The 55,447-nt window shown below is 31.6% G+C and carries 54 protein-coding genes (1 of these 54 running past the window's edge); 27 read left to right on the top strand and 27 right to left on the bottom strand.

The annotated features are described in order from the left end of the window. Positions 1-286: 286 nt before the first annotated feature. Complete coding sequence (locus Q0998_RS11830) at positions 287-439, top strand: YqaE/Pmp3 family membrane protein (RefSeq protein ID WP_299670176.1); 153 nt, start codon at positions 287-289, stop codon at positions 437-439. 465 nt (positions 440-904) lie between these two features. Continuing rightward, on the top strand, positions 905-1,402 hold the full coding sequence (locus Q0998_RS11825) for a hypothetical protein (RefSeq protein WP_299670175.1): 498 nt from the start codon (positions 905-907) through the stop codon (positions 1,400-1,402). 31 nt (positions 1,403-1,433) lie between these two features. Here the strand turns inward: Q0998_RS11825 and hisIE are convergent, their stop codons facing one another. The 12 genes from hisIE to Q0998_RS11765 all read right to left on the bottom strand — a co-directional run bounded on the left by hisIE (position 1,434) and on the right by Q0998_RS11765 (position 14,714). Beyond that, a complete protein-coding gene (gene hisIE / locus Q0998_RS11820; RefSeq protein ID WP_299670174.1) occupies positions 1,434-2,057 on the bottom strand; it encodes a bifunctional phosphoribosyl-AMP cyclohydrolase/phosphoribosyl-ATP diphosphatase HisIE in 624 nt (207 codons plus the stop codon). A 102-nt stretch (positions 2,058-2,159) separates the two neighbouring features. Beyond that, positions 2,160-2,915 (bottom strand): imidazole glycerol phosphate synthase subunit HisF, encoded by a 756-nt coding sequence (hisF, locus tag Q0998_RS11815; RefSeq protein ID WP_299670173.1) that lies wholly within the window; start codon positions 2,913-2,915, stop codon positions 2,160-2,162. Between the two features lie 92 nt (positions 2,916-3,007). Beyond that, entirely contained in the window at positions 3,008-3,799 is a 792-nt protein-coding gene (locus Q0998_RS11810) for a 1-(5-phosphoribosyl)-5-[(5-phosphoribosylamino)methylideneamino] imidazole-4-carboxamide isomerase (protein ID WP_299670172.1), read from the bottom strand. 103 nt (positions 3,800-3,902) lie between these two features. Continuing rightward, positions 3,903-4,262 carry a four helix bundle protein gene (locus tag Q0998_RS11805; RefSeq protein ID WP_299670171.1) on the bottom strand — a complete coding sequence of 120 codons (360 nt, stop codon included), beginning with the start codon at positions 4,260-4,262 and terminating at the stop codon, positions 3,903-3,905. Between the two features lie 22 nt (positions 4,263-4,284). Continuing rightward, the gene (gene hisH, locus Q0998_RS11800) at positions 4,285-4,920 is read right to left on the bottom strand and encodes an imidazole glycerol phosphate synthase subunit HisH (protein WP_299670170.1); all 636 of its coding nucleotides are present in this window, start codon (positions 4,918-4,920) and stop codon (positions 4,285-4,287) included. Positions 4,921-5,040: 120 nt separating this feature from the next. Further along, complete coding sequence (hisB, locus tag Q0998_RS11795) at positions 5,041-6,177, bottom strand: bifunctional histidinol-phosphatase/imidazoleglycerol-phosphate dehydratase HisB (RefSeq protein WP_299670169.1); 1,137 nt, start codon at positions 6,175-6,177, stop codon at positions 5,041-5,043. Between the two features lie 163 nt (positions 6,178-6,340). Further along, the gene (gene hisC / locus Q0998_RS11790) at positions 6,341-7,396 is read right to left on the bottom strand and encodes a histidinol-phosphate transaminase (protein ID WP_299670168.1); all 1,056 of its coding nucleotides are present in this window, start codon (positions 7,394-7,396) and stop codon (positions 6,341-6,343) included. A 34-nt stretch (positions 7,397-7,430) separates the two neighbouring features. Further along, positions 7,431-8,717 (bottom strand): histidinol dehydrogenase, encoded by a 1,287-nt coding sequence (gene hisD, locus Q0998_RS11785; protein WP_299670167.1) that lies wholly within the window; start codon positions 8,715-8,717, stop codon positions 7,431-7,433. A 240-nt stretch (positions 8,718-8,957) separates the two neighbouring features. Then, the gene (hisG, locus tag Q0998_RS11780) at positions 8,958-9,815 is read right to left on the bottom strand and encodes an ATP phosphoribosyltransferase (protein ID WP_299670166.1); all 858 of its coding nucleotides are present in this window, start codon (positions 9,813-9,815) and stop codon (positions 8,958-8,960) included. Between the two features lie 283 nt (positions 9,816-10,098). Continuing rightward, positions 10,099-11,346, bottom strand: coding sequence for an aminotransferase class I/II-fold pyridoxal phosphate-dependent enzyme (locus Q0998_RS11775; RefSeq protein ID WP_299670179.1), 1,248 nt, complete (start codon positions 11,344-11,346; stop codon positions 10,099-10,101). A gap of 86 nt (positions 11,347-11,432) precedes the next feature. Further along, the gene (locus tag Q0998_RS11770; protein ID WP_299670165.1) at positions 11,433-12,431 is read right to left on the bottom strand and encodes a PLP-dependent cysteine synthase family protein; all 999 of its coding nucleotides are present in this window, start codon (positions 12,429-12,431) and stop codon (positions 11,433-11,435) included. Positions 12,432-12,599: 168 nt separating this feature from the next. Further along, positions 12,600-14,714: a S9 family peptidase gene (locus Q0998_RS11765; RefSeq protein ID WP_299670164.1), complete on the bottom strand. Its 2,115-nt coding sequence runs from the start codon at positions 14,712-14,714 to the stop codon at positions 12,600-12,602. A 139-nt stretch (positions 14,715-14,853) separates the two neighbouring features. Here Q0998_RS11765 and Q0998_RS11760 point away from each other — a divergent pair, with 139 nt between their 5' ends. Continuing rightward, positions 14,854-15,177 carry a YbaB/EbfC family nucleoid-associated protein gene (locus Q0998_RS11760; protein ID WP_299670163.1) on the top strand — a complete coding sequence of 108 codons (324 nt, stop codon included), beginning with the start codon at positions 14,854-14,856 and terminating at the stop codon, positions 15,175-15,177. A gap of 110 nt (positions 15,178-15,287) precedes the next feature. Then, positions 15,288-17,885, top strand: coding sequence for an AsmA-like C-terminal region-containing protein (locus Q0998_RS11755; RefSeq protein WP_299670162.1), 2,598 nt, complete (start codon positions 15,288-15,290; stop codon positions 17,883-17,885). 60 nt (positions 17,886-17,945) lie between these two features. Here Q0998_RS11755 and Q0998_RS11750 read toward each other — a convergent pair whose 3' ends face one another. Further along, entirely contained in the window at positions 17,946-18,386 is a 441-nt protein-coding gene (locus Q0998_RS11750) for a DUF5362 family protein (RefSeq protein WP_299670161.1), read from the bottom strand. Between the two features lie 140 nt (positions 18,387-18,526). Further along, on the bottom strand, positions 18,527-19,807 hold the full coding sequence (rocD, locus tag Q0998_RS11745) for an ornithine--oxo-acid transaminase (protein WP_299670160.1): 1,281 nt from the start codon (positions 19,805-19,807) through the stop codon (positions 18,527-18,529). 292 nt (positions 19,808-20,099) lie between these two features. Between rocD and rlmD the strand changes: the two genes are divergently transcribed. Beyond that, positions 20,100-21,551 carry a 23S rRNA (uracil(1939)-C(5))-methyltransferase RlmD gene (rlmD, locus tag Q0998_RS11740; protein WP_299670159.1) on the top strand — a complete coding sequence of 484 codons (1,452 nt, stop codon included), beginning with the start codon at positions 20,100-20,102 and terminating at the stop codon, positions 21,549-21,551. Here the strand turns inward: rlmD and Q0998_RS11735 are convergent, their stop codons facing one another. Both Q0998_RS11735 and Q0998_RS11730 read right to left on the bottom strand, forming a co-directional pair. Then, a complete protein-coding gene (locus Q0998_RS11735; protein WP_299670158.1) occupies positions 21,552-21,977 on the bottom strand; it encodes a PIN domain-containing protein in 426 nt (141 codons plus the stop codon). Next, complete coding sequence (locus tag Q0998_RS11730) at positions 21,967-22,221, bottom strand: DUF6364 family protein (RefSeq protein ID WP_299670157.1); 255 nt, start codon at positions 22,219-22,221, stop codon at positions 21,967-21,969. Before Q0998_RS11730 ends, Q0998_RS11735 begins: the two co-directional genes overlap by 11 nt. A 90-nt stretch (positions 22,222-22,311) precedes the next feature. On the opposite strand from Q0998_RS11730, the gene Q0998_RS11725 reads away from it, so the two are divergent. The 3 genes from Q0998_RS11725 (at position 22,312) to Q0998_RS11715 (ending at position 23,134) form a co-directional block, all read left to right on the top strand. Then, a complete protein-coding gene (locus Q0998_RS11725) occupies positions 22,312-22,494 on the top strand; it encodes a hypothetical protein (RefSeq protein ID WP_299670156.1) in 183 nt (60 codons plus the stop codon). Between the two features lie 96 nt (positions 22,495-22,590). Beyond that, entirely contained in the window at positions 22,591-22,842 is a 252-nt protein-coding gene (locus Q0998_RS11720; RefSeq protein WP_299670155.1) for a type II toxin-antitoxin system ParD family antitoxin, read from the top strand. Beyond that, the gene (locus Q0998_RS11715; RefSeq protein ID WP_299670154.1) at positions 22,835-23,134 is read left to right on the top strand and encodes a type II toxin-antitoxin system RelE/ParE family toxin; all 300 of its coding nucleotides are present in this window, start codon (positions 22,835-22,837) and stop codon (positions 23,132-23,134) included. Before Q0998_RS11720 ends, Q0998_RS11715 begins: the two co-directional genes overlap by 8 nt. Positions 23,135-23,246: 112 nt before the next feature. On the opposite strand, the gene Q0998_RS11710 is transcribed toward Q0998_RS11715, so the two are convergent. Together Q0998_RS11710 and Q0998_RS11705 are read right to left on the bottom strand one after the other, a co-directional pair. Next, positions 23,247-23,708, bottom strand: coding sequence for a DUF6702 family protein (locus Q0998_RS11710; protein WP_299670153.1), 462 nt, complete (start codon positions 23,706-23,708; stop codon positions 23,247-23,249). Then, positions 23,705-26,287 (bottom strand): sulfatase-like hydrolase/transferase, encoded by a 2,583-nt coding sequence (locus tag Q0998_RS11705; protein ID WP_299670152.1) that lies wholly within the window; start codon positions 26,285-26,287, stop codon positions 23,705-23,707. Before Q0998_RS11705 ends, Q0998_RS11710 begins: the two co-directional genes overlap by 4 nt. Positions 26,288-26,551: 264 nt before the next feature. On the opposite strand from Q0998_RS11705, the gene Q0998_RS11700 reads away from it, so the two are divergent. Continuing rightward, entirely contained in the window at positions 26,552-26,698 is a 147-nt protein-coding gene (locus Q0998_RS11700; RefSeq protein ID WP_299670151.1) for a hypothetical protein, read from the top strand. A 41-nt stretch (positions 26,699-26,739) separates the two neighbouring features. Here the strand turns inward: Q0998_RS11700 and Q0998_RS11695 are convergent, their stop codons facing one another. Beyond that, on the bottom strand, positions 26,740-30,243 hold the full coding sequence (locus Q0998_RS11695) for a VWA domain-containing protein (protein WP_299670150.1): 3,504 nt from the start codon (positions 30,241-30,243) through the stop codon (positions 26,740-26,742). A gap of 135 nt (positions 30,244-30,378) precedes the next feature. Between Q0998_RS11695 and Q0998_RS11690 the strand changes: the two genes are divergently transcribed. From Q0998_RS11690 to Q0998_RS11650, 9 genes are all read left to right on the top strand, one after another. Beyond that, complete coding sequence (locus Q0998_RS11690) at positions 30,379-30,669, top strand: 4a-hydroxytetrahydrobiopterin dehydratase (RefSeq protein ID WP_299670149.1); 291 nt, start codon at positions 30,379-30,381, stop codon at positions 30,667-30,669. Positions 30,670-30,700: 31 nt separating this feature from the next. Beyond that, complete coding sequence (locus Q0998_RS11685) at positions 30,701-31,186, top strand: DUF6452 family protein (protein WP_299670148.1); 486 nt, start codon at positions 30,701-30,703, stop codon at positions 31,184-31,186. Further along, positions 31,167-31,895, top strand: coding sequence for a DUF6048 family protein (locus tag Q0998_RS11680; RefSeq protein ID WP_299670147.1), 729 nt, complete (start codon positions 31,167-31,169; stop codon positions 31,893-31,895). The genes Q0998_RS11685 and Q0998_RS11680 overlap by 20 nt, the downstream gene beginning before the upstream one ends. 55 nt (positions 31,896-31,950) lie before the next feature. After that, positions 31,951-32,898, top strand: coding sequence for a 2-oxoglutarate and iron-dependent oxygenase domain-containing protein (locus Q0998_RS11675; RefSeq protein WP_299670146.1), 948 nt, complete (start codon positions 31,951-31,953; stop codon positions 32,896-32,898). A gap of 443 nt (positions 32,899-33,341) precedes the next feature. After that, positions 33,342-33,665 (top strand): translation initiation factor, encoded by a 324-nt coding sequence (locus tag Q0998_RS11670; protein ID WP_299670145.1) that lies wholly within the window; start codon positions 33,342-33,344, stop codon positions 33,663-33,665. Positions 33,666-33,803: 138 nt separating this feature from the next. Continuing rightward, a complete protein-coding gene (locus Q0998_RS11665; RefSeq protein WP_299670144.1) occupies positions 33,804-34,748 on the top strand; it encodes a DUF1835 domain-containing protein in 945 nt (314 codons plus the stop codon). After that, entirely contained in the window at positions 34,749-35,618 is an 870-nt protein-coding gene (locus Q0998_RS11660) for a nucleoside phosphorylase (protein ID WP_299670143.1), read from the top strand. It begins immediately after the preceding gene. After that, positions 35,619-36,479: a substrate-binding domain-containing protein gene (locus tag Q0998_RS11655; protein WP_299670142.1), complete on the top strand. Its 861-nt coding sequence runs from the start codon at positions 35,619-35,621 to the stop codon at positions 36,477-36,479. A 19-nt stretch (positions 36,480-36,498) separates the two neighbouring features. Further along, positions 36,499-36,639, top strand: a complete 141-nt coding sequence (locus Q0998_RS11650; RefSeq protein WP_299670141.1) for a hypothetical protein — start codon at positions 36,499-36,501, stop codon at positions 36,637-36,639. Positions 36,640-36,729: 90 nt separating this feature from the next. Here Q0998_RS11650 and Q0998_RS11645 read toward each other — a convergent pair whose 3' ends face one another. Continuing rightward, positions 36,730-37,395, bottom strand: coding sequence for a uracil-DNA glycosylase (locus Q0998_RS11645; RefSeq protein ID WP_299670140.1), 666 nt, complete (start codon positions 37,393-37,395; stop codon positions 36,730-36,732). Positions 37,396-37,638: 243 nt separating this feature from the next. On the opposite strand from Q0998_RS11645, the gene Q0998_RS11640 reads away from it, so the two are divergent. From Q0998_RS11640 to Q0998_RS11630, 3 genes are all read left to right on the top strand, one after another. Next, positions 37,639-39,846 carry a DNA mismatch repair protein MutS gene (locus tag Q0998_RS11640; protein WP_299670139.1) on the top strand — a complete coding sequence of 736 codons (2,208 nt, stop codon included), beginning with the start codon at positions 37,639-37,641 and terminating at the stop codon, positions 39,844-39,846. Positions 39,847-39,953: 107 nt separating this feature from the next. Continuing rightward, a complete protein-coding gene (locus Q0998_RS11635) occupies positions 39,954-41,336 on the top strand; it encodes an AAA family ATPase (protein ID WP_299670138.1) in 1,383 nt (460 codons plus the stop codon). Next, positions 41,337-42,227: a DUF4435 domain-containing protein gene (locus Q0998_RS11630; protein WP_299670137.1), complete on the top strand. Its 891-nt coding sequence runs from the start codon at positions 41,337-41,339 to the stop codon at positions 42,225-42,227. A gap of 151 nt (positions 42,228-42,378) precedes the next feature. On the opposite strand, the gene Q0998_RS11625 is transcribed toward Q0998_RS11630, so the two are convergent. Beyond that, on the bottom strand, positions 42,379-43,446 hold the full coding sequence (locus Q0998_RS11625) for a methyltransferase (protein ID WP_299670136.1): 1,068 nt from the start codon (positions 43,444-43,446) through the stop codon (positions 42,379-42,381). Between the two features lie 406 nt (positions 43,447-43,852). Between Q0998_RS11625 and Q0998_RS11620 the strand changes: the two genes are divergently transcribed. The 5 genes from Q0998_RS11620 to Q0998_RS11600 all read left to right on the top strand — a co-directional run bounded on the left by Q0998_RS11620 (position 43,853) and on the right by Q0998_RS11600 (position 50,430). Then, positions 43,853-46,789: an FAD-binding and (Fe-S)-binding domain-containing protein gene (locus Q0998_RS11620; protein WP_299670178.1), complete on the top strand. Its 2,937-nt coding sequence runs from the start codon at positions 43,853-43,855 to the stop codon at positions 46,787-46,789. A 70-nt stretch (positions 46,790-46,859) separates the two neighbouring features. After that, positions 46,860-47,147: a hypothetical protein gene (locus Q0998_RS11615; RefSeq protein WP_299670135.1), complete on the top strand. Its 288-nt coding sequence runs from the start codon at positions 46,860-46,862 to the stop codon at positions 47,145-47,147. Positions 47,148-47,570: 423 nt separating this feature from the next. Beyond that, positions 47,571-48,797, top strand: coding sequence for a nitrate/nitrite transporter (locus Q0998_RS11610; RefSeq protein ID WP_299670134.1), 1,227 nt, complete (start codon positions 47,571-47,573; stop codon positions 48,795-48,797). Then, complete coding sequence (gene mgrA, locus Q0998_RS11605; RefSeq protein WP_299670133.1) at positions 48,794-49,798, top strand: L-glyceraldehyde 3-phosphate reductase; 1,005 nt, start codon at positions 48,794-48,796, stop codon at positions 49,796-49,798. The genes Q0998_RS11610 and mgrA overlap by 4 nt, the downstream gene beginning before the upstream one ends. Positions 49,799-49,938: 140 nt before the next feature. Continuing rightward, complete coding sequence (locus Q0998_RS11600) at positions 49,939-50,430, top strand: hypothetical protein (protein WP_299670132.1); 492 nt, start codon at positions 49,939-49,941, stop codon at positions 50,428-50,430. Here Q0998_RS11600 and Q0998_RS11595 read toward each other — a convergent pair. Next, positions 50,427-51,245 (bottom strand): 1-acyl-sn-glycerol-3-phosphate acyltransferase, encoded by an 819-nt coding sequence (locus tag Q0998_RS11595; RefSeq protein WP_299670131.1) that lies wholly within the window; start codon positions 51,243-51,245, stop codon positions 50,427-50,429. The genes Q0998_RS11600 and Q0998_RS11595 overlap by 4 nt on opposite strands. 52 nt (positions 51,246-51,297) lie before the next feature. Beyond that, a complete protein-coding gene (locus Q0998_RS11590; RefSeq protein WP_299670130.1) occupies positions 51,298-51,927 on the bottom strand; it encodes a CoA pyrophosphatase in 630 nt (209 codons plus the stop codon). An 82-nt stretch (positions 51,928-52,009) separates the two neighbouring features. On the opposite strand from Q0998_RS11590, the gene Q0998_RS11585 reads away from it, so the two are divergent. After that, complete coding sequence (locus tag Q0998_RS11585) at positions 52,010-52,276, top strand: hypothetical protein (RefSeq protein ID WP_299670129.1); 267 nt, start codon at positions 52,010-52,012, stop codon at positions 52,274-52,276. Here the strand turns inward: Q0998_RS11585 and Q0998_RS11580 are convergent. From Q0998_RS11580 to cysS, 4 genes are all read right to left on the bottom strand, one after another. Continuing rightward, positions 52,273-52,584, bottom strand: a complete 312-nt coding sequence (locus Q0998_RS11580; RefSeq protein WP_299670128.1) for a DUF6787 family protein — start codon at positions 52,582-52,584, stop codon at positions 52,273-52,275. The two genes, Q0998_RS11585 and Q0998_RS11580, sit on opposite strands and share 4 nt — an antisense overlap. Positions 52,585-52,589: 5 nt before the next feature. After that, a complete protein-coding gene (gene lgt, locus Q0998_RS11575; RefSeq protein ID WP_299670127.1) occupies positions 52,590-53,423 on the bottom strand; it encodes a prolipoprotein diacylglyceryl transferase in 834 nt (277 codons plus the stop codon). Positions 53,424-53,699: 276 nt separating this feature from the next. Beyond that, positions 53,700-53,993, bottom strand: coding sequence for a membrane protein insertion efficiency factor YidD (yidD, locus tag Q0998_RS11570; protein ID WP_299670126.1), 294 nt, complete (start codon positions 53,991-53,993; stop codon positions 53,700-53,702). A gap of 53 nt (positions 53,994-54,046) precedes the next feature. Continuing rightward, positions 54,047-55,447 carry the 3' portion of a cysteine--tRNA ligase gene (cysS, locus tag Q0998_RS11565; protein ID WP_299670125.1) on the bottom strand. It continues 78 nt past the right edge of the window, so the window shows 1,401 of its 1,479 coding nt (coding positions 79-1,479); its start codon lies beyond the right edge, outside the window — the gene reads right to left on this strand; its stop codon occupies positions 54,047-54,049.

The following is a 55,447-nucleotide window of genomic DNA, read 5'->3' as shown; positions in this document are numbered from 1 at the left end:
ACATTATGACTCTTATGGATATATTTACTATTTTGTGACATCGAGGCACAAAATAGTAATAATTAACGAGGCAAGCCTCGAGGTATTAAACCTAAAAGAGAATAAAAATTGAGTTTCACTAATTTAAAGATTTAGACCTTTCAATTGACTAAACCTTATTGTTTTATAAAAAACCTTATAAAAAATAGTTGTATGTAACGGATATGAATTAAACATTCAAGCATATACGTTATTTAGAAGTACGTATTTTTTTATCTTTGCTACCTAACAATATAAAAAAAATATCATGTCAATCTTAACAATTCTTTTAAATATTATTTTACCACCTTTAGCTGTTTTTTTACAACACGGACTCGGAACTAAGTTTTTAATTAGTCTTTTATTAACCTTTTTAGGTTGGTTGCCAGGTGTTATATATGCATTTTATGTAAATAGTTAATATACAAAAGAAAGTTACAAATTGATAAATAGTAAGAAATTGTAAGATTTTTTCTATTCTTAATAATTTATTTCGCTTTTAAACCTCATAAGTCTATTTTCTTATGAGGTTTTTGGTTTTAATAACCGTCATCAAACCAACTACTTTTCCTCATCATTACTATTGTTGGTGTGGTCATACAGCTTTACATCTTTTGTTTACTTTGAGAGCCTACATTAAATCCAAATAATATTTCTTTTCATGTGATTATAATTTTACAACTAACAGAAAAACAACAGCTTGTGAAATTATAATCATTCCGCTGTATGTCTAAAATTAGTCAAGAATGTTTCATCGCAAAGAATTCCTCGAGGCTCTGCCTCAAGGATAGTTGGTTTCAAAAAATCTTTATTTAAAACAAATAATTAAAATAGATCTTATTGGCATAATACTTGTCTAGTATATTTTAAATTAAAAGCTTTATTTATGAAAAAAATTACCCTTTTCTTAATAACTATTACAGCCTTGTTACTATACAATTGCAGTAATTCTGATGACAACATTATTGATGTGAGATACAGTGTTGAAGATTTAGAAAAAATACATGGCAATAGCTCTAAAACTTGGAAGGTAGAAAATTTTTATCAGGACTATGAAGCAAATATTTTAAGTGACTTAAACGATTGTTATAAAGATGATGTCTTTACATTTTTCAAAAATACTGGTGAAGTAAAAGCGGAATTGGGCACTATAGCTTGTTTTGGTAACAATCCCACCGAACAGTATGCAACATTTGAATATACATTTTATGCTGAAGAAGGTAGATTTTTCTTAAATGTAAGCAGAGGCGAAAGTTTTAATGGTAATTTTAAAGTAAAATTTTTTATTCTCGAGCTAGAGGAACTCGAGGAAGATAAAATGATATTCACCAGTGGTGAGGCACCAAATTATGGAAAAACAATCGTGTTCAAATTGGCAATTTAAACCAACATCTGTATAATTTTACTAGTTTTTTTTACTTCTGTCTTTTCATCAATTCTGCTTCAATATCTTTTAAAGTAAACCCTTTGGCTTGTAACAACATTAGATAGTGAAATAATAAATCTCCGGCTTCATACAAGAACAATTCATCATTATTATCCATCGCTTCAATAACAGTTTCTACAGCTTCCTCACCTACTTTTTGCGCTATTTTATTAATTCCTTTATCAAAAAGAGACACAACATAACTTTTTTGACTCTCATCACGTAGGTCTGGATCTATTTTAGAAATGGTAACTCTTTCTGTAATTACATTTTCTAAAGTGGAAAAGAAACCATAATTAGAATTGTTTTCTTCATTCCAACAAGTATCAGAACCTTTATGACAGGTTGGTCCGTTAGGATGCACTTGAATCAGTAAAGTATCGTTATCACAATCTAATTTAATATCTATTAAATTCAACACATTACCACTTTCTTCCCCTTTTGTCCATAAACGGTTTTTAGTTCTACTGAAAAAAGTCACTAATTTGGTTTTTTGTGTTTTTTGAAATGCCTCTTTATTCATGTACCCTAACATCAAAACATTTTTTGTGGTTGCGTCTTGAATGATTGCAGGAATTAATCCGTCGTTATTTTTATTGAAATCGATGTTCATTTTTTATCTATTTATTTTGTCAGTTAGAGTAATTTCTATTTTTCATCGAAATAATATCGAGAACTTTTTTTAATTGATACTGAATCAAGATCAGTATTCCAACTAAAGTCGCACCAAGATATTATGATCTTTTAACTCTTGTTTTAATGCTAAAATAGGAATTTCACCAAAATGAAAAACACTTGCTGCCAAAGCGGCGTCCGATTTTCCAATGGTAAAAGTATCTATAAAATGTTGTACGGTTCCTGCACCACCAGAAGCAATAATAGGAATATTTAATTCAGTAGACAATTTTGCCAAGGCTTGGTTTGCAAAACCTGCTTTTGTTCCGTCATTATTCATAGATGTAAATAAGATTTCTCCTGCGCCTCGTTTTTCTACTTCTTTTGCCCAATCAAATAAATTGAGTTCTGTTGGAATGGTTCCTCCGGCTAAGTGTACAAACCATTCTCCATTAATTTGTTTTGCGTCGATAGCAACTACTACACATTGGCTCCCAAATTTGTCTGCCAATTTATTTACCAAATCTGGTCTTTTAATTGCGGATGAATTGATAGATACCTTATCTGCACCATATTTTAGGAGCATGTCTACATCTTCAACAGAAGAAATACCACCACCAACTGTAAATGGAATATTTACCTGTTCCGCCACTTTTAACACCATTTCTAGCAAGGTTTTTCTACCTTCTAAAGTAGCAGAAATATCTAAAAAAACCAATTCATCTGCGCCTAAATCTGCATATTGTTTTGCTAAAACTACAGGATCACCGGCATCAATTAAGTTGATAAAGTTGACACCTTTTACAGTTCTTCCGTTTTTGATGTCTAAGCAAGGGATAATTCTTTTTGTGAGCATGTTATTTGATTTCTTAACTAAATGTCTCTTTGAGCGCAGTCGAAAGGTTTTATGAGCTCTCTTCCTAAGTTTCGAAACGCTTGAATTGATATTTAGTTATTTATTATAAATTGTTCCAACTGTTTCAAACTAATTTTATTTTCATAAATCGCTTTCCCGATAATAACACCTTCGCAGCCAATTTCTGCCAATTTAGGCAATTCATCAAATGTAGAAATTCCTCCTGAAGCAATGAGTTTTATTTTTTTTATCACCTTGAGCGTAGTCGAAAGGTCTTTAGAATCTTCACTTTGTTCTGAATGACAGGACTTTAATATATTTTTATACATATCAAAACTTGGGCCTTGCAACATACCGTCTTTAGAAATATCCGTACAAATTACATACTGAATTCCTTTTTTCTGATACTCTTTTATAAAGGGAATCAGCTCTAAACTACTTTCTTCTTGCCAACCATTTGTTGCTATTTTTCCTCCAGTAGCATCAGGATAAAAATCAGCACCTAAAACAATTTTTTCTGAGCCGTATGTTGAAATCCAACTTTCAAAAATTTCTTGATTTTTAACCGCGATACTTCCACCAGTAATTTGATCTGCCCCAGCATTAAAAGCAATTTCTAAATCTTTATCTGATTTTAATCCACCCCCAAAATCAATTTTTAAATTGGTTTTAGTAGCAATTTGTTCTAAAACTTTATAATTGACAATCTGACTCGCCTTGGCTCCATCTAAATCTACAACATGTAAATATTCGATCCCCGCTGCTTCAAATTCTTTGGCCACTTCAAGTGGATGCTCATTATAAATTTTCTTAGTATTATAATCACCTTTGGTTAAACGAACACATTTTCCGTCAATAATATCTATGGCTGGTATTATTCTCATTAATCTAATATTAAATATAAAAAATTAAATATTTGAAGTAAAAAAGTCAGGTACATAATTAAAAATAACTTGAATTTTTAATATTTATATCTAATTTCAAATATTATTTTTTATTTTGATTTCTTTTAGCTGTATTTATAGAAGCCACAATTATTGCTAATAATTCTGATCCTTCTTTTTTTAATTTTAATATTTCTTCCTTATATTCTGGGAGAACTTCTTCAAAAATTTCTAACCAATAAACACTTTCGTCAGTCTCTTCTTCAACTATTTTCAACTTATTTATAAAATCTGCAGTAGACTTTGCTCTCTGAGATGCTCTATAATTAGCACCTACTGAGCTTGAACTTCTAATTAATTGACTTACAAAAGCATTATATTCTCTTGATTTCGGGACTTTAAAACAAAGCCTCCAACAATCTAAAGCAAAGTTTTTAGTTCTAAATATTATTTGATTCTTCATAGCTAACTTCTAATATTTAATATTAAACTTTTAACTTTAAGAAATTCTCAAGAATTTTACTCCCTTCAATTCCTGATTTCTCTGGATGAAACTGAACTCCATAAAAATTATCTTTTTGTAAAGCAGATGCGTATTCTATTTCATAATCTGTGGTTGCAATTGATGCTGAACAATTTTCAGCATAGAAACTATGCACTAAATACATAAATTCTTTTTCTTTAATTCCTTTAAACAAATCAGATTTTAAATCAGAAATTACGTTCCAACCCATTTGTGGAACTTTTACTGCTTTTGAAAAGCGTTTTACGTCAACGTTAAAAATACCCAATCCTTTTGTATTTCCTTCTTCAGATGCATTACACATGAGTTGCATTCCTAAACAAATTCCTAAAACGGGTTGTTTCAAAGTCGGAATTAACTTATCTAATCCGCTTTCTTGCAACATTTTCATCGCAGAACTTGCTTCACCAACTCCAGGAAAAATTACTTTATCAGCAGCTTTTATTTCATCAATAGAATTTGATAAAACTGCATTAACTCCTAAACGTTTAAATGCAAATTGAATGCTTTTTATATTTCCTGCTCCGTAATTAATAATGACAACCGAAGGGGAAGAATCCTCAATATTGCTTTTATTTTTTTCTAAATTTTCAATCATTATTTATATAGATTCCTGCCTTCGCAGGTATGACTAATTTTATTTTTATAATTAAAACACGAACTAACATCTAACTTTCGCAAGAGTGTTTCTTCCCTTCGGGAAGATTAAGATGGGCTTCTAAAGCATTCCTTTTGTAGATGGTAAAAACATCTTATTGGCATCTCTTTTAACGGCCATTTTCATTGCTTTTGCAAAGGCTTTAAAAATACCTTCAATTTTATGATGTTCGTTTGTACCTTCAGCTTTAATGTTTAAATTACATTTTGCGCCATCTGTAAACGATTTAAACAAGTGAAAAAACATTTCTGTTGGCATATCACCAATTTTTTCTCTTTTAAATTCAGCATCCCATTCTAACCAATTTCTTCCACCAAAATCTACGGCAACTTGTGCCAAACAATCGTCCATTGGCAAACAAAAACCATATCTTTCGATGCCTAATTTATTTCCTAATGCTTTGTTGAATAGCTCTCCAAAAGCAATCATGGTATCTTCTATGGTGTGATGTTCATCTACTTCTAAATCTCCATCAACTTTAATTGTTAAGTCCATATTTCCATGCCTTCCAATTTGATCTAACATGTGGTCGAAAAAGGACAAACCTGTAGCAATATCATTTTTACCAGAACCATCTAAATTTAGTTTGATATAAATCTTTGTTTCATTTGTATTTCTGGTAATTTCTGTAACTCTATCTTCTAATCTTAAAAACTCATAAATCGCTGACCAATCTGTACTTGTTAGTGCAATACAATCTAAAATTTCTTGCTTAGAAGTTTCTATTTCATCTGTTCCTAACGCTGGATTTTGCGATAAATAAATACCCTTTGCACCTAAATTTTTCGCCAATTCCATATCTGTAATTCTATCTCCTAGTACAAAAGAGTTTTCCAAATCATACTCTTCAGAAAAATACTTTGTTAATAAACCAGTTCTTGGTTTTCTAGTGGCTGCATTTTCATGCGGAAACGTTTTGTCTATGTAAACTTCGGTAAAAACGACTCCCTCCTTTTCAAAAGCAGTCATGATTTTATTTTGCGCTGGCCAAAAAGTATCTTCAGGAAAAGAGTCAGTTCCCAAACCATCTTGATTGGTAACCATCACCAATTCATACTCCAATTCTGAAGCAATTTTTGCCATGTATTGAAATACCTTTGGATAAAATTCTAACTTTTCTAAACTATCTAATTGATAATCTACCGGTGGTTCTAATACCAAAGTGCCATCTCTATCTATAAATAATACTTTTTTCATATAACGTTGTTATATAATCCTGAACTTGTTTCAGGATCTTTTAATACTTATCTAATATTTTAATTGCGGATTAGATTCTTTAATAAGATTCTTTTTTCACTTTTATGTCAATTTTTTAAATTGATTTTTTGCCTTTTCCTATCTTTAAAAGCTTCAAAACAAACTATTGAATTGCTTTTAAAGCACGTATCAACCTTAAATTTTCTTCTAAAATACCAACGCTAATTCTTAAACAATTTTCACATAGTGGTTGTGTACTTCTATTTCTCACTACAACACCATATTCTAACAATTGATTGTAGCGCTTATTCGCATCATCAACTTTAATTAATAAGAAATTACCATCAGAAGGATATACTTTTTCAATATAACTCACACAACACTCTAATTCTTCTTTTAAGCGTTTTCTTTCACTAATTAATTGTGATATTTCATTTTCTACTTCCGCTCTATTTTGTAAACGTAAAACTGCTCTTTGCTGTGTTAGTTCATTTACATTATAGGGCGGTTTTATACTATTTAAAATACGTATAATTTCTTGCGATGCGTAACAAACACCTAATCTAATTCCTGCCAAACCATAGGCTTTTGAAAGCGTTTGAGTAATTATTAAATTTGGGTATTTTTTAATTTTACGCAACCAACTTTCTTTGCTAGAAAAATCGATGTAAGCTTCATCTAAAACAATTAAACCCTTAAATTTATTCAATAATTTTTCAACAACATCTTCTGAAAAACTATTACCTGTCGGATTGTTTGGTGAACACAAAAATATGATTTTTGTATAAGCATCAACGGTATCTAAAATTTTTTTTACTTTAGGTTGAAAGTTTTCACTTAATAAAATTTTTCTGTTCTCTACGGCATTTATATTTGCCAGCACACTGTACATTCCATACGTTGGTGGTAGTGTAATAACGTTGTCTTTATTGGGTTCACAGAATGCTCTAAAGATTAAATCTAAAACTTCATCACTTCCGTTTCCTAAAAGAATATTTTCTTCGTCAATTTTTTTACAATTAGACAACATTCTTTTTACACTCATTTGTTGCGGATCTGGATACCTATTTACGCCATTTTCAAAAGGGTTTTCATTCGCGTCTAAAAATATCATTTTAATAAGTGAAACATCTTTATATTCATCTCTTGCTGAAGAGTAAGGCGTAATATTTTTAATATTATCTCTTACTAAATTGTGTATATTAAATGTAGATTCCATATTTAAAAGACTTAAATTTTCTATTTATGTTACATTAATTGCTTACATCTTTTAGACGAATAGAAACTGCATTTTTATGCGCTTGCAAACCTTCTGTGGCTGCCATAATTTCTATCGATTTTCCAATATTTTGAATTCCCTCTTTAGAGATTTCCTGAAAAGTAATACTTTTGGTAAAACTATCTAAATTCACACCAGAATACGACTTCGAAAAACCATTTGTAGGTAATGTATGATTGGTTCCTGACGCATAATCTCCAGCACTTTCTGGAGTATAATTCCCAATAAAAACAGAACCTGCGTTTGCGATGTTATCAACATAATAATTATTGTTATTGGTACAAATAATAAAATGTTCTGGTCCGTATTCATTAATTAAATCTAAAGCAATTGCATCAGTTTCTACAAAAATAGATTTTGAATTATCGATGGCTTTTTGAGCAATTTCTTTTCTTGGCAGGTCTAAAAGCTGATTTTGTATTTCAATTGAAACTTCAGTAATTAATTTTTTTGAAGTAGAAACCAAAATAACTTGGCTATCCACACCATGCTCTGCCTGACTTAATAAATCTGAGGCTACATAGCTTGCTTTTGCAGTGTCATCTGCAACTACCAATAATTCACTGGGCCCTGCAGGCATATCAATAGCCACACCAAATTTTGTCGCAATTTGTTTTGCAACGGTTACAAATTGGTTTCCAGGGCCAAAAATTTTATACACCTGTGGAATTGTTGCTGTCCCAAAAGTGAGTCCTGCCACGGCTTGAATTCCGCCAACTTTAGCCATTTTTGTAACACCACATAAATGTGCGGTATATAAGATTGCTGGATGAATTTTTCCTTCCTTATTTGGTGGAGAACACAATACAATTTCTTTACAACCTGCAATTTGTGCAGGAATTGCCAGCATTAAAACGGTTGAAAAAAGGGGTGCTGTTCCTCCAGGGATATACAAACCAACTTTTTGAATCGGTCTTTTTTCTTGCCAACAAGAAACGCCAGAAACCGTTTCTACATAAACTTTAGCTGTTTTTTGAGCTTCATGAAATTTGGTAATATTGTCTTTTGCTAAATGAATAGCAGCTTTCAACTCTTGCGAAACTTCAGCAATTGCTGCTGTAATTTCATTTTCTGAAACTAAAATACTCTCTAAAGAAACACCATCAAACTTTTGGGTGTAATTAGCAATCGCTATATCCCCATTTTTTTGAACCTCAGTAAAAACTTCGTTTACAATATTTTCAATATCGTCTACTGTTTTTGTGGGTCTCTCTAAAATTTTGTTCCAATCTTTTTTTAATGGATTGTTTATGATTTTCATTTTTTATCTTTTTCCTACAAGGCTTTTAAAACCTTGTAGGTATTTTCTCCTTTTTAAACTCGCAAAAATTCTTAAAATCTTGTAGAATATTTGCGAAATTTATTTAGCTTTAGGGATGAGCTCTTTTTTCTTTTTTTAAAAAACAGATTGCAAAAAACCTTTTAAAACGCTCAGAAAACTATTCAATTTTTAATTTTTAGATGCTGAAACAAGTTCAGCATTTTATAGCTTTCAAAAAAACTATAAAACCATTTTTTCAATTGGGCAAACTAAAATACCTTCTGCGCCATTTGCTTTTAAATCTTCAATAATTTCCCAAAATTGATTTTTACTGATAACGGTATGAACAGAGCTCCACCCTTTTTCTGCCAATGGCAAAACAGTAGGACTTCTCATTCCTGGTAATAATGTAAGAATTTTATCTAATTGCTCATTTGGTGCATTTAATAAGACATATTTAGAATCTCTTCCTCTTAAAACTGATTGTATTCTAAACTGAATTTTTTCTAAAATAGTACTTCGTTCTTGTGAAATTTTTGGAGAAACTGCTAAAACAGCTTCTGATTGAAAGAGTACTTCAATCTCTTTTAATCCGTTTTTAAACAGTGTACTTCCACTAGAAACGATGTCACAGATTCCGTCTGCCAAACCAATATTTGGTGCAATTTCTACAGAACCACTAATGGTGTGCAACTGTGCATCTACTTTATATTCTTTTAAGTACTTTTTTACAGTTTCTGGATACGAAGTTGCAATTCTTTTGCCTTCTAAATCTTTTAGAGAATTTGCTTTAGAGTCTTTTGGAACTGCAATAGAAACTTTGCATTTAGAAAAGCCTAAGCGCTCTACAAATTCTAAATCGCTTCCTTTTTCAATCAAAACATTTTCACCAATAATGGCTGCATCTACCACTCCATCTCTTAAATATTGTGGAATGTCTCCGTTTCTTAAATAAAAAACTTCTACAGGAAAATTTCTTGCAGATGCTTTTAACTGATCTTTTCCATTATCGATAGAAATACCAATGTCTTTTAAGATTCTCATAGAATCTTCATTCAATCTTCCTGATTTTTGTACTGCAATTCTTAAGTTACTCATTTTTGTTTTGTTTGATGCCTGAGCAAATAGGGTTTAAAATTAAAAAACCCGTTTGATTTGCTCAAACGGGTTTATAAATATGTTGATTTTATTCAATACACTTTTAAATCGCTTGACTGCAATTGTAAAAATGATGATGACGTGATTGAATAAACTTCATGTTATTATTTCTTACGCAAATATCTATAATTTATTTTAAAATACCCACATCAATAGACTAAATTTTGAGTTAAATTTTAAAATTTATCAGTTTTTAAATATTTGTTTAAAATTATATAAAAAACTACACCATTTCTGCTGCAATCTTTTTATAGGTGCCATTTTCTAATAATTCTCTAATGGCAGAAAATGCGATTATGGTTTCATCTACATCTTCTTGTGTATGTGTTGCTGTAGGTATCAATCTTAAAATAATTAATCCTTTAGGAATTACAGGATACACCACAATAGAGCAGAAAATTCCGTGATTTTCACGTAAATCATTCACCATTGCCATGGCTTCAGGAATGTCTCCTTTTAAGAAAACGGGTGTAATACATGTTTGTGTGGTTCCTAAATCGAAACCTGCATTTCTTAAACCAGATTGTAACGCATTGGTGTTCTCCCACAGTTTTGCTTTTAATTCTGGCATGGTGCGCAACATGTCTAAACGTTTTAAAGCTCCTTTTACCATGGCCATTGGCAAAGATTTTGCAAAGGTTTGAGAACGCATATTGTACTGTAAAAATTGAATTACGTCTTTATTTCCTGCTAAAAAAGCACCAATTCCTGCCATCGATTTTGCAAACGTTGCAAAATAAACATCGATATCATCTTGTACACCTTGTTCAAAACCAGTTCCTCTACCATCTTTACCCAAAGTTCCGAAACCATGCGCATCGTCTACTAATAATCTAAAATTATACTCTTGTTTAAAAGCTACAATTTCTTTTAAACGACCTTGTTCTCCACGCATTCCAAAAACACCTTCAGAAATCACTAAAATTCCTCCGCCTGTTTTTTCGGCAATTTTAGCGGCACGTTTTATATTTTTCTCAAAACTACCCATATCATTATGACGGTATACAAAGCGTTTTCCAGCATGTAAACGCACACCATCTATAATACAAGCGTGCGTGTCCATATCATAAACAATAATATCATTTTTAGAAACCAATGCGTCTATTGCAGACATGATTCCTTGATACCCAAAATTTAATAAATAGGCCTTTTCTTTATCTACAAACTCTGCACATTCACGTTCTAGTTGTTCGTGAAAAGGAGTATGACCAGACATCATTCTAGCGCCCATTGGGTACGCCATACCGTGCTCTAAAGCAGCTTCTCCATCTACTTTTAATACTTCTGGATGATTTGCAAGACCTAAATAATCATTAATGCTCCAGGTAATTACTTTTTTACCGTTAAAAAACATTCTGTTAGAAATAGGGCCTTCTAACTTAGGAAATACATAATACCCTTCTGCTTTGTCTGCCCATTTTCCCAGAGGGCCTTTATCATTTACAATTCTATCAAATAAATCGGTCGTCATTTTTGTCATCTGTTTTTGAAGAGTGCAAAGTTAACAAAATAAAATAGGGTATACAATCTGAAAAAGAAGAGAAATACATGGCGTTGTTAATCTAAGAAACCTTGTTCTTTCATCCAAGAATCACTGTAGATTTTGTTCATATATCTTGAACCGTGATCTGGAAAAATTAAGACGACAAAACTATCTTTATCAAAGAAATTCATAGCTGCATACTGCTTGGTTGCTTGTACAACAGCACCACTGGTATAGCCACAAAACATTCCTTCTGTTTTTACAATTTCTCTTGCAGCAAATGCAGCATCTTTATCAGATACTTTTTCATAAACATCAATAAGATCGAAATCTGTTGCGGTAGGAATTAAGGTTTTTCCTAAACCTTCAATTTTATAAGGTTTAATTTCATTCGTGTCAAATTCACCCGTTTCATGAAATTTCTTTAAAACAGATCCGAAAGCATCTACGCCCAAGATTTTTATAGTAGGATTTTGTTCTTTTAAGTATTTTCCTGTGCCAGAAATTGTTCCTCCAGTTCCGCTTGCAACCACTAAATGCGTGATTTTACCTTGCGTTTGTTCCCAAATTTCTGGACCTGTAGTTCTGTAATGTGCTTCAATATTTAATTCATTAAAATATTGATTGATATATACAGAATTTTTTGTTTTCTTATGAATGGTCTTTGCGACCTCATAATAAGATCTAGGATCATCAGCGGGCACATTTGCAGGACAAATATGTACTTCTGCACCCATTGTTTTTAATAAGTTTATTTTGTCTTCTGAAGACTTATCGCTAACCGCTAGAATACATTTATAGCCTTTTACAATACTAATCATTGCCAAACTAAAGCCTGTATTACCAGAAGTTGTTTCTACAATAGTTGCTCCTTTTTTTAGAATTCCTTTTTTTTCTGCATCATTAATAATATGCAGTGCAATTCTATCTTTAGAAGAATGACCTGGATTAAAAGCCTCTACTTTTGCGTAATAAGAACCTTTTAAATTGGCAGTAATTGTACTCAATTGAATCATGGGTGTCTCACCAACCAGTTCTAAAATACTTTTATTTATTCCTTTATTTTTTATCATTCTTTAATTCATCATAAAACGTCATTACGAGTCTATCTTCGGAAGATAGGGAAGCGTGACGAAGTAATCTTTTTTTTAGAGATTGCTTCGTTGCGCTCGCAATGACGCTCTAATAATCTTTTTACCGTTTGCAAAAATACATTTTCGAATTGAATTATAAAATTGATTTTAGGGCTTAATTAGATCTGCATCTAATTTATTTTCTAAAGCTAAAAAGAACGTATAATCTTTGGCCGTTTCTTTTAAGGCATCAAAACGTCCTGAGGCACCTCCATGACCAGCTTCCATATTTGTTCTTAATAGTAGTAAATTATCGTCTGTTTTTAAGTCACGTAACTTCGCAACCCATTTTGCAGGTTCCCAATACTGTACTTGAGAATCATGAAAACCAGTAGTAACTAAAATATTGGGATATGCTTTCGCTTCTACTTGATCGTAAGGTGAATATGATTTTATATAATCGTAATATTCTTTATCATTCGGATTTCCCCATTCGTCATATTCTCCAGTAGTTAAAGGAATACTATCGTCTATCATGGTAGAAATAACATCTACAAAAGGTACCGCGGCTATGATTCCGTTGTACAATTCAGGATTCATATTTACAATGGCGCCCATTAACAAACCACCTGCAGAACCCCCCATTGCATACAAGTGTTTAGCAGATGTATAGTTGTTTTCAATTAAATATTTAGAACAGTCTATAAAGTCTGTAAATGTATTTTTCTTGTGTAACATTTTACCATCTTCGTACCATTTTCTTCCCAAATACTCGCTTCCACGAATATGCGCCAACGCATACACAAAACCTCTGTCTAATAAACTTAAACGGGTTGTTGAAAATCCGTCAGGAATTGTATAACCATAAGAACCATAGGCATATTGCAACAAAGGAGTTTCTGAATTTAACTTTGTATCTTTATGATACACCAAAGAAATAGCTACTTTTTTACCATCTCTTGCAGTTGCCCAAACTCGTTTGCTTTTGTAATTTTCTTTTTTAAAATTTCCACCTAAAACTTCTTGTTCTTTTTTGATTTCTTTTGATTGATCTCGCATGTTAAAATCGATGACAGAAGCGGGTGTTGTAAAAGAATTGTAGGTATAACGAATAATTTCAGTATCAAAATCTGGGTTTGCATAGACTCCTACAGAGTATGTTTCTTCATCAAAAGGCAAATAATAGTCGGCTGTATTGTCCCAACGTTTTATTCGAATTCGATTCAAACCATTGTTACGTTCTTCTAACACTAAATATTCCTTAAATATTGAAAAATCTTCTAACAACGTATCTTCTCTATGCGGAATTACGTCTGTCCAATTTTCTTTTGCCGTTTTAGAAACGGGCGTTTTCATCAACTTAAAATTCGTTGCGTTGTCTTTATTGGTCAATAAATAAAAATCATTTCCATAATGCGAAACACTGTACTCTAAATCGCGTTCTCTAGGTTGTAATATTGTAAACGCTCCTGTGGGATTGTCTGCATCTAAAAACTGTGCTTCTGTTGAAATAGTGCTATAAGAACCAATAATAATGTATTTATCAGATTTTGATTTGGTTACATAGGTACCAAAAGTTTCATCTTTTTCATGAAAAACTTCTACATCTTCAGAAGCCGAAGTTCCTAAAACATGTCTATAAATCTTCTCACTTCTTAGTGTATGTGGATCTTTTTTTGTATAAAAAATAGTTTTGTTATCATTTGCCCACACCGAGCCTCCAGTGGTGTTTTCAATAATATCTTTATAAAATTTACCAGTTTCAAGGTTTTTAATTCTTAGAAAATATTGCCTTCTACTTATGGTATCTGTAGCAAAAACAGCTAATTTATTATCATTTGAAATATTTAAACCGCCCAATTGATAATAATCAAAGTCTGCGGCCATTTCATTTACATTGAACATGATTTGTTCTTCTGCTTCTAAGCTTCCCTTCTTTCTACTATAGATAGGATATTGCATCCCTTTTTCAAAACGAGTGATGTAAAAATAACCATTGTCTTTATAAGGTACAGAAGCATCATCTTCTTTAATTCTACCTTTCATTTCCTCGAATAAATTCTCTTGAAAATTCTTCGAAAAATTAGTCACTTTATCATGATATTCATTTTCTAAATCTAAATAATTGATGACTTTTTGAGTTTGATCATCCTTAATTTCAGAAAGTTTTTGTTCATCAGACAAGCGCATCCAAAAGTAATTGTCTATTCTAACATCTCCGTGCTTTTCTAGTTCTGTTGGTATCTTATTAGCAATAGGTGCTTTCGCGTCTGTTTTCTTCATGGTTTCATTTTTACAAGCGAGTGCAAAAATAAGACTAAAAAACAGAGTTAAATTAATTATTTTTCTCATTTTTTGTTGATTTAGTTTTACTGTGAATTTACTAAATTTGTAGCAAACTTAATTTTTAAAAGAAATAGACATGTTTGGAGACTTATCTGGAATGATGAATAAATTGAAAGAAGCGCAACAAAAAGTTGAAGAAACCAAAACAAGATTGCATTCGGTTTTAATAGACGAAGTTTCTGCTGACCATAAAATAAAAGTAACTTTAACCGCAAATAGAGAGATTAAAGCAATTGCTATTGACAAATCTCTACTTTCTGATGCAGAAGAATTAGAAGACTATTTGATTCTTACTTTAAACAAAGCGATTGAAAAAGCTTCTAAAATTAATGAAGACGAAATGGCTGTAGCGGCAAAAAGCGGTATGCCAAACATTCCTGGAATGGATATGTTTAAATAATAGACCATAAAAAAAGCAATTCTTTTGAATAGCTTTTTAACATCATTTAAACTTAAATACCGCTGTGAAAGCGGTATTTTTGCGTTATCATAAATGCTAATACTTAGAGTATGGACAAGAATAAAGAAAAAAAATCTACTGTAAAAGGAATTGTGAAATGGAGTGTTTCTATTCTACTCTTTTTAATTATTGCTTTTATTTCTATTCCTTTTTTATTCAAGGATAAAATTGTAGCAATGGTTTCAAACACCATCAATAATAATATAAATGCCACGGTTACTTTTCAAGAAACCGATCTAAGTCTGTTTAGAAATTTTCCTTTGGCAAGTTTAAAAGTAAACGATATTGCAGTTGTAAATAAAGCGCCTTTTCTGGGAGATACTTTGTACTATGCAAAAGAATTAAATTTAAATTTAAAAATTACAGAGCTTTTTAAAAGCGCGAATGAAAAACTAGAGATTCAAAGCGTTTCGACCGAAAATGGAAAAGTAAATATCATCATTAACAAAGAAAATATTGGAAATTATGATATTGCCATTAAAAAGGAACCGACCGTAAATACTTCTGAAAGTTCTCTATCATTAGATATCAAAGAATACGAATTAGATAATATTGATTTTAATTATTTTGATGCAACCTCTCAAATAAAATTAGCCGTAGATAGCATTTATCATACAGGAAAAGGAAATTTTGCAAAAGACATTTTAGATGTAGATACAGAAACCGAAGCGAACGTTTCTTTAGATATAGAAAATGTAAATTATCTAAAAGGCGTTGCTATAAAGTTAGATGCGATTTTAGGAATTGATATTAAAAATTTAAAATATACATTTAAAGAAAACACAGGTTACATCAACCAGCTTCCTTTAGAATTTGATGGTTCTATTCAACTAGTTGAAGAAAACCAGTTGTATGATATGACTTTTAAAACACCCACATCATCCTTTAAAAATTTGTTAGCAATTTTACCAAAACAATATTCTTGGAATTTAAATTCCATACAAACAGCAGGTAATTTCGATTTAAAAGGAATAGTTAAAGGAACCTATTCTAAAACAACCATTCCTACGTTAGATATTTCTATTGTTTCTAAAAATGCGATGTTTAAATATGCAGATTTGCCTAAAGCTGTTAACAACATCCACTTAGATGCTACTATTTTAAATAAAACAGGTTTTGCCAAAGATACGTATGTAGCAATACACAATACTTCGTTTACCATAGACCAAGATATTTTTAATGCAAGTGGAAATATTGCTAACATTACAAAAAATGCGACGGTAAACCTAACAGCAAAAGGAATTATCAACTTAGAAAATATTAGCAAGGTCTACCCTATTTCTGTAGAAAAACAATTAGAAGGTATTTTAAAAGCAGATATAGTTACGAATTTTGATATGAATTCTGTTGAAAAAGGAAACTATCAAAACATAAAAAATAAGGGAACCTTAGAGGTTTCTAATTTTAAGTACAAAGGCGAAGATGTTGCGAATCCTTTTTATATCGATAAAACTTCGGTAACATTTAATACAAACACCATTAAACTAGAAGAATTCAAAGCAAAAACGGGTGCTTCCGATTTAAGTATTCAAGGAAATTTAGAGAATTTTTATGGCTTTCTTTTTAAAGAGCAACAATTGAAAGGAAATTTTTATCTAAACTCGACAACTTTTAAGGTGGATGATTTTTTAGCAAAAAATGAAACCTCTAAAAAAGAGGAGAATTCAAAGGGTTTAAAAATCCCTGCTTTTTTAGATATTTCTTTAAATACAAAGGCTAAAACCGTTATTTATGACAATATTAATCTCTCAAATGTTGCCGGAATCATTTTAATTAAAGATGAAACAGTTCGTTTAAAAAATATAACCACAGACGTTTTTGGCGGTCATATTGGTTTGAATGGAAACGTTTCTACAAAAGGTGAAACTTCTAAGTTTCAGATGGATTTGAACTTGAAAGAATTAAATATTGGAGATTCTTTCGGAAGTCTAGATATGTTGAAAGCAATTGCACCTATTGCCAAGAGTTTAGAAGGTAAAATAAATTCGACCATTAAAGTTTCTGGAAATTTAGAAGAGGATATGACACCCAATCTAAAATCTATCACAGGAGATTTATTAGGTCAGTTGTTAAATACCAAACTAAAAGTCACCAATTCTAAAGTTTTAAGTTTGGTGGGGTCTAAAGTAGATTTTTTAGATGTAAGTAAGCTAAACTTACATGAAGCTAGTGCCTTATTTACCTTTAACAATGGAGAAGTTAGTGTAAAACCTTTCAATTTGAATTATAAAGATGTAGGGATTCAAATTGGTGGCAAACACGGGTTTGATAATTCTATGAATTACAATATTACATTTGACGTACCCGTAAAATATTTAGGAAATTCTGTGACCAGCGCAATTGCTAAATTAACACCAAAAGATGCTGCAGAAATAAAAAGCATTCCGGTAAATGCAACATTAACAGGAAGTTTTTCGAGTCCTAATTTTTCTTCAAATATTAAAGATGCTACATCTAACTTAATGAAGAATATTGTAGAAAAACAAAAACAAAGTTTAATTGATAAAGGAAAAGATAAGTTAACAGATTTGCTTTCTGGTGGCACAAAAATAGATTCTACGAAGACAAAAGAGGACACAAAAGATAAAATTAAAAATGTTTTGGGCGGACTTTTTGGCAAGAAAAAAGACACAACTAAAAATAAATAAAATTTATAAAGAAAGGGAAAGCAAATTGCTTCCCCTTTCTTTTTTGAGTTTTTATATTCTCTAAGCTGCTGCAACTCCAATAATCGCAAAAATAATTCCTAATAGATAAAGTGATAAAATAATAATTGTAAAAACTCCTATAAACTTATAGTGAGATTTTAACATCTCGAAAGCATCTGCCAACACTTCATCATCTTTAGATAACAACGCATTTTTCATTTTAACAGAAAACTGATACAAATAATAAATTGGAAAAATATAAATAAGTGCAATTACAATATAAAAGACCGTCATAATTCCTCCAATATCGAATGGCATTTCCTGCGCTTGAGGAAGGTTGTCATAAAGAGAGCCTATAAAAAAACTCCCCAACAGCATTAATACCAAACCTATAAAACCGATGATGGATAAAAATTTTGCCCATTTAGCAGTTTCTTTTAAAAAACCTTTTGAAGCATTATTTAATGTTAATTGTTCTAATTCTGTAATAGCATTTTGCATAATAAAATTTTTAATTAATTAGTTCTTTCAAAAGTAATAAAAAAAGTTATAAATAGATTAGGGCGAAATAAAATAGCCACAAATTATAAAAATAGCCACAAATTATATTTGTGGCTATTTTTAATATGTTTTAAAAAAAACTATTTCTTAAAATCAGAAATTGTTTTTTTAATGATAGCAATACAATCCATTAGTTGCGCCTCCGTCATTACTAAAGGTGGTGCAAAACGAATAATGTTTCCATGTGTAGGTTTTGCTAACAAACCATTGTCTCTTAACTTTATACAAATGTCCCAAGCGGTAGAGCTATCTTCTGTATCGTTGATTAAAATTGCATTTAACAAGCCTCTACCTCTTACCGAATTTACCAAATCACTTTCCTTGCAGAATTCAGTCAATTCAGCTCTAAAGATATTTCCTAACTTATCTGCGTTTATGGCTAGTTTCTCATCAGCAACCACTTCTAAAGCTGCCATGGCAACTGCTGCGGCAATTGGGTTTCCACCAAATGTAGAACCGTGATTTCCAGGACCAATTACATTCATAACAGCATCATTTGCTAAAACAGCAGAAACTGGATACGCACCTCCAGAAAGTGCTTTTCCAAGAATTAAAACATCTGGTTTTACTTCTGGAGTTCCAGAGCAATTTTTTTCTGGACAAGAACAATTTCCACAAGTCGCTAATAAACGCCCTGTTCTTGCAATACCTGTTTGCACTTCATCTGCAATAAATAATACATTATGATCTGCACACATTTTCTTAGCAGCGGCTAAATATCCTTCAGAAGGAACAAAAACACCCGCTTCTCCTTGAATTGGCTCTACCAAAAACGCCGCAATATTATTGCCACTTTCTAAAACTTCTTGTAATTGCTGTAAATTATCATATTCAATTTTAATGAATCCTTTGGTATAAGGACCAAAATTTTTACGCGCTACAGGATCATTAGAAAAAGAGATAATGGTAGTTGTTCTTCCATGAAAATTATTCTCACAAACAATTATTTCAGCTTTATTTTCTTCAATTCCTTTTACTTCATAAGCCCATTTTCTAGCGATTTTCAAGGCAGTTTCTACAGCTTCTGCACCCGTATTCATTGGTAACAATTTGTCGAAACCAAAATATTCAGTTGCAAATTTCTCATATTTCCCCAATACATCATTATAAAATGCACGTGAAGTTAAACTCAATGTTTTTGCTTGATTTGTCATTGCATCCACAATTTTAGGATGACAATGCCCTTGATTTACAGCAGAATATGCAGATAAGAAATCGTAATATTGTTTACCCTCTACATCCCAAACATGTACGCCTTCTCCTCTACTCAAAACTACTGGAAGTGGATGATAATTGTGCGCACCATACTTGTTCTCTAATTCAATCGCTTCTTGCGATGTTAACTTGTCTAAAACAGCCATTTTTAACTTTTTAAATGTTTATAAAAAAAACATTCCTGTTCTACCTTTATCCTTCTGAAAGTTTCAGAAATTCAGCGTGGGAAAGAAATCATCCTCGAAGTTTTACAAAAGTAGTAAAATTATCACAATTTTTAACACTGAGCTTGATGAAGTGTGGGCGTTCCCTAAAAAGGTCGGGCTTTTCGCTATATCTTTTTCTTGTGCTGAATTTATTTCAGCATCGAAACCTGTAAGATCTTTTAAGATTTTTATCAATAACTTTTCCTAATTTTGCAAACCAAAATAATTAAAAATGCCACGTAGAGAACGCAACAAATTTGTAAAAAAGAATCAAGTTTTAGAATTAAAAATTGAAGATTACGCTTTCGGAGGAAAAGGAATTGCTAGAATTCATTCTGAAGAAGGAAGTTTTGTCATTTTTGTTCCCAATACGTTGCCAGGACAATTGGTAAAAGCACAAATTAGCAAATCCAGCAAAAACTACGCAGAAGCAAAACTAATTGATGTTTTAGAGCCCTCAGAAAATGAGATTGAAGTTCCTTTTCAAGACATTCCTGGTGCACCCTACATTAAATTACCAATAGAGCTTCAACATCAATATAAAAAAGAAAGTACGCTGTCTTTATTTAAAAGAATAGGAAAAGTAGAACATATAAACGAATTGTTTGACGAACTGGTAACCTCACCCAACGTATTTCACTATAGAAATAAAATGGAATATGGTTTTTCTGCCATTGGTTACGACAGAGTGAATAAAACCGACAAAGATGAATTCACATTGGGTTTTAAAAGACGTGGTGTTTGGTGGATGGGCGATAATTTAGAAAAAGATTCTGGTTTGTTCGACAAACAAATGGAAGACAATCTAAAGAACATCCGCGAGTATTGCGAAAATACGGGCTTACAACCTTGGCACGGACCAAAAAAGGAAGGGTTTTTTAGATATTTTGTGGTGAGAAAATCTTTTAAAACGGATGAATTACTGTGTAATTTAGTCACGACTTCAACAGATTTGTCGAAATTCGACCTTGAAGAATTCGCGAATTTTCTGAAAAATATATTCGGAGAACGTTTGGCGGGTTTATTACATACCATAAATGATGAAACTGGTGATAGAACGATTGCTACTTCTGGTACTATCGATCTTGTGTACGGAAAAGATAAAATTGTAGAAGAATTATTAGGCTTAGATTTTGAAATTAGTATGAAAAGCTTTTTTCAAACCAACCCAAAATGTGCAGAAAAATTATACGATAAAGTCGTAGCGTATGTTTTAGAAGATAAATCTAAAGTAGACAATACGGTTGTGATGGATTTGTTCTGTGGAACAGGAACCATCGGACAAATTGTAGCTTCTAAAAGTAAAAACACAAAAATTGTTGGTGTAGATATTGTAGCTTCTGCTATTGAAGATGCAGAAAAAAATGCCAAAAGAAATCATATTGATGGGTTAAAATTTTATGCTGCAGATGTAGGTAAATTTCTAGTGGCGCATCCTGAATATCAAAATAAAATTAAAACAATTATTTTAGATCCTGCAAGAGCTGGTATTGCACCCAAAACTTTACAAAAAATTATCAATTTGAATGCAGATAGAATGGTCTATGTTTCTTGTAATCCTGCAACACAGGCAAGAGATACAGAGCTATTATCAGAAGCAGGTTATAAAATTAAAAAAATTAGTTTGGTAGATCAATTTCCGCACACAAGCCATATTGAAACTGTGGTTTTATTTGAGAAGTAGTTAAAATTTATTTCTCATTTTTAAAAAATTAATTGGTGTCATCACTGAAATTTTTGAGTTTTTGTAATCTTTAATATTTCGAGTGATGATAGCATCTAAACCTTTAACATTTAATGCTGAAGAATACTGAATAGAATCTTCAAAATCTTTAAAATTATTTCTCAAAGCTTGTAAAATTTCTTGCTTTGTAGTTCCTATAATTTCAGTCATTTCTGATAAAGCTTCAATAATTTCAAGCGTTTTTTTATGACCTAAATATTTTCTAACTATATAGTAAATGTTGTTCATACTTACTACTGACAAATATAAAACTACATTACCATTTTCATTAAGCTCAAAAATTTCGCTTGCAGCATTTGCAAATGGTGTTCTGTCGGTGAAAAAGTCGATAACTACATCAGCATCTATAAATAATTTATACGCCATATTTTTTAGATAATTCTTCAGTTAATGTCTTCTTGTAATCAATATCAGTAGCTGTTTTTATAATTCCTCTTAACTTACCTACTTTATAAGAAAGTTTTTTTTCTTCCACTTTATTTTCATTAACAGTAATCAACTTGAAATAATTTTCAACCATTTCAGAGAGGCTTTGTCCTTTTTCTTTCGCATACTTTTTGGCGATTTCGATCACTTCTTTCTCTATGGTTAATGTTAACTTTGTATTCATTTGTATTCTTTTTACAAATATACGTGTTTAATTTTAATTAACTGCACGTGTTTATATTGTTGTTATGGAAATTAAATGTCTTACAAAACGTTGCAGAAAATCATCGATTTAAAAATAGGCATAATACAATATATTTCTTACAATTCTGAAATACAAGCAAGAGATACAGAACTATTATCAGAAGTGGGTTATCAAATTAAAAAAATTAGTTTGGTAGATCAATTTCCACACACAAGTCATATTGAAACTGTGGTTTTATTTGAGAAAAGTTAACATCCTATTTAACTTATACGTAATTGAAGATAATTTTCAAAATTGCAAAAATTTGGATGTTTTACCAATTTTTGGTAAATTTGAGAAAAGATTAAAATGAGCAAAAATACATCTATATCACTTGGTAGTTACTTTGACGAATTTGTACAAAACCAGATTTCCGTTGGAAGGTATAAAAATGTAAGTGAAATAATTAGAGCTGGTCTTCGACTTTTAGAAGATGAAGAAAGTAAAGTAACTGCACTTAAAAGTGCTATTCAAAAAGGTCTAAACAGCCCTAGAGTAGAAAACTTTGACTTTGATGAGCATTTGAGAGAACTTAAATCAGAAAAAATACCCAATGGCTAAACTCATATTGAGGCAAGAAGCCATTGATGACCTTACTAATATCTGGAAATATACTGTTCAAAATTGGTCTAAAAATCAAGCTGATAAATATTTTGGTAAGATAAAATCTGCTTGTATAGATATTTTTGAAAGTGCTGTAATTGGAAAAAAATATGATAAAATTGAAATTAATTTGTTAGGTCATAAAGTTGAAAAACATATTATTTTTTATCGAACGATTTCAGAAAGTGAAATAGAAGTCATAAGAATATTACACGAAAGAATGGACTTAAAGAACAAATTAAGAGATTAAGAAATACGTTTAATAAAGAAAACTTAGAAAATCATCAACTTAAATGCAGGTAGAATGGTACATGTTTCTTGTAATTCTACAATACAAGCAAAAATTTATATCACATTTTTTTTTAATTATAATCTACCTTTATTTCTCTTCTTTCTTTGTGCAATCTATAATCTTTAAAAGTGTTGTTAATGTCTAACTTCACAATATTAGAATGAGCTTCAACATTCAATAGAAATTCATTTTTTACTTTTACAGATTTAATATTTTCTGTGTTTTTAGATAAGAAACAGATTACTTTTGTATGGTGCTCACTAGATTTTATCTGTAAAACTTGAGGCCTTATTTTTTTGCCGTCAAACTCCCAACTAGTTGTTTTATGCAAATATTTACTAAAGTCTTCTTTAGTAACTCGTAAGCTTTCAGATTCACCAAACTTGATAAAGTTTTCTTCATCAAAATCAATTTCAAGCATTAGTACATGTCCTCTTTTTATTACATTAAAAGTAGCAGAAATAGCATCGTGTACTTTATTTGTATTGTAAATGTTAAGTAACATAAAGCAGGTGAATATTAATATTCTCATTTTACAATAATTTTAGTTGTTCCTACTATTTTTCCCTCCTTTATAATGCTTAATAGATACATTCCAGAATTGGTAATATTGGTTATTTCCAAAACTCCTAAACCCGATTTTTCAAAAACTAGTTTTCCTGTTGTAGAAAATAATCTAACCTGATATTTTTCTATATTGGTAGAAATTACAGAAAAGTTACCGTCATTAGGGTTTGAGTTGATATAATATCCTAAATCATTCAAACTTACATTTTCTGTACTTAAGGTTGCTCCACAACTTTCGTCAAAACTAGTTGCCGGATTGTCTGTAGCAAAAGGATGTATGTTTGCATTGGTATCATCACAATCGTACGCTTTTACAAAACCGTCTCCATCTGCGTCCACATCATTTAAACCTTCGAGATTGCTAATAAAACTATCATTAAAATTACCCTTCATACATCTTGAAATTTGAGGAAAATCTTGTGTTACCACGTAATAATATTCAAAAGTTTCTTCACCTTGAGCTGTAGTTAATGTAACCGAAGCTTCTATTCCATTGCATTCATCTAAATCTCCTTTGCCTGCTATGTATCCAAAATCATTTGTGTATTTTCCTGAATAAGGTCCACAAGGAGCACTCATTCCATCTCCTGGTCGTAAACCGCTTTTCAACTGAAAACTTGGCGACATTTCTTTGATATTACCTTCTTTATCAGGTCCAAAACGATATAAAATAGGAAAACCATCTGATGCCCAACCTACTTGAAGAACTACTGCTGGTGGTGAATTCAGTGTCGAAATCCCCTGTTCTAGCTCTTCAACATATTCAAACATATTTCCATGGTAATGATACCCTGAATTAGGATTCACATGGGCAGAAGCACAATCTAAACCAACAAATTCTCTTCCGTCGCCAATATTTGTGGTAGGTTCAAATACCCAATCCCAGTTGTATTCTCCAGTATTTACATCTTCAAAAATAAAAGGTGTTGCTGGTGCTGGCATCATATATACTCCGTTTAAAGCAATCCCAAAAAAGTTAGCAGGTCTTCCGTTTGTTCTTGAAATGTTAGTAACTTGTCCTGATAATTCAGGTTTTAAATCAAATTTGTAGACTCTATAATAAGGCTCTGGCGTTCTGTCTGCAACAAAACAAAAATTATGACTCGGATAATTATTAGAATATACTACTCGATCATTTTGTTCTACAAATTCATAATAAATACTAGGATTGGATGGCGTTCCGCAACAATCAATCGTATCATAACTCAAAACATCAACAGTGCCACAGGTATTATTACAATCATCAATGGTAGTTTCATCTCCGTTTTTAATTCCATCGTTACAAGACCAATCAGTTCTAATGGTTTGTGCTTCTTGTTGTAACATGGTTTTTATAGTTTCTTGTGCTGTAGTTAAGCTTCCTATTAAATTTGTTTCTTCTTTGATGTCTGTAACAATATTATAAAACTCTTCGTTGCCGTTTTCGTCTTCAATCAACTTATATGTTTCATTTCTTGTTGCCCAATATGCTATACCACCGCCTTCATAATCTGTGTAATTAATTTTTTTTGAAATTTGATTTTCAAATGACAAAGCAGGCTTTAAACTTAAGCTGTTTTCTGTTCCTCCTAATAAAGTTACTCCTGCCAACTCTAGAATTGTAGCATGTAAATCGGTGGCTTGCACCAAGCTTGCTTCTACTTCGTTTACTCTTTCTACAGATTTACCTGTAATAATCAATGGTACACGAATTCCACCTTCATAAATTGAAGATTTTGCATGACCGTTTGGCCAATAATTATTTGCTAAACCTGGTGTACCGTTATCTCCAATAAAAATAATGACTGTATTTTCGAGTGTATCAGCATCCATACTTTCTATAAGTCTATTGATTTCATAATCCATATTCTCAATCATAGATAAGTAGGTAGTTCTGTTATCTGTAGGAATCGTAGTATAAGTGCCATCTGGAGGTGTTTGAAAAGGAGCATGCGGTGCCACATGCGCCAACCATAAAAACCAAGGTTTTGTTTGCGTATCTATCCAAGAGATGGCACTATTTGTAAGGTGTGTAGTTACATATTCGGTTATTTGTTCTTCATTTCCCTCTGAATTTATTTTGGTCCAATCATAATAATCATCTACTTGACTGGTAAAAACACCTTCATAATAAGGTACACCAGAATCTTTTGGGTGACTATAATTGCTCGGATCATTGCCTCCAATATGCCATTTTCCAATAAGCCCCATGCTATAATTTGTTGTACTTTGCTCTTTAATCTTTGTAAATAATGAAGTATGGCTAGGATCTAAAATTAAAGGCGGTCTCATTACGCCTGTTTTAATTCCGTATTTACCACTCATTATTGCGGCACGTGTTGGCGAACATTGCGGAGTTGCCCAACAGTTGGTAAAAGAAAGTCCTTTTTCTCGAAATGAATCTAATGTTGGCGTAACTGGCAAATCGCTCGTAATTCCAAATCCAGGCGTAACATCAATACCCATATCATCTGCAATGATTAGCAATATATTTGGTGACTGTTGTTGACTAAAATAGGTAGATATACAAAAGAATAGCAATAGAAAGGTTTTTAATATTCTCATAGTATTTTAGGTTTGGTCGTTAAAATTATGTAGTTTAAAATTTTAGACTTATAATTACAGCAAAGGTTTAATTGTTTGGGTATTTTTTTAAAATACTCAAATGATTAAAAAACCAAAAAAATTAAACCTATAGATTAAATGAACACATTCTTAATTGTGCATCCAGAATAGAAAATAAGATTAAGATAATTATTTTAGAGCGCTGCTAGCGCAGGAATTGCGCCAAAAAATTTGTAGAAAATTATCGATTTAAATGTAGATAGAATGGTGTATGTTTCCTGTAATCTTCCAATACAGGCAAGAGATATAGAAATTTTAAATGAAGCGGGTTACCAATTGAAGAAAGTTAGTTTGGTAGATCAATTTCTACATACAAGCCATTTAGAAATTGGTGTTTTGTTTGAGAAATAAAAAACCGAGATTTTAAATCTCGGTTTTAGAATTGTTTATTTTTAATTTGAACAAGTACCATCAATGATATCTTGTTTATCAGGATTAAATTTATTACTGTAAATAGTTAAAGCAAGGTGGTCTTTTCTAGCAGTTATTTCTTTTTTTAACGCACAAACATTAGAGAGTTTTTCATTATTTACTATATTTAATTTATAATTATTAACATCTCCAAAAGTAAAGTTTTCTAAACCCTCTAAATTTTCTAATAACTTATTGTTATATATGTCAATAGTTAGACTTGAGGTGAATTTGTTCAAAGCATTTATATTCTTTAAATTAGTAAAAGAATTTAAATTTATTAGAGAGGTGTTTATTATTTTTAAAGCAGAGTTTAAAGAACCTGTATTCCCACCATCTTGATTATCAAAGTCTCTTTCAATTGTTGTAAGGGAAGAGAAATCTAAAGAAGCTATTTTTTCTCCTTCAATTGATAAGTTATTTACTTTTATTAAATTTGGTAAACTTAATGAAGTTATATTATTCTCACTAATACTCAACAAACCTAAATTAGTTAAATTTTCAATATTATTTATATCTCCAACTAAAGAGTTGTCTCGCAGATATAAATTAGTTAAATTATTTGTAACGATAAAGTTAGGAATACTGTTTAATTTTGGGTTTTGTCGAATACTTATTATACCATTCTCTAGAATCTTTATTTTTTTATTAAAAATCATTTCTTCAAGTAATGGGTTTACTATGATGGCAAAACTTGCAACTTCATTTAAACTATCAAATTCAATCCTAGTAAGAGAGTTCATATTTCTAATTAGAAATGTTCCACCTAAACTCTGAAGATTACTAAATTCATCAATACTTGTTATTAAATCACATTTTGTAATTGTTAACCCACTTCCGACCTTTTCAAGATTGGAAAGGGCATTAAAATTTTCGATATCGTATAAGCTACCATTAATATCTAATTGACCTGTAATTTCTTTAATAGTCTTATATTTTTCTAAATCTGATTGTTTTGTTATTGAAACATTTCCATTATAAACTGCTTGAATAGTTTTAAAGCTTTGTTGTCCTCCATAAGAAATACCAAATTCATTTTTAGCATAAGCTCTAACATAATAATTTGTATTTTCTTCTAAATTATTAATCTCAGAATTAAATTTCCCAACACCATTACCATCTTCTGTAAAGCTATCATTAATAGTTGGGTTTTGGTTTTTACTAAAACAAACACCTCTTTCCGTTACTGCTGAACCACCATCATGTAAGACATTATTAGAAACCAGTCTAGCTGAGGTATAAGTGATATCAATAATATTACTATAACCTGTAGTATTTACATATGGCAAACCATTTTCAGTAGTAAATATTTTATCAGAAAAACGAATATTAAAAGAGCTCCCCAAGCTATTTACGCCAAAAGAACTAATACTATATTTTATATTACTTATCAAATTATTTATTGTTCTAGTATGTTTACCTAATGTAGTAAAATTACCAAAATTTTTTCTTGTTCTATAATCAAAATCGCTATTATAAATCAGATTTACAGAGGTTTCAGTATCATCTCCAAAAGAAGTAATTTCAAATTCAACTTTTGCAGAAGTTGCAGTTACTTCACTAATATTTAATATTTTAATTTTTGGCAAACCATTTGTAACATTTATTATAATTTCTTTCTCGTAATTATTTTCCTTATCTTTTAAGGTTAATTTTGTATTTGATTCATAAATTGATTTTAATAAAATTTTTATAGAATTAAAATTGTTCTTTTCTACAATATCTACAATGGTGTCTTGCTCAATATGCCAGTTGTAAACTGGAGGCTTTTCTGCCCAGAAAGTTTGAGCTTTAATAGTAATAGTGTCCAAACCAGCATTTTTACCATAAAATTGATAATCAAATCTATCTTGTTCTAAATTTCCTGTTCCTGTGTAATGTATATTTAATTCATCTATCCCATATTTTTTCCCAACTTCAACATTTGCATACACCCCAGATAAAACAGAAACAAAACCTTCTGCAGAAAAATTACCTGTAATTTCTTTGTCACTTTCTGTATTTGTATTTCCTAGTGCTTTTACAGTTAACGAGTGAGAACCATTTCTTTTAGGAGATAAATAATTTAAGAAATAAAAACTATTTGAAAAACGGAGAATATCTAGTCTAATTTGGGTAAATCTTTCTTCTAAATCATCTACACTAGAAGCATTAATATAATTACCAGGAAAAGCAATTTGGTTTAAATTATCTTCATTTAAATCATTACCCAAACCAACCACAAAAACTTTTTTATTGCCTCTTGCAGTTATCACTTGCTCTAATGTGTTGGATGCCTGCGTATCGTCACCATCTGTCAATACAACTAAATAGCCTTCTTCAACACTATCCAACGTATATTTATTTTCAATTTTACTTAAACCAGTGATAATAGAACCATACAAATTAGTAGAAGGAAAACCTACTCCAATAGAATTAATTGCAGCTTCTAATGTGGTTTTGTCAGAGGTAAAATCAGATATTAGTTTAGTATTATCAGAAAAAGCATAAATAGCAATCTCTTGATTGTCTGCCAATGCATTTACCAATTGTATTGCAGATTCTTTAATTTTATCTAAATTATCTTCCACACTTAAACTATTATCTAACATAATAACAGTTCTTTGTGTACTAGGAACTTGATTTAGTTTTTTTACATATCTAAAAGATTCACTTGGCGAAATTTTATTTCCATTCTCTAAAACTTCAAAATCTGTATTTTCTAATTGATCTACGCCTTTATTATTCTCATCTGTTACAGAGAACAAAATATTTACAAAACTTGGAAATTCAGATTCTACTAGATAGCTATCAAATTTGTAAAAATTTTCAGCAAAATTAAAAGTGTAGGTTTTAGATGCTTTGGGAGAATCGTAAATAGTACTTTTAAAAGTCCCCGATGTAGCTGTTAATCTTAAAACGTCGCCATCTGTAAAGAAATTAGCAGTACTTTTTTTACTCGTAGTTACTGGTAGTTGCTTCTCTGTTGTTATATGAGTTAATGAAGCGCTAGAAAGTTGCTTGTTTGTAGAAATTACTTTAGAGTAATAGCTCTTACCAGCATCTACTAATTTTATAAAATAAATACCTACACTTCCTGGTCTAAATGCTACTTTGTTATAGCCACTGCTAAACTTTCTTTCTAGCCTTGTAATTTCTTTACCTTGAATAGTATAAGCTACTATGGTAGATTTTGAGTTACCTTCACTATAAAAATCAATAAAAGCTTTTGAATCAATTGGGTTTGGGTATATTTTTTGAATTCCTTTAAACGTATCAAAAACTTGAACATCTCCCGCAGATAAAACGGTACTCAAATTTAAATTCATGCTAGATTCACTAACAGTAATACTTTTGCCTGTTGTTAGGTTATCTATCACAATTTCATCAATTGTCATTTGATTTGTAGATGCTTGGTCTTTTCCTTCAAAAGAAATTAAAATTTCTTGAGATAAAACATTCAAACTCAAAAACATTAACAATAAAAAAAGTACTTTTAGTTTCATAATATATTCATTAAAGTTATAGTGTATAAAATTAGATTGAAGTTTAATTTTATACAATACCTACAACTAGGTATATTTAAGTCAGAAAATAAAAATTAAAATAGTTACTTTTGATAAAAATTAATACTTTTCAAAATGAAAAAACTTACAGAATTAGAAATAGAAAAAAAGTTAACCTCTTTACAAGATTGGGATTTTTATGACAATGCACTGCATACAGATTTTGAATTTGACAATTTTAAAGATTGTATGTCTGCTATGAACAGAATTGCTTTTGAGTGTGAGGCTTTAAATCATCATCCAGAATGGACAAATGTGTATAATACCTTAGATATTACCTTAACCACTCATGATGCGGACGGCGTTACAGAATTAGACTTTAAATTGGCCGCTGCAATCAATAAAATTGTAGAAGTAGAAGAATAATTCAACATACACTAATTCTTATCTTTACCTTGTGAAAAAGCGTTTTTCCATTTTTTTATTATTTCTTGCCATTTTTTCCGCCTGCGAAAAAGATGATTTTTGTACACAGAACCCTGTTACTTCAAAATTAATCATTACTTTTTATGATGATACCAACAGAGAGACTCTAAAAAAAGTGCAACGGTTTTCAATCATAGGCGACGGTAAAATAGACAGTCTTTTTACCGCTCAGAGTTTAGATAGTATTGCAATTCCTCTAAATTCTAGAACATCAGAAACTGTATATACTTTAAAGAAAAATGCTACTGATGGTGTAGAAGCTAATAATGAAATTGCAACCTTTACGATACAATATGACACGGAAGAGGAATATGTTTCTAGATCTTGTGGATTTAAAATTCTTTTTAAAAATTTAGACTTTTCTTCAGATACCAATTCTTGGATTACAGATTTCACACCCAGTACTATTTTAACTATAGATGATCAAAACACAGCACATGTACAAATATTTCATTAGCATTTTTTTGCTATTTGTTTTTGCTGAAAGTTTTTCTCAAGAACAAGAAAAAGATAGTATTTTTAACAAAGAAAAAGACACTATTATTTACAAAACCAAATATGGTTTACGTGTTGGAATCGATATTAGCAGGCCTATAAAAGCACAATTCAATGGCGATTATAGTGGCTTTGAAATTGTTGGAGATTATAGAATTTCTAAAAACTTTTATGCCGCAGCAGAAATTGGTTATGAAGAAAATACGTCCGACGAATTTATGGTTTCTAACTCAACATCTAAAGGAAACTATATTCGTTTAGGGTTTAATTACAATGCCTACCAAAATTGGTTAGACATGAATAATGAAATCTTTGTTGGTTACAGATACGGTTTTAGTCTGTTCGACCAAACGTTAAATAGCTATACTCCTAATGTTTCAGATGCAATTTATGGTGATTATTTTCCCGCAGCAACAAATACAGCACCAATTACAGCATCGAGTTTAAATGCACATTGGTCTGAATTAATGTTAGGTGTAAAAGCTGAAACGCTTAATAACCTCTTTGTTAGTTTTAGTATTTCTTACAAAATTTTAATGAGCGTAAAAGAGCCCGATGGATTTAAAACATTGTATGCACCAGGTTTCAATAGAATTTTTGAAAGCAATTCTGGTTTTGGCTTCAATTATACCTTAAGTTATTTAATTCCGTTTTCTAAGAAAAATAAATAAACGATTCATTCCGCTATTTTTAGTAACTTTAACACCCTTTTAATAATTTACAATTATGAATAAAATACCAAGTGTAAACTTAGCAGACTTTCTATCTGATGATAAAAATAGAAAGCAAAAATTTATAGATGAAATTGGGCACGCCTATGAAAACATTGGTTTTGTCGCATTAAAAGGTCATTTTTTAGAGGATACCTTAGTGACGGATTTATATGATGAAATTAAGAACTTTTTTGATTTGCCAGTAGCTACAAAAGAGAAATATGAAATTCCTGAAATTGGAGGCCAACGTGGATATGTTTCTTTCGGGAAAGAATCTGCAAAAGGAAAAAAAGAAGGCGATTTAAAAGAGTTTTGGCATTTTGGACAATATGTAGAAGACGATGCTGAAAGAGCAAAACAATACCCAGAAAATGTGGTGGTTGAAGAACTTCCGAAGTTTAATGAAGTCGGGAAACAAACCTTTAAAATGTTAGAAAAAACAGCCAAATATGTGTTGCGTTCTTTGGCATTGCACTTAGGTTTAGAGGAAACTTATTTTGATAAGTATATCAAAAATGGAAATAGCATTCTACGCCCAATTCATTATCCGCCAATACAAACAGAACCCAAAGGTGCAGAAAGAGCTGCAGCGCATGGAGATATTAATTTAATTACGCTGTTAATGGGCGCGCAAGGAAAAGGTTTGCAAGTTCAAAATCATAAAGGAGATTGGATCGATGCGATGGCAGCCCCAGATGAATTGATGATTAATGTGGGCGATATGTTGTCTAGACACAGTAATAACAAACTAAAATCTACCATTCATAGAGTAACGAATCCGCCAAAAGAAATGTGGGGAACTTCGCGTTATTCGATTCCGTTTTTTATGCATCCCATATCAGAAATGAAATTAGATGTTTTAGAGAATTGTATTGATGAAGAAAACCCAAAACAATTTGAGGATATTACTGCTGGCGAATTTTTAGACCAACGTTTACTCGAATTAGGACTGAAGAAGTAAGCAGTCTTCAGTTGGCAGTAAGCAGTCAACAACAAACTAGAGACTGAATACTATTTTTCAGGAGCTATTTCCAGCTTTCCACAATATCTTTTTGTAAAAAAACAAAAAGGATGTCGTTTCTTCCGAAATTTCGGGACTGAGCTAGACTTGTTTGCAAGCTAATAGAATTAAAAAGAACAATAAACCCGTTGTGCATTTTGATAAATTCTGTCAATTCGAGTGAATTTCACGATTGAAATAAGTGAAATTTGTATCGAGAATAAGAATTTTCGTTTCTAAACTAGTTCTCGATACTATTTTTTTATCAAAAAATCACTCGAACTGACATTTTGCAATACATTTAACTCAAAATGCACAACGGGTAGAACAATAAATTTTAGTCAAAGTAACAGACTGGAGACTGCCAACTGAAGACTGAGAACTGAAAAGTGAAGACTAAAAAAATGGATTTTAAAGATCAATTAAAAAATTTATTTCCAGAACACAAGGAAACGGTAGTACCCAAAAAAGAGAAATCTAATATTTGGTTACAAGAAGCGCCTATTATTTGTAAATATGAAAAGCGCAAAGGAAAACCAATTACTATTTTAGAAGGCTATACGGGCGCAACTTCAGATTTTAAAATTTTAGCAAAAGAAATTAAGACGAAGCTTTCTGTGGGAGGTAGTTTTAAAGATGATAAAATTATTATTCAAGGAGATTATCGTGATAAAATAATGACGATGTTAAAAGACAAAGGTTTCAAGGTGAAACGCGTAGGAGGATAATTTTTATTTTATCAATGTTAAAATATAATGAATTTTTTTTATCTTTATACAAAATAAAAAAGGTTGTTTGCTACTAATATTTTGGTCGAAAATTGGTATAACACAATAAAAACGTAGCAAAAACGTTGTTTTTTAATTATGGTAGATTCAATATTACATATTACTAACGGAGATTACACTACAAATTATCTTAAAAAATTAAAGATTTCTGGTGAATTTATAACCTGGAGAGAAATGCTATGCGAAGGTAAAACCACTGTAGATGTTGGTAGTGAAAACTTTTGGAAAAATAGGTTTGAATTTTTTAAATCTTCCTACAAAGTAAGCAAACAGAAATTTATCAATTATACCGTCAAAGAATACAGAAACCTCTGTAATAAAAAAGAGCAAAAAGAAATTGTACTTTGGTTTGATTATGATTTGTTTTGTCAAATTAATATGATTGCCGTTATCAGCTGGTTAAAACGGTATAGAAAAGGATACCATATTTCTTTAGTTGCTAGTGGGAAAGTAGAAGGCGTTGAGAAAATGCTTAGTTTAACGGAGCTTTCTGAAGAACAAATTCGCCAACATTATACAGATAAAATTGAGTTAACTCAAGATGATATTGAATATGCAGATTATATTTGGCAGTTGTATTGTTCAGACAGTCCACTTCGTATCGAAACCATTTATAAATTTAATAAAAACTCTCCTTTTAAATATTTAGCAACTGCTATAGAAGCTCATTTACAGCGTTTTCCTTCCATTAAAAACGGTTTAAATAAAGTAGAAAATACCATTCTAAAAACTGCAAATGCGCATCAATTTTCCTCAAAAAAACAATTGGTACATCAACTTTTAAAAGATCAAGAAGTATATGGTTTTGGTGATCTACAATATGAGCACAACATAGAGAATTTACAAAAATTATTTTCTTCATTTAATCCTGTAAAACTCTCAAAAAAAGGGCAGCAAGTTTTAGAAAATCAAGTGAATTTTTACGGCCAATTACGTGCTGATAATTCATATCTTGGTGGCTCTAAAAAATATAGCTTTTTATACAATACCAATACTGAAAAGCTGCTACAAATAACATCTTAAATGAGTATTAAACAATCTGAACTCATCTTAAATCCAGATGGAAGTATTTACCATTTGAATTTAAGACCAGAAAATATTGCCACCACTATTATTTTTGTTGGCGATCAAGATCGAGTTGATAAAATTACAGCGTCTTTTGATGCTGTAGAATTTACCACACAAAAAAGAGAATTTAAAACTTCCACAGGAACCTATAAAGGCAAAAGATTGTCTGTAATTTCTACGGGCATTGGACCAGACAATATCGATATCGTGTTAAATGAGTTAGATGCTTTGGTAAATATCAATTTAGCAACCAGACAACCAAAAGCCGACTTAACATCTTTACATATTGTTAGAATTGGTACTTCTGGTTCTTTGCAAAAAGACATTCCAGTAGACTCCTTTTTAATAAGTTCTCATGCCTTAGATTTAAACGGCATGCTGCACTCCTACCAAATAGATGCAATTTCAAATACAGAAATAGCAACAGCTTTTGTACAACATACGAATTGGAGTGCTAAAAAATCAACTCCTATTTTGGTTGAAAACAGCCGTAAATTAGCAGAAAAATTGTCTTCTAATAAAACTTTTACAGGAATTACAGCAACTGCTGGTGGTTTTTACGGTCCTCAAGGAAGGGTTTTAAGATTGCCATTACAAGATGCCGATTTAAATAATAAGATCGATTCTTTTCAATTTGAAGGAAAGAAAATTACCAATTTAGAAATGGAAACTTCTGCAATTTATGGGTTGTCTAAATTGCTAGGACATAAAGCCATTTCTATGAATGCAATTATTGCAAACAGAGCCAATGGAACTTTTAGTGAAGATTACAATAAAGTAGTTGAAAATTTAATTCTTTATACGCTCGATAAATTAGTAGAATAGATGACAGATTTAAAAGTTGGTGGTGTACCAGAACACTTTAATTATCCTTGGTATGTAACGCTAAAAAATAAAGAATATACCAAAGAAAATATCAATCTTCGTTGGCAAGATTATCCTGGAGGCACGGGTGCCATGTGCAAAGCTTTGCGTTCTGGTGATGTTGATATTGCCATTGTTTTAACAGAAGGAATTATCAAAGATATTGCAGACGGAAATCCTTCTAAAATTGTACAAACCTTTGTAAAAACACCTTTAATTTGGGGAATTCATGTAGCTGCACACTCAAAATTTAAAAAGATTAAAGATTTAGAACACGCCACAATTGCCATCAGCAGGTTTGGTTCTGGCTCTCATTTAATGGCAATTGTAAATGCGTTCAATCAAGGTTGGAATGTCGAAAATCTAAGATTTAAAGTCATTGGTAATTTACAAGGAGGCATTGATGCACTTACCAACGGCACTGCAGATTATTTTATGTGGGAACACTTTACCACCAAACCTTTGGTAGACAATGGTACTTTTAGAAGAATTGACGATTGCCCAACACCTTGGCCCTGTTTTGTGGTAGCTGTTAGAAATGAAATTTTAGAAAATAATTTTGAGGAAGTCAAAAAAGTTTTAGACATTATCAATCAGCAAACCACCAATTTTAAAGACATTCCTAATATTGACGAAGTTTTAGCAGAACGCTATGAACAGCAAATAGAAGACATTCAGAAGTGGCTAAAAATCACAGAATGGAATGACGGAAAACCCATTACAAAAAACTTAATTACACGTATTCAAAATAAAATGCTGCGGTATAACGTTATAGAAAAGAAGAAAAATTCGGGCGAATTCATAAAAAATATGTACATTTAGCCCGTTAAAATATTAAATAATGAAAAAAGTAGTATTTGTTGCAATTTGTATCGTAGGAATTATTTGTTTTTCTTCTTGTAGAAGTACCTCGAGCTCTTGTGGTTTGGCTGACGCTTCCCTAACAAACCAAACAATAGCAAAGCAAGCAGATTTTTTATAAATCCGTTTGTTTCTTAATTTCAAATTCAATGAATCCGCTTTTTAGCGGATTTTTTTATTGACAAGGAAGCATGCTTCCCTTGCTGAATATTTACCACTCAATGTTTTCTTTCCCAAGCTCTTTTAAAATCGCATTTGTCTTCGAAAAATGTTCATTTCCAAACCAGTACCCTCTGTTTGCACTTAAAGGAGAAGGATGTCCAGAGGTTAAAACATGATGTTTTTTAGTATCAATAAGCTTTACTTTCTTCTTTGCAAAACCGCCCCAAAGTAAAAAGACAACATTTTCTTTTTCGTTAGAAATTTGTTCGATTACAGCGTCCGTAAAGGTTTCCCAACCTTGCTTTTGGTGACTTCCAGCCTCGTGCGCTCTAACAGTTAAGGTTGCGTTTAATAATAATACGCCTTGTTTTGCCCATTTTTCTAAATTCCCACTTTCTGGATATGCTGTATGTAAATCGGTGGTAATTTCTTTAAAAATATTGATTAAAGATGGCGGATGTTTGATGCCGTCTTTTACAGAAAAGCACAAACCATTGGCTTGTTTGGGTCCGTGATACGGATCTTGCCCAATAATCACCACTTTTAAAGCCTCTAAAGAACAATAATCAAAGGCAGCAAAAATATCCTTTCCTGCAGGAAAACAGGTGTGATTTTCATACTCCGATTTCACAAAACTTGTCAAATCTTTAAAATACGGTTTCTCAAACTCATTTTGTAAAATATTTTTCCAGCTATCTCCTATTTTTACCTGCATTGTTTGTTATTTTTGTTACTAAATCTAAATTACATTTAAAATGTCTCTTCGAGACCCGATAAAAAAATTTCAAGCGATTATAATGACGTACATCAGTCTATAAAATATGTCTGCTCGAGCGGAGTCGAGAACTATTAAGTGCTTAATAATCAAAAAATTAATTAAACACGTCAATGGTAGCGCAGTCGAGAAGTTATTGAATACGCTTAAACCGACAAATCACAATACATCAAAATTACAAATTTGAATACGAATATTTCAGAAAAAACATTACAAGATTTAGAATTTTCAACGGTTTTACAACATGTTTCAGAACATTGTATTTCTGGTTTGGGAAAAGAAAGTGTACGTGAAATTCAACCTATTATTGGTAGAAAACAGCTTTTTATAGAGTTGCATTTGGTGAATGAATATGTATCTTCTTTTCAAAGTGAAAACCGAGTACCCAATCATGGTTATGACAATATTACCGAAAGTGTAAAACGTTTGGCCATCGAAAATAGCCATATCGAAACAGATGCCTTTTTAAAAATAGCCACCACTTCGTTAACCGTAAACGAATTGATGAAATTTTTTAAGAAATTTAAAGTGCAATTTCCTACCTTTTTTGAACTTTCTCAAAAAATAGAATTCACAACGTATGTGGATGACGAAATTAAAAAAATCATTGACATTTCTGGCGAAGTAAAAAACAATGCATCTTCCGACTTAAAGCAAATTAGAAGAGATATCAATAACATTCGTGGTAAAATTGGCGCTAGTTTTTCAAGTGCGTTGTCTAAATCTATTGCCTTGGGGTATTTAGATGATATCAAAGAAACGGTGGTAGACAATCAGCGTGTTTTGGCGGTTTCTGCAATGCACAGAAGAAAAGTTGCAGGAAGTTTGTTAGGCTCCTCAAAATCTGGAAATATCGTATACATTGCACCACAAGCAACCTTGGCGTATAGTAGAGAGTTTCAGAATTTAGTCTATGAAGAAAAGCAAGAAGTCATTCGCATATTACGTACTTTATCGGAAACCGTTCGTCCGTTTACACCACTTTTAGAAGCTTATTTAAACTTTTTAGTCCATACAGATGTGGTGGGCGCAAAAGCAAAATACGCGCGAGAAATGAATGGTGTTTTGCCTTTGATTACCAAGGAAAAAAGAGTGTATTTTAAAAATGCCTACCATCCTATTTTATGGCGAAAAAACAATGCCCAAGAGGTAAAAACCATTGCACAGTCGATCGAATTGAACGAACAGCAACAAATTATAGTCATTTCTGGCCCCAATGCTGGTGGAAAAAGCATCACCTTAAAAACCATTGGTTTGTTACAAGTAATGTTACAAAGCGGGATTTTAATTCCTGTGGATGAACGCAGCCAGACCTATATTTTTGATACAATTTTAACAGATATTGGCGACAACCAATCGATAGAAAATCAGTTGAGTACCTATAGTTACCGACTCAAAAACATGCGAAATTTTTTACGCAAGTGTAACGAAAACACCTTGTTTTTAATTGATGAATTTGGTACGGGTTCCGACCCAGAATTGGGTGGCGCCTTGGCAGAAATTTTTTTAGAAGAATTTTATGAGAAAAAAGCCTTCGGAATTATTACCACTCACTACTCTAACTTAAAAGTCTTGGCGGCCGAGTTAGAGAATGTCACCAATGCAAACATGCAATTCGATGAACGTTCTTTAGAACCCTTGTACAAATTGTTTGTGGGGCAAGCAGGAAGTTCTTTTACCTTTGAAGTGGCGCAGAAAAACGGCATTCCGTTTCGCATTATCAACAAAGCAAAAAAGCGGGTGGAGACTGAAAAAGTGCGTTTAGACAAAACCATTTCGAAGCTACAGAAAGAAAGAAGCCGTTTGCAACGAAATTCAGACAATCTAGAAAAACAAAAAACAAAGGGAAAAGAACATTTAGAAAGTTTACAAGAAAAGGAAGATAAAATTCAGTCGAAATTGGCAGGATTTCAAGAATTGTATGACAACAACCAGCGGATGCTTTCTTTGGGAAGAAAAACAAACGAGTTTCTAAACAAATACTTTCAGAACAACAATAAGAAAGAGCTGAACACCAATTTTAACAAATGGGTGGCAGATGAAAAGGTAAAATACGCGAAGAAAAACCCATTAAACCCAAAAACAAAATCTCAAAAACAAAAGGCAAAAATTGTTGAAAAGCAACTAAAGCAAGTTATTGAGAAAGTAGAAAAAGAAGTCTTAGAAAAAGTGGTGGAAGTACGGAAAGAAAAGAAAAAAGAAGCCGTAAAGATTGCCGATGAAAAAGCAGCCTACGAATATAAGTTAAACGACAGTGTGCGTATTATAGACACCAATTCTGTAGGCACCATTGATAAAATTGACAAGAAAAATGTGGTGATCAACTATGGTGTATTTACCACAAAAACGTCTGTGAATAAAATTGAGTTGGTGCAGAAGGCTAAAAAATAGGTGTTTATACGGGTTGGTCTTCTATTTAAGAAATTTAATTTCGCCAAAGTTGATTTTTAATAACTAAAAGATATAATTTTACAAAGTTGCATAAATAATATAAAGAAATGATAAAGAATCGAATCACAAGATTTAGAATTTCAAAACTTTTCGGATATCAAAATGTTGATATTAATTTTGATAATAGATTTAAAATAGTTATTGGAGAAAACGGTTTAGGTAAAACCACTGTATTAAATTGTTTGTATTACCTTTTAGATAAGAAATTTAAAAAATTAAATACAATTCAATTTAGTGAAATTGAGCTACACTTTTCAAACAAAAGTAAAGTTATTTTCTCAAAAAATGATTTAGAGTTTTATGTTGATAGACCTGCTAAGTTTCAGAGTGGTGGTTTTTATAATAGCCTAAAAAATGAACTCAAAAAAGATGATATAGAAAAACTTAAAATAGCGATTAAGAATAAAAAACTTACAGAGCAAGAAAAAAGATTTTTTGCTGTCGAAACTTTAAATAATATTAATATCAAAATTAATGCACCAACTAAATTTGTTTATGATAATATTGTAAAATTCATAGGCGAAAAGGAATCTATAAATTTTCAAAAGGTTATAGATGTACTTGATAAAAACATTACAAGTAAAATTTTATATTTCCCCACCTATCGAAGAATTGAATCACAGCTTGAAAATCTTAAAAAACAACTAAAGTCTAATAATGAATATTATGACAATCCTTTTTATGAAGGTCACGATTTCGAAAGCTCTAGTGATGAATATGAAGACATCATCCAATTTGGGATGGAAGATGTTAGAAAAAAAATTGAAAGTGTAACAGATGAAATTAGACATAAATCTTTAGTCGGTTTTTCTAAAATAACAGGAGATTTATTAAGTCAATTGTCAAAAGAATTTCCTAATTATAAATTTAAAAATAGTGTAGATAAAAATAAACTTGAAATAATTTTAGATAGAGTTGGGAATTCAATATCTGAAGATGATAAGCTTAATATTATCCAATATATTAATTCAGGTACAAAAACTAATAAAGGCTTACTATATTTAATTGATAAGCTAATTGATTTATATAATGATCAAGAAGTTTTAGATTTAGCTATCAAAAACTTTGCAGAAACTTGTAATAAATACTTAAATCTTAAAAATTTCCGGTACAATGAAAGTTCGATTAAATTAGAAATTATCAGAGAAAACTCCTCAGATATAATAAAACTGGAACAACTCTCATCAGGAGAAAAACAAATTGTTTCCTTATTTTCTAAAATTTATTTAGATCTAAATAAATCTTTTATAGTACTATTTGATGAACCTGAATTATCCTTATCTATTGATTGGCAACAAAAGTTACTACCCGATATCATTAAATCTGAGAAATGTAACTTCTTATTTACCGTTACACATTCTCCTTTTATTTATGATAACAGTATGAATGAATATGCTTTTGGTCTAACAGATTACACAACATTCAAATAAATGAGTCCACAAGATTTAATTGAAAAAAGCAGAAATTCACCTGTCGTTTCATTTCATAAATTTGTATTATTTCATAGAAGATACCGTACAGATCTTTTTTGTTTCTACGAAGGAAAGGATTCACAGTATTATTTTCCCAGAATTAACGATTATTTTGGAGAAAATCATCATCCTATAATTTGTGGTAACAAGAAATCGGTAGTTTCTACATTCCAAACGATCGAAAAAAAATACCCAAATTTTAAAACAGCTTTTTTTATTGATAAAGATTTTGATGAAAATATTCATGAAGATAAAATATATAATACACCTTGTTATTCGATAGAAAACCTTTATTGTTCAGAAAAAGTACTTAAAAGAGTTTTAAAAAACGAGTTCATGCTTAAAGAAACCGATTCTGAATTTGAAAAAATTATAGATCTTTTTACAAAAAATCAAAAAGAACATCATAATGTGACCTCTCTATTTAATATTTGGTATGCTACAGCTAAAGGAAAAGCAAAATTAGAGAAAACTATAGTAAATGTGTCACTCAATGAAAAATTCCCAAAAGATTTCGCTACAATCAAAATAGGCGAGTTTAAATCTAACTACGATTTAAAGTTAATAAAAGAAAAATTTCCAGATGCTATTGATGTTAATGAAAAGGAAATAGAACAAAGTTTAGAGAATTTTTACACTATCCCTCCTGAAAAAAAGCATCGTGGTAAATATGAAATTGAATTTTTTTTAAAATTTTTAAAATATTTAATTGAAGATTGTAATAAAAACAAAAAAATATTAAAGATTAAAACTAAATTTAAAGTTGAGGCATCTCTAATATTGACCCAATTAAGTCAGTATTCTGAAACTCCTGAATGTCTAAAAAAATATATAAAGAATTGTGCCTAATATTAGTTTTAATTAGTTGTCTTTCATGAAATTAAGAAAATATATTAGATTTTTAATCAACACATATTTTCTTAGCATTACAATTAATTATGAAAATGAATGTTGAAAATTAATAATTTTATTTAGTTTTCTTATTTAAAAATTCAAAACTTTATTTTCTAATCAACACCCAAAGCTCTACTTCTTCCGTACCACGCCAATGTTGGTTTCGTTTTGTTTTTTCAGAAGCTCCTTTTACGGTTTTTTTGAAACATTTTTCTAATGTAAAACGTACGCCTTTTGCGAGTTCTTTTTCAATTGGGTGCTCTTTTGTCAAATTAGCTATTTGTGCCAAATTTGAAAATAGAATCACCAATTTTCCATCTGTTGCCAAACGATTGTTTGCTTCCGCAAAAAACTTAGGAAACAGGTTTTTGTTGTAGTAGATAGCTTCGTCTACATTCTCTAAATTATAAGATTCAGGTAACCACGGCGGATTGAAAACAATCAATTCAGCTTCTTTTTCATATTTGCCAAAGAAATGTCCGTGCTCTAATTCGATTTTACGAGACAACTTGGTATCGCCCATAAATTCTTGCAAACCAAAAATAGCATTTGGATTGGTGTCAGTTCCAAAAACTTTTTGAAAACCATGTTTGATCATTTGAAAAGACAGTACACCACTTCCAATTCCCACATCGATCGCAGATTTTTTAGGGCCTGTATAGCGTTTTAACCAATTGTCAAACAAGATCAAATGATCGAAACGCGTTGGAAAATACGTCCCATAGTACGGATGAATTTTATTTCGTAACACAGGTACTACAATTCCGTTTTGGTACCATTGCCAAGCACTATTTAAGCCTTGTACTTGCGGAAAAGTCAACATAAAATGGTCATTATCTGGATAAAATTTTTCTAACCAGCCAATTTCAGGAGATTTCTTTACAGCTACTTTTTGTGCTGTAATTTCTAATAAAATAAGATTCGACAGTTTGTGATAAGCCGCTCTATATTCGCGTTGTTCTTTAAAAGACTTGTTCGGAAGCTTGTTTTTTAAATGCGTTTGCAACTCCTTTAACAAGGTCATTCCGTTGTTATAAAACTCTGTGATCAACACAAAATCGCCGGCTTCTAACGCTTTAATCGTATCTTTTACGTGGGTTGCTCTTTTAAAAAGAACTAATTTCTCTGTAGCAAGAATAGGTGTTGGTTTGTTAATCTGTATGTCTGAATTCATCAATGATCTTAAAGATAAAACACGTTGCAGACTAATGAGATGCGCAAAGCGTCGGATTAAAAATAGCGATAGCATCGATATCTACTAGCAATCAGGCATTAAATTGTTTGCTAACTTTCTATGGATCAAATTTTAGCACTTAAAAAAAGTGCCATTCCTCCGCAAAAAATAGGCGAAGAAATTTTGAATACAAATACTATTTGGCAAAGATACTTTTTAAAACGGAGTGCAAGGTTTATAAAATGATAAAACAGCAATATAAATTGCTGTTTTTTGATTGAAAATAATCAGTATTTCAAACATTTTTTATAGAATCAATAAAAATAGTGAAAGAAGTTTTTTAAGCGATAAAAATCATTTTTTTATGCTGATATTTGTAAGGAGAACTCTTATTTGCTACCAATTTATGATTCAGAATGCTGTTTTAGAACAATTGAATACCTCACTTTCTGGGGAGGTACTTTTTGATAATTTACACAAAACTTTATACGCTACAGACGCTTCTGTATATCGAAAAATTCCTTTGGCGGTTGCGTTTCCAAAAGACAAAAAAGATTTGAAAACCTTAATCGATTTTGCAACTAAAAATAAGATTACGTTAATTCCAAGAACTGCAGGAACTTCTTTGGCGGGCCAATGTGTGGGTGACGGAATTGTCGTAGACGTTGCGAAACATTTTACAAAAACCATTGCTTTTAATAAAGAAGCAAAAACCATACAACTAGAACCAGGCATTGTAAGAGATTCCTTAAATGCGTATTTAAAACCCTTCGGATTGTTTTTCGGACCTAACACGTCTACTTCCAACCGCTGTATGATTGGTGGTATGGTAGGAAACAATTCTTCTGGAAGTACCTCGATCAAATATGGTGTTACCCGTGATAAAGTCTTAGAAATCGAAGCCCTTTTAAGTGACGGTAGTACGGCTACCTTTAAAGAAATTTCTTCTGCGGAATTCATCCATAAAACCAAAGAAAATACCCAAGAAGGAAACATTTACAAAGCCATTTATGAGGAACTTTCTTTGGAAGCGAATCAACAAGAAATAAAAAAAGAATTTCCGAAAGAAATTATTCACAGAAGAAATACAGGCTATGCGGTGGATGAATTTCTAACTTCCGACTTGTTTGGTGGAACGAAACCTACCATAAACGTTGCAAAATTCTTATCGGGAAGTGAAGGTACTTTGGCTTTTTCGACTTCGATTACTTTGCAATTAGACGACTTACCTCCTACAGAAAGTATCATGGTAACTTCTCATTTTACCAGCATTCAAGAGAGTTTAAAAGCAACGGTTATTGCCATGAAACACAATTTGTACAATTGCGAGTTGATGGACAAAACCATTTTAGACTGTACTAAAAACAATCGTGAATTGGCTAAAAATAGATTTTTTCTGCATGGAGATCCTGAAGCGGTTTTAATGTTAGAAGTGGCTGCGAATACCTTACCCGAAGCAGCGTTACTGGCAGACCAATTGATTGCAGATTTAAAAGAAAATAATTTCGGGTATCACCATCCAAAGGTATACGGAAAAGACATTGCAAAAGTCCATTATTTAAGAAAAGCAGGTTTGGGCGCTTTGGGTAATATGATTGGAGATAGAAAAGCTGTTGCCTGTATAGAAGATACTGCTGTGGCTTTAGAAGACTTGCCAAATTATATTGAAGAGTTTACTGAAATTATGGACAAGTATCAGCAAAATGCGGTGTATTATGCACATGCAGGTGCTGGAGAATTGCATTTACGACCTATTTTAAACTTAAAAAAGAAAGAAGATGTTGTTTTGTTCCGTAAAATAACCACGGAAACTGCCCAATTGGTCAAAAAATACAAAGGTTCTTTTTCTGGTGAACATGGTGATGGCATTGTACGTGCAGAGTTTATTCCCTTCATGATTGGTGAACAAAATTATCAACTCTTACGAAGGATTAAAAAGGCTTTTGATCCTAACAACATCTTCAACAAAGGAAAAATTACCGATGCTTTTTCAATGGATCAAAACCTCCGTTACGAAGTGGATAGAATTGAACCTAAAATTAAAACTATTCAAGATTTTTCGGATAGTGAGGGGATTTTAAAACTCGCTGAAAAATGCAACGGTTCTGGCGATTGTAGAAAACCAGTGGAGGCTGGTGGTACCATGTGCCCAAGTTACAGAGCCACCAAAGATGAAAAAGACACCACAAGAGCAAGAGCAAATGCTCTTAGAGAGTTCTTGACGAACTCAGAAAAACCGAATAGGTTCGATTATCAAGAATTAAAAGAAGTTTTTGACTTGTGTTTGAGCTGTAAAGCTTGTGCCTCTGAATGCCCAAGTAATGTGGATATTGCAACCATGAAAGCGGAGTTTTTATATCAATACCAAGAAACCAACGGCTATTCTTTTCGAAGCAAATTATTTGCAAACAATGTAAAGTATAACAAATTGGGAAGCATTGCTCCTGCCTTAACTAATGCCATTTTAAATACACCATTTGCCAAAGCTGCGATGGGTGTTTCGCAAAAAAGAACCGTTCCGAAATTAGCACCAAAAACTTTAAAAAGCTGGTATAAAAATCACAATGTCATTTCGAGTATTTCGACTTCGCTCAATACAGGCTCTCTCGAGAAATCTCAAAAGACAGTCTATCTATTTTGCGATGAATTCACCAACTTTTACGATGTTGAAATAGGAAAAGATGCGTTTTATGTTTTAGAAAAATTAGGTTATAATCTACAAATTATCAATCACGAAGAATCTGGAAGAAGCTTTATCTCTAAAGGATTTTTAAAAGAAGCAAAAGCAGTGTGTAATTTAAATGTAGAAATTTTTAAAGAGCTAATTACAGTAGAAACTCCATTGATTGGCATAGAACCTTCTGCCATTTTAACGTTTAGAGACGAATACATTCGTTTGGCAGATGACAAAGCATCCGCAGTAAAGATTGCCAAAAATGTATTTACGTTTGAAGAGTTTTTAGCAAAAGAAGTCGAAAATCAACAGGTGGATATTTCTTTATTCACTTCGGACGCGAAGACACTTAAAATTCACGGACATTGTCATCAAAAAGCATTGTCTGGAACCCATGCGAGTTTTCAAATTTTAAACCTTCCTCAAAATTATTCGGTCACAATTATCAATTCTGGTTGTTGCGGAATGGCAGGTTCTTTTGGCTACGAAAAAGAACATTATAAGATTTCGATGCAAGTGGGTGAAGATACCTTATTTCCAAAAGTAAGAAATACACCCAAAGAAACTGAAATTGTGGCTGCAGGAACCAGTTGTAGACATCAAATTTTTGACGGCACACAAAGAATTGCAAAACATCCTATTACCATTCTTAAAGAAGCCTTAAAATAATCCAACCTGAATATTAATTTATAAAACGTATATTGTAGCAATATATAAACCTACTACAAAACAAATTTTTATGTCAAAAAACAAAGTAGTCTTTGGAATTATCTTACTATTAACCTGCTTTTCTCTTACGGGAATGAAATCTCTACAAGACTATAGCCCTGCAGGAAATTGGAGTTATGAAATTGAAGCAGGTGAGCAAATTCTATCTGGGGTTATGACCATAAAGAAAGTTAAAGATGATTATGAGGTACAAATAGAATCTAATGTTTATGGAACACTCTTACTAAGCTCAGTTGATTTTAATAACCCGTTGTGCATTTTGATAAATTCTGTCAATTCGAGTGAATTTCACGATTGAAATAAGTGAAATTTGTATCGAGAATAAGAATTTTCGTTTCTAAACTAGTTCTCGATACGATTTTTTTATCAAAAAATCACTCGAACTGACATTTTGGAATACATTTAGCTCAAAATGCACAACGGGTTTTAATAATAAAAGATTAACTGGAGATGTTGATGTACAAGGTATAAATACAAATTTTGATATGGAATTTGACAAAGACTCAATGTCTGGAACTGTTACCTATGACGGACAAGATTTACCGTTTTCAGCCGAAAGAGATTAATTACAAAAATTAAACTACTAAAAAGGGAAGCTAAAAAACTTCCTTTTTTTTGTGAATAAAATATCGAAATAGATTTTAGACCTTAAATTTTCTTAGAACTAATCAAAAAGAATTCTTAGTTTAGACAAATGCAAAAAAGAAAGAAAATCTCAGTAATGTTTGCGCTAATTATTGCTGGAGAAGCTATTTTTCTGTTGCCTTTTATTTTGATGCGCGTTTTTAAACCCGTCATTAGAGAGGCTTTTCTAATTTCTGATGCACAAATTGGCGAAGCACAAGCTTTGTACGGAATTACTGCAATGCTCTCCTACTTTTTTGGTGGTTTTATTGCCGATAAATGGGAACCTAAAAAATTACTCTCACTCTCTTTGTTTTTAACGGCCATTGGTGGTTTTTGGATGACTTTAATTCCGTCTATAAATACATTAAAAATCTTATACGCCTTTTGGGGAGTTTCTACCATTTTACTATTTTGGGCTTCTTTAATTAAGGCAACAAGACAATGGGGAAATGAACACAACCAAGGCTTGTCTTTCGGATTATTAGATGGTGGGAGAGGCTTTTTTGCAGCTTCAATCGCTTTATTCGGAGCCTCTATTTTAACCTTCTTTTTTCCTAAAAAAGGTGTTGAAATTACTTTTGAAAACAAGGTAGAAACACTACAATACATTATTGGAGCCATTACTGGAATTGTTTTCTTAGTCTCTTTATTCGTTTGGAAAGTACTGCCGAAAGAAAAGTCAGAATTTGAAACAGGCAAAGAGTTTCAATTTAATTTTAAAAAAGCATTTGCTTTGATGAAACAAAAAAAAGTAATCTACCATTCGTTGATTATTTTTTGTGCCTATTGTTCTTACAAGCTCACAGGCGTCTACGGAACGTATGCCAAAGATGTTTGGAATTATTCCTTAGAAGAAGCTACGTACTTTGCGGTTTTTATTCAGTATTTAAGACCAATTGCCGCCATTTCTTTTGGTTGGCTGGCAGACAAGTTGATTCCGTCTAAATTGATTGTTCCTAGTTTTACAGTTTTAATTTTAGCATCTGCTTTTTTAGGACTGGGCTTTTTTAATGAACAACCCATCTATTTATCATTTACAATTTTTATCTTTATGGCCTTGGGAACTTATTCTTTAAGAGGTTTGTATTTTGCCATTATTGAAGAAACAAAAACACCCTTACAAATGACAGGTACTTTAGTAGGTATTATTTCTGTGGTAGGTTTTACTCCAGATATTTTTATGTCGTTATTTACAGGATATATGTTGGGCGAAAACCCAACCATTATAGCATATCAAAAATTATTTACCACCTTTACAATCATTCCTATTGTTGGCTTACTAGCCGCCTTAGGATTTAGAAAAAGTATATCAAAATTATGAGTAAAAAAAACAGTTATATAGCAGACGCTAAGCGTTATGATACAATGAAATTTAGAAGAACTGGCAAGAGTGGCTTGTTGTTACCAGAGCTTTCTTTAGGGCTATGGCATAACTTTGGTGATGATGACAATTTTAAAAATTCTAGAAATTTATTAAAATGTGCTTTCGATAACGGAATTACACATTTCGATTTGGCTAACAATTATGGGCCGCCTCCAGGTTCGGCTGAACGTAATTTTGGTAAAATCTTACAAAAAGATTTTAAATCTTACAGAGACGAACTTATTATTTCTACAAAAGCGGGTTACGGAATGTGGGCTGGACCTTATGGAGATTTGGGTTCTAAAAAGTTTTTGGTGGCAAGTTTAGATCAAAGTTTGCAAAGAATGGGCTTAGATTATGTAGATATTTTTTATCATCACAGACCCGATTATGATACGCCTTTAGAAGAAACCATGGGGACTTTAGATTTGATGGTAAGACAAGGAAAAGCTTTGTATGTGGGACTTTCTAATTACCAGCCAGAAGAAGCCAAAAAAGCATTTCAAATTTTAAAAGATTTAGGAACTCCCTGCTTAATTCACCAACCAAGATATAGTTTGTTTGACCGATGGATAGAAGACGGATTGTTAGATTTGTTAGAAAACACCGGTGTTGGTGCTATTTGTTTTTCGCCACTGGCACAAGGAATGCTAACAAATAAATACATTAACGGTTTACCAAAAGATTCAAGAGCTGTAAAAGACAGTCCGTTTTTAAATTCAAATCAAGTTTTAGAAATGCTTCCTAAGATTAAAGCATTGAATGAAATTGCTGCAAGTAGAAATCAGAATTTAGCACAAATGGCTATTTCTTGGATTTTAAAAGACCAAAGAATTACCTCTGTATTAATTGGAGCCAGCAAAACTGAACAGATTTTAGACAGTGTGAAGGCAATTGAAAACACCACTTTCTCTGAAAATGAATTGGATACTATTGATGAAATTTTGAAAACTAAATAAAAATCATTTCGAAAACAATGCGTTGTAGGTAATTTTTATTCAGAAAAAGAGTACCTTTATCTCGTATTATAACTATATATCATTTGACCCTTCAAAAGAAAAGTTCCCTAATCTTTTTCTTACTATTTGTAATAAATAGTTTGTTTTGTTATAGTCAAAATTCAGTAAATTTTTCGCTACATCATGATTTTAAGTTGCTTGTTTTTGGTGATAACCTAGGGAATAGAGCAGGAACACTCAATTTTATTGCAAGAGTAAAACATGAAGGTGAAGATAATAGTTTGGGCTTTCTTATCTATGGTTTAGAATTCGAAAAAGCTTTTTTAAGTACACAATACACCCGGTTTGGTGCTTTTACAGGATTTACTTTTATGGATGTTTTTAATGATTATAACTTCCATATTACGCCATCAATTGGTACAGGATTTATAAACAGAGAACAAAAGAATCTTTTTAGTTGGTCTGGTTCTGTTCAATTTGAATACTTTTTAAGCGATACCGTCCGGTTGAGTTTTCTAAACCAGATTACACAAAGAACAGATTTAGAGTATCTTTATAATGATTTAGCATATAGGTGGAGCTTTTTTCTTGGTATAGAAATGCAATTATTTAAAATCAACCAAAACAATTAAGAACTCCAAAATTCTCTTTTTTTATTCAATTCTTCTTCTTCCATTAGATATTCTTCGGCATCTTCTGGAGACAATACTTTTAAGAAAGACGGGTGTTGTTCTATTGCATATTCAATTTTAGTAACAATGTCTGCAATACTCTCATTTTCATAATCTATTTCCAGAGGTTCTTTAATCACCATAGATTGCAACACATTCCGTTTTTTAATATTCAATCCTTTTTTATCAAAAGAACGTCTAAAACCATCAATCACTACAGGCACCACAATCGGCTTACATGTTTTAATAATATGTGCGGTTCCTCTTCTAATAGGCTTAAAAGGTGTGGTTGTGCCTTGTGGAAAGGTAATCACCCAACCATCCTTTATGGCTTTTTCGATGTTCGAAATATCAGAATTTTTAACTTGTCTGTTTACATTTTCACCAGCACTTCGCCAAGTTCTGTCAATAGATACAGAACCTGCATAAGCAAATATTTTAGGTAATATACCAGAACGCATCGTCTCGCCAGCAGCAACAAAGTAAAAATTTAACTTTGGGTTCCAGATATAACCAATGTTCTTAATCGTATCATCTCTTCCTTTTAAAGCAGCATTAAACACATGAAACATGGCTGCAACATCTGCAAAATAGGTTTGATGGTTCGAAATAAATAAGACATTTCTTTCTGGTAGGCTTCTTAAAATCTCAGAACCTTCTATCTGTAAATTGTTAAATTTACGGTATCTTCCATGAGAAATAAGTCCAAAAATTCTGATGATCATCTTCTTTAAAAATAAGATATGACCAAAAGGATTCCTTTTAAATAAAGGCATTCTAAATAGTTTTACTTGGTTTAAAACAAACTTACAAAAGATATAACAAACATTATAATTTTAACAGTTCTTTAATTTCTGAAAGCATCATAGCAGTAGCACCCCACACCATATAATTGTTAAATTTGAAGCAGGGAACATCTATATTTTTCATGTAAGAAGTACTTAAATTTATAGTAGATAAAGACGCTTCATTAAGCAATTCTTCTACCAAAATTTCGATGGTATTTTCAACTTCATAATTCGTGTTAAAGGTTGGTTTTGTATCAGCAAAGCCAATAAAAGGAGTAGCCAAAAAATTACTTGGTGGAATGTATACATCTGTTAGTTCTCTGATGATTTCTACCGAATTTGGTAAAACACCCACTTCTTCAAAAGCTTCTCTTAATGCCGTTTCTTGTAAATTGGCATCGGTGGTATCTCTTTTACCTCCAGGGAAACTTATTTGAGCAGAATGTGTGCCTTTGTAACGTGCTCTTTCTGTTAATAAAAAGGTAGTTTCATTATTGTTATCTGGATAAAACAATGCCAAAACTGCCGCTTTTCTTGGTTGCTTTGCTTTTATTCTGTCAGCATTGTATTGTAAACGAAGTGCTGGTGCCAATTTAAATTGTGCCTCTAAACCGCCTAATTGTTTCGATTGTAATGCTTCTATTGTATTTTTAAATATGTTGAAATTCACCTGAAATGATTATTTTTAGTAAAATTATAGAATTCTCTAGATACCGAATATATTTTGGCAAGAAATTTGAATAGTGTAAAATATGAATAGTAAATATAAAAAATTAGCTGCGAGTATTGTTTTAGATTTAATCGGTTTTTTACCCATTCCTTTTTTCGACTTTATATGGGCTCCGATCTCTGGTTATATTATGACCAAAATGTACAAAGGAAAAGAAGGTAAAATTGCGGGTACTTTAAGTTTTGTGGAAGAAATTCTTCCTTTAGATTTCATCCCTACTTTTTCACTGATGTGGATTTATAGTTATGTAATTAACAAAAGAAAAAATGAAGAAATTATTGAAAATTAATCTTCCGTTTTAAATAAAAAGCCAAAACCCAACCTGCTTAGAAACTTTTTTTCAAACGCCCAAAAGAATTTAAATTGACCAAATAACCAACCTACAATTGGGAGTGTTAATTGATAAATTGGGAAGATCAATAAGATTCTTAAAGGCCAATAAATAAATCCTGATAGCGTGTCAGGATTTAAACCTATAAAATTGGTTACGGGTTTTGCAACCCATGCTGCAAAAGAACCATTGATTGCAAAAACGATAAATATAGCCACCAAAGACCAGTTGCTTGTAATATTCCAACGTTGTTTTAATTTCTCCATGAACTCTATGCTTCTTTATTAGATTTTCTAATCATTAACCAAACACCAATCAATACCAAAGGGATGCTTAAAACTTGACCTGTATTTAACGGACTAAAAATCCATTCTTCTCCTCGCTGTTGTACCTGTGGCTCTTTTAAAAATTCTATCACAAATCGTAAAGACCATAAAACAACCATAAACAAACCAAAAAGGAAACCAGTTTGGTATTTTTTGTTTGTTTTCCAGTACAAGTACCACATTACAAAAAATAAGGCCAAATAACTTAATCCTTCATACAGCTGTGTAGGATGTCTTGGAGCAGTTTCTCCTGCCGCTTTAAAAATAACACCAAAGTTAGAACCTGTTTCTTTCCCATAAATTTCTGAATTGAAAAAGTTTCCAAAACGAATAAAAAAACCTGCCAAAGCAACCATTATTGCCAGTCGATCTAAAATAAATAACCAAGGCTTTTGTAAATGTTTTTTTGCGTAAAAATACATCGCGATTGGAATACCAATGGCTGCACCATGACTAGCGAAACCAGTATAACCACTAAATTTCCATCCTTCAGCAGATTTTTTAAAGGGTAAAAATATTTCTAAAAGGTTGTGCTGGTAATAATCCCAGCTGTAAAAAAAAACATCTCCTAAACGCATTCCTATTAACATAGAAAGAAATACATACATAAATAGGGGATCCATTTTTTCTACAGGAATTTTATCTTCAATATAGATTTTCTTCATGAGCCTTAAACCTAGTAAAAATGCAGCTACAAACATTAAACTGTACCAGCGAATTACAAAAAAACCTAAATCTATTCCTATGGAAGGGTTCCACTCTATTGCTAAAAAATTCATATTTTATGTTCTATGTCTGGTCGAGCGTTCCGAAGCTTCGGAAGAGACCTCATTAATAAATCTCATTTTAATAAACTCTCGAGAACCTACGTTTAATACTTTCAATTAAAATGTTTTTTGATTTCGGTAATGCTCGAGTTATTCTTTTTAATTATTGCGAAAGTAATAAAGCAATCTCAATTTAGAAAGAAGATTGCTTCATCATTTTTTATCTGTCTAAAAATACCGGCTCGAAATGATCTTTTTATTTGAAATTAAAAGTCTATTTTCTAACTTCTATGCTCTTTTTTCTAATTTCTCAGGAACAGGATCATAACCACTTCCTCCCCAAGGATGACAACTAAATATTCTTTTCAATGCCAACCAACCACCAGAAAACAATCCGTGTTTTTGCAAAGCTTCTATGGTATAATGTGAACATGTTGGGCTATATCTGCATGTTGCGGGTGTGTATGGTGAAATGGCGCTTTGGTAAAAACGAACGAATAGTATGAATGGATATGATAAAAAGCCACCTTTCCCCCAAAGGGGAGAAAAACGGAATCTGTTTTTTTTAAAATCCTTCACCATTTTTATACGAATAGTTTTTTGCTCCTTCCCTTTGGGAAGGTTGGGATGGGCTTTTAGTTCACCAAAAACGTTGTGCCTTCTCTCCCATCTTTTAACTGAATTCCCAATGCAATTAATTCGTCCCTAATTTGATCTGACAATGCCCAATCTTTATTTTCTCTTGCTTCTTTTCTTAATTTGATGAGCAATTCAACAACTCCGTTTATTTTTTCTGAATTGTCTTGAGCACTTTCATTTAGCAAACCTAAAACATCAAAAATAAAACTGTTTAAAGTCATTTTAAATACTGATAAATCTTCTGCAGTTAAGCTGGCTTTATGTTCTTTTATCAGATTGATTACTTTTACAGCTTCAAACAAATGAGATATTAAAACGGGTGTATTAAAATCGTCATTCATGGCAGCGTAACAATCAGCTTTCCATTTTTGAACATTAAAAGTAGACGTTTTATCGGCTTCAATTTTATCAATAAAACTCACAGCTTCCATCAACTTCGAATGTCCTTTTTCTGATGCTTCTAAGGCTTCACCAGAAAAATCTAAAATGCTTCTATAATTGGCTTGCAGATTAAAAAAACGAACCACACTTGCGGTAAAAGCTTTTGGTAAAATGTTATTTTCTCCACTCAAAATTTCATTCGGTAAAATAAAATTCCCAGTAGATTTTGCCATCTTTTGGCTATTTAACAAGAGCATGTTTGTATGCATCCAATAGTTTACAGGTTTAACACCACTGCAGGTTTGCGATTGTGCAATTTCACATTCATGATGTGGAAATTTTAAATCCATTCCACCGCCATGAATGTCAAAGCTTTCGCCCAAATATTTTGTACTCATTACAGAACATTCTAAATGCCAACCAGGAAAACCATCAGACCAAGGAGAAGGCCAACGCATGATATGCCGCTCGTCTGCTTTTTTCCAAAGTGCAAAATCTTGTGGGTTTTTCTTGTCAGATTGTCCGTCTAAAGTTCTTGTATTGTGTATTAAATCTTCTACTTTTCTTCCAGAAAGAATTCCGTAATGGCTGTTCTTATTGTATTCTAAAACATCAAAATATACAGAACCATTTACTTCATAGGCAAAACCTTTTGCTATGATTTCTTTGATCATTTCTATTTGCTCTACAATATGACCTGTTGCTGTTGGCTCTATACTTGGTGGTAAAAAGTTGTAGTTTTTTAAAACATTATGAAAATCTACCGTATATTTCTGTACAACTTCCATAGGTTCTATTTTTTCTAAACGTGCTTTTTTAGAAATTCTGTCTTCGCCTTCATCTGCATCATTTTCTAAATGACCTGCGTCTGTAATATTACGAACATAGCGCACTTTATAGCCTAGATGCAATAAATATCTATAGACAACGTCGAAGAACATAAAGGTTCTAACGTTTCCTAAATGGGCATTGCTATACACCGTTGGACCGCAAACATACATGCCTACATAGCCTTC

This window comes from uncultured Polaribacter sp. (assembly GCF_947501385.1).
Classification (GTDB): domain Bacteria; phylum Bacteroidota; class Bacteroidia; order Flavobacteriales; family Flavobacteriaceae; genus Polaribacter.
Note: the sequence above shows the minus strand (reverse complement) of the source record. Positions and strands in the feature narration are given on the sequence as shown.

What these genes read in the sequence shown, in the direction of transcription:
- Q0998_RS11615 (WP_299670135.1), top strand. Translation starts at nt 46,860, where the DNA reads ATGTCAAAAAACAAAGTAGTCTTTGGAATTATCTTACTATTAACCTGC.
- hisG (WP_299670166.1), bottom strand. Translation starts at nt 9,815, where the DNA reads ATGAGTAACTTAAGAATTGCAGTACAAAAATCAGGAAGATTGAATGAA.
- Q0998_RS11830 (WP_299670176.1), top strand. Translation starts at nt 287, where the DNA reads ATGTCAATCTTAACAATTCTTTTAAATATTATTTTACCACCTTTAGCT.
- Q0998_RS11805 (WP_299670171.1), bottom strand. Translation starts at nt 4,262, where the DNA reads ATGAAGAATCAAATAATATTTAGAACTAAAAACTTTGCTTTAGATTGT.
- rocD (WP_299670160.1), bottom strand. Translation starts at nt 19,807, where the DNA reads ATGGCTGTTTTAGACAAGTTAACATCGCAAGAAGCGATTGAATTAGAG.
- Q0998_RS11765 (WP_299670164.1), bottom strand. Translation starts at nt 14,714, where the DNA reads ATGAAGAAAACAGACGCGAAAGCACCTATTGCTAATAAGATACCAACA.
- yidD (WP_299670126.1), bottom strand. Translation starts at nt 53,993, where the DNA reads ATGGTGAAGGATTTTAAAAAAAACAGATTCCGTTTTTCTCCCCTTTGG.
- Q0998_RS11610 (WP_299670134.1), top strand. Translation starts at nt 47,571, where the DNA reads ATGTTTGCGCTAATTATTGCTGGAGAAGCTATTTTTCTGTTGCCTTTT.
- Q0998_RS11700 (WP_299670151.1), top strand. Translation starts at nt 26,552, where the DNA reads ATGGTGTATGTTTCCTGTAATCTTCCAATACAGGCAAGAGATATAGAA.
- Q0998_RS11730 (WP_299670157.1), bottom strand. Translation starts at nt 22,221, where the DNA reads ATGAATACAAAGTTAACATTAACCATAGAGAAAGAAGTGATCGAAATC.
- Q0998_RS11720 (WP_299670155.1), top strand. Translation starts at nt 22,591, where the DNA reads ATGAGCAAAAATACATCTATATCACTTGGTAGTTACTTTGACGAATTT.
- Q0998_RS11670 (WP_299670145.1), top strand. Translation starts at nt 33,342, where the DNA reads ATGGATTTTAAAGATCAATTAAAAAATTTATTTCCAGAACACAAGGAA.
- hisC (WP_299670168.1), bottom strand. Translation starts at nt 7,396, where the DNA reads ATGGAATCTACATTTAATATACACAATTTAGTAAGAGATAATATTAAA.
- hisD (WP_299670167.1), bottom strand. Translation starts at nt 8,717, where the DNA reads ATGAAAATCATAAACAATCCATTAAAAAAAGATTGGAACAAAATTTTA.
- Q0998_RS11710 (WP_299670153.1), bottom strand. Translation starts at nt 23,708, where the DNA reads ATGAGAATATTAATATTCACCTGCTTTATGTTACTTAACATTTACAAT.
- Q0998_RS11735 (WP_299670158.1), bottom strand. Translation starts at nt 21,977, where the DNA reads ATGGCGTATAAATTATTTATAGATGCTGATGTAGTTATCGACTTTTTC.
- Q0998_RS11715 (WP_299670154.1), top strand. Translation starts at nt 22,835, where the DNA reads ATGGCTAAACTCATATTGAGGCAAGAAGCCATTGATGACCTTACTAAT.
- Q0998_RS11755 (WP_299670162.1), top strand. Translation starts at nt 15,288, where the DNA reads ATGGACAAGAATAAAGAAAAAAAATCTACTGTAAAAGGAATTGTGAAA.
- Q0998_RS11775 (WP_299670179.1), bottom strand. Translation starts at nt 11,346, where the DNA reads ATGACGACCGATTTATTTGATAGAATTGTAAATGATAAAGGCCCTCTG.
- Q0998_RS11585 (WP_299670129.1), top strand. Translation starts at nt 52,010, where the DNA reads ATGAATAGTAAATATAAAAAATTAGCTGCGAGTATTGTTTTAGATTTA.
- hisH (WP_299670170.1), bottom strand. Translation starts at nt 4,920, where the DNA reads ATGATTGAAAATTTAGAAAAAAATAAAAGCAATATTGAGGATTCTTCC.
- Q0998_RS11655 (WP_299670142.1), top strand. Translation starts at nt 35,619, where the DNA reads ATGACAGATTTAAAAGTTGGTGGTGTACCAGAACACTTTAATTATCCT.
- rlmD (WP_299670159.1), top strand. Translation starts at nt 20,100, where the DNA reads ATGCCACGTAGAGAACGCAACAAATTTGTAAAAAAGAATCAAGTTTTA.
- Q0998_RS11645 (WP_299670140.1), bottom strand. Translation starts at nt 37,395, where the DNA reads ATGCAGGTAAAAATAGGAGATAGCTGGAAAAATATTTTACAAAATGAG.
- Q0998_RS11695 (WP_299670150.1), bottom strand. Translation starts at nt 30,243, where the DNA reads ATGAAACTAAAAGTACTTTTTTTATTGTTAATGTTTTTGAGTTTGAAT.
- hisF (WP_299670173.1), bottom strand. Translation starts at nt 2,915, where the DNA reads ATGCTCACAAAAAGAATTATCCCTTGCTTAGACATCAAAAACGGAAGA.
- Q0998_RS11750 (WP_299670161.1), bottom strand. Translation starts at nt 18,386, where the DNA reads ATGCAAAATGCTATTACAGAATTAGAACAATTAACATTAAATAATGCT.
- Q0998_RS11680 (WP_299670147.1), top strand. Translation starts at nt 31,167, where the DNA reads ATGTACAAATATTTCATTAGCATTTTTTTGCTATTTGTTTTTGCTGAA.
- Q0998_RS11580 (WP_299670128.1), bottom strand. Translation starts at nt 52,584, where the DNA reads ATGGAGAAATTAAAACAACGTTGGAATATTACAAGCAACTGGTCTTTG.
- Q0998_RS11690 (WP_299670149.1), top strand. Translation starts at nt 30,379, where the DNA reads ATGAAAAAACTTACAGAATTAGAAATAGAAAAAAAGTTAACCTCTTTA.
- Q0998_RS11620 (WP_299670178.1), top strand. Translation starts at nt 43,853, where the DNA reads ATGATTCAGAATGCTGTTTTAGAACAATTGAATACCTCACTTTCTGGG.
- Q0998_RS11665 (WP_299670144.1), top strand. Translation starts at nt 33,804, where the DNA reads ATGGTAGATTCAATATTACATATTACTAACGGAGATTACACTACAAAT.
- Q0998_RS11630 (WP_299670137.1), top strand. Translation starts at nt 41,337, where the DNA reads ATGAGTCCACAAGATTTAATTGAAAAAAGCAGAAATTCACCTGTCGTT.
- Q0998_RS11650 (WP_299670141.1), top strand. Translation starts at nt 36,499, where the DNA reads ATGAAAAAAGTAGTATTTGTTGCAATTTGTATCGTAGGAATTATTTGT.
- Q0998_RS11625 (WP_299670136.1), bottom strand. Translation starts at nt 43,446, where the DNA reads ATGAATTCAGACATACAGATTAACAAACCAACACCTATTCTTGCTACA.
- lgt (WP_299670127.1), bottom strand. Translation starts at nt 53,423, where the DNA reads ATGAATTTTTTAGCAATAGAGTGGAACCCTTCCATAGGAATAGATTTA.
- Q0998_RS11705 (WP_299670152.1), bottom strand. Translation starts at nt 26,287, where the DNA reads ATGAGAATATTAAAAACCTTTCTATTGCTATTCTTTTGTATATCTACC.
- Q0998_RS11635 (WP_299670138.1), top strand. Translation starts at nt 39,954, where the DNA reads ATGATAAAGAATCGAATCACAAGATTTAGAATTTCAAAACTTTTCGGA.
- Q0998_RS11825 (WP_299670175.1), top strand. Translation starts at nt 905, where the DNA reads ATGAAAAAAATTACCCTTTTCTTAATAACTATTACAGCCTTGTTACTA.
- Q0998_RS11760 (WP_299670163.1), top strand. Translation starts at nt 14,854, where the DNA reads ATGTTTGGAGACTTATCTGGAATGATGAATAAATTGAAAGAAGCGCAA.
- hisIE (WP_299670174.1), bottom strand. Translation starts at nt 2,057, where the DNA reads ATGAACATCGATTTCAATAAAAATAACGACGGATTAATTCCTGCAATC.
- Q0998_RS11595 (WP_299670131.1), bottom strand. Translation starts at nt 51,245, where the DNA reads ATGCCTTTATTTAAAAGGAATCCTTTTGGTCATATCTTATTTTTAAAG.
- mgrA (WP_299670133.1), top strand. Translation starts at nt 48,794, where the DNA reads ATGAGTAAAAAAAACAGTTATATAGCAGACGCTAAGCGTTATGATACA.
- Q0998_RS11770 (WP_299670165.1), bottom strand. Translation starts at nt 12,431, where the DNA reads ATGATAAAAAATAAAGGAATAAATAAAAGTATTTTAGAACTGGTTGGT.
- Q0998_RS11810 (WP_299670172.1), bottom strand. Translation starts at nt 3,799, where the DNA reads ATGAGAATAATACCAGCCATAGATATTATTGACGGAAAATGTGTTCGT.
- Q0998_RS11675 (WP_299670146.1), top strand. Translation starts at nt 31,951, where the DNA reads ATGAATAAAATACCAAGTGTAAACTTAGCAGACTTTCTATCTGATGAT.
- Q0998_RS11660 (WP_299670143.1), top strand. Translation starts at nt 34,749, where the DNA reads ATGAGTATTAAACAATCTGAACTCATCTTAAATCCAGATGGAAGTATT.
- hisB (WP_299670169.1), bottom strand. Translation starts at nt 6,177, where the DNA reads ATGAAAAAAGTATTATTTATAGATAGAGATGGCACTTTGGTATTAGAA.